Origin of the sequence: Methanoculleus sp., assembly GCF_020696975.1 — an archaeon.
Taxonomy (GTDB): Archaea; Halobacteriota; Methanomicrobia; order Methanomicrobiales; family Methanoculleaceae; genus Methanoculleus.
The window spans coordinates 114,802-171,867 of record NZ_JAJGBK010000003.1 but is presented as its reverse complement, the minus strand read 5'-3'; the positions used below and the strand labels follow the sequence as shown (position 1 = coordinate 171,867).

Sequence of the window (57,066 nt, the reverse complement as noted above, 5' to 3'; positions counted from 1 at the left end):
AATTGATCAGGATACGGTAAGCGTTCTCGTGCCGTATGGAAGAGGCAAAGAGATCATTCAGGAACTGGCAACGACATCTCACCTCCCCGCAACAGCAGAACTGCTGAAGGAGGCGCAACAATATTCGGTAAACCTTTATAAAAACGAAGTTCAATCACTCGATAACGGGATATATTCGATCGGGGATACCGGCGTTCTAGCACTTGTTGAAATGTATTATTCTTCTGACTACGGCATCACCCCGCTCACCGATAATGAACCCGTTATCTTAGAAGGATAAAGAGGAGGGCGGCAAAAGAACGTGGAGTATCCAAACAGCGTTGAGTTTCGGGCTTTCGGAAAGTTCGGTCTATTCACCGATCCACTAACCAAGATCGGCGGCGAAAAGTTCAGCTATCAGATTCCCACGTACCAGGCACTGAAGGGGATTCTGGAGAGTGTCTACTGGAAACCGACGATCATGTGGGTGATCGACTCCGTCAGGGTGATGAAGATGATTCAGACCCAGTCGAAGGGTATCCGTCCGATCAAGTATCAGGGTGGAAACGATCTCTCGATCTACACCTACCTCGCAGACGTGGAGTATCAGGTGAAGGCCCACTTTGAGTGGAACCCGCACCGGCCCGAGCTTGCCTGCGACCGGAACGAAAACAAGCATTACGCCATGGCAACGCGGATGATCGCCCGGGGAGGGAGACGGGACGTCTTCCTTGGGACACGCGAGTGCCAGGGGTATGTCGAGCCCTGTGCATGGGGAGAAGGAGAGGGCGCCTATGACGACTGTCCAGAACTTGCGTTCGGACTGATGTTTCATGGGTTCACCTATCCTGACGAGAGCGGCGATGGAAAATTCTCCGCCCGCATGTGGTATCCGGTTATGCGGCATGGTATCGTCGAGTTCATCCGCCCGGAGGAGTGCCCGGTCATCCGTGAGATCAAATCTCAGCATCCGAAGAAGTTTGCTCCGGGAGAAAGCCTCTGTCTTGCCGACGAGGAGGGGATGCAGTGAGCTGGATCTCCCGACTCTGCGAGACGTACGACAACTGCAGTGCCGGTGTGCTGAACGCAAGTACGGAGAAAGATCTGCTTCCGATCGGGCACACGACGCAGTATGCCCAGATCGAGATCGTCCTCGATGCAGACGGCAACTTCCGGTCGGCACGGGCGTTGGATAACGACAGGGTCAATGGTGAAAACGAGGCATTTACGATCATCCCCTGCACCGAAGACTCGGCGAACAGGACAAGCGGGCTTGAGCCACATCCATTGTTTGACAAACTTCAATATGTGGCAGGGGACTATTCCACGTATGTTCGGGACAAGGAGAGCGGATGTGATGAGTATACAGCCAATCTGCAGCGGTGGTGCGATTCTCCATACTCCCACTCAATGATCCAGGCAGTGCTGTCATATGTTCGGAAGAGAACGATGGTAGCCGACTTGGTTTCGACGAAGGTGCTCTACCTCTCTGAGTCCGGCGACATTATGGAGAAATGGACCGGGGCCGATGAAGAAAAACCGTTGCTGTTCCGGCAGACGGCTCACCCGGCGGATGCGTTTGTCAGGTTCTGTGTTGAGATTACTGGGCTGCCCGACTCCCGCGTCTGGATGAACAACGAGGTCCGAGAGCGTTTCATCGCGTACCATACACGTACGCTCTCGAATACCGGTACCTGCTACGTTACGGGGAGGACAGATGTTCCGGTCTCCCGCAAAAGTGCAGGAAAGATCCGGAATGCGGGTGACCGGGCAAAGATCATCTCTTCCAACGATGGCACAGGATTTACATTCAGGGGGAGGTTCGTCTCCCCCGATCAGGCGATGACATTGAGTTATGAGGCGTCACAGAAGTCTGTAAACGCCTTGAAATGGTTGGTTGCAAAGCAGGGTTACCGCAACGGAGATCAGGTAATCGTTGCCTGGGGCACGAGGGACGAACCACTCCCGCCGATCTGTGGGGACGGTGTCGATCTCTGGGATGATCTGATGCATGATCCGGATGCAACCCCCGAAACCCGGGAAGAGTTCGCATCCCGCCTGAATAAAGCGGTGGCAGGCTACTCAGCGGAGCTGAATGACAGTTCCAATGTGACAGTTATAGGCCTTGACTCCACAAACGGGCTGCAGGGACGCCTATCACTCACCTTTTACCGCGAGCTAACGGGATCGGAGTTTCTAAAACGGATTCTGCGGTGGCACACGACATGCGCCTGGTATCCGCTTTTCCGGTTCTACCGGGACGCTGACGACGAGGGTAGGTGGATACGGTTCCGTGGTGCTCCGTCCCCTGCAGACATCGCAGTTGCAGCATATGGTCCCGGACTGAACGAAAAACTCAAAAAAACGACGGTAGAACGGTTGCTCCCCTGTATTGTCGACGGGAAACCCCTCCCATGGGATCTCGTGGAAGCAACTTCGATGCGGGCTTCACGCCCGTTTGCGATGGAGAAGTGGGAGTTCAACCGTACTCTCGGGGTCGCCTGTGCGCTAACCCGGAAGTACTACAACGATAGAATGAACGATCGAGCGGAATTTGAGGGATACAAGGAGGTATGGAGAGTGGAGCTGGATTTGACGAAGACTGACCGCAGTTATCTCTTCGGCCGGCTGCTTGCCTATGCAAGAAAGATCGAAGAGTACTCGTTATATCTAGGTGGAGCGGACGCGCGGCAGACGAATGCGGAGCGATTTATGTTGCAGTTCCGAAAACGCCCTGATAAAACGTGGGATCTATTGTATCAGAAACTTCTCCCGTATATGAGCAGGTTCAGAACCAAAGGCCCGGAATCTTTCGGAAACCGATGTGAGGCAGGGATGAACTCCGTGATGGATGCACTGCAGAGTTCCGGCGGGTTTACCGGCGAACCGCTTGGTCCCACATATCTTCTTGGGTATCAGAGTCAGATGAACCAGTTTGAGACGGAATACCAGATAATGAAGACGAAAAAGGCGGAAAACGCGAAGAACAATGGAGTGTTAGAACCATGACGAACCTTGAGAACAAGATCGATTTTGCAGTTGTCGTTTCGGTGAAGAACGCCAACCCGAACGGAGACCCGTTGAACGGGAACAGACCGCGCGAAAACTATGATGGGTGCGGCGAGATATCGGACGTTTGTCTGAAACGGAAGATTCGGAACCGGATGCAGGATATGGGGCAGCCGATCTTCGTGAAGTCCGACGATCGCAGCGATGACGGGTTTAAGAGTCTGAAGGAGCGGGCGGATGCCTGCAAGCCGTTTGCTGACGCGGTCAAGAAGAAGGACGCGGAAAAGGCAAAGGAGATTGCCTGCAACGAGTGGCTCGACGTCCGAAGTTTTGGCCAACTGTTTGCCTTCAAAGGGGACGATGCATCCATCGGCATCCGCGGCCCGGTTTCGATTCATCCGGCATTCAGTGTGGACACAGTCGACGTAACGGCCACACAGATTACGAAGAGCGTGAACAGCGTACCGGGCGCTAAGAAGGCGTCGGACACCATGGGTATGAAGTACCGCGTGGACTTCGGAGTGTACGTGTTTTACGGGAGCATCAACTGCCAGCTCGCAGAAAAGACCGGATTTTCGGCAGAGGATGCAGAGAGCATCCGTAGGGCTCTCACCACCTTATTCGAGAACGACAGCTCATCTGCCCGTCCGGAAGGCAGTATGGAGGTATGTAAGGTGTTCTGGTGGACACACAACTCAAAGAGCGGGCAGTATTCTTCGGCGAAGGTTCACCGAACGTTGCATGTGCGGCCGAAGACGGATACGCCGAAGTCCATCGAGGACTACGATATCACGGTAGACAAACTGGAAGGTCTTGAACCCGAGATCTTTGAAGGAAGGTGACGAGAACTCCGGCGGTGAACGCCGCCGGGGCAGACTATCCCAACCGTCGGGATGGCATATCGGTGAATATCAGTTTGATCAATCTTGCTCCCGCACGGCAAAGGTGGGAGAACTCCCCCCCTTCACCGCCGGCCGTACCAGACAGCGACAACCGCAATCGCCCCGAGCACGACCGCCCACCCGGCCGCCGCCTGTGCCGGCACCGCCGAAGGCTCCGCGGTCGTCTCCCCCGCCTGCGCCCGGATCCACTCGACCGCGTACGCGAGCTGGACGTCCTCGCCGGCCATCGCCCGCGCCAGGGTATCCCGGTCGAGCGGCACCCGCACCGTCGGGGCGACCCCGCCGACCAGCGATGCGTTGCTGTCGACCTGGATCCGGCCGTTCTCGTCGAGCGACGCCCCCTGCGGGAAGGCTGTCATGATCCTGGGGGGAAGCACCGGCCCCATCGACTCCATCCCGAACGCCCCGTTCGTCCCGTACCACGAGACGATCGCGCCCGTTCCGGATTCCGCAAAGACCTTCGGGAGGCCCTCGCCCGAGCTGATGGTGTAGGGGCTGACGAGGAGGGCGACCGGGCCCGTGTAGCCGTCGGGCCGGGGTTGCGCCCACGACTCCCAGAGGACCGCCTGCTCCCCCGTCCCGGGGTCGTAGGTGGTGCCGTACTCATAGAAGACCGACCGGTTCACGAACCCCCCGGCGTAGGCGGCGGCCAGGTTGTCGTCCCCGCCCCGGTTGAACCGGAGGTCGATGACGATACCGGGCGCACCGTTCGCGATCGCACCCTCCACCGCCGCCTTGAAGGGCTGGTAGACATCATAGGACTCTTCGTAGACCGCAATGTAGGCGACCCCTCCGGGGAGGGTCCGGGTGGTCACGGTCTCGTTCGCGATCATCGCCCTGAGTTCCGCCGACGATCCGGCCACTCCGTCGTTCACCTCGCGGCCGAGGAAGATGCTCGTCCGGGCGAGGGTCTCGTAGCCGTCGTCCGTCGCGGTCAGGTTGACCGTGCGAAACGGGCCGGCGATGCCGATCTCCGCCGGGGTGCCGACCGGTGCCCGGGTCAGGAACCGCAGTTTGTGGAGGAGGATGCCTTCCGCGGTCGAGGGCTTGATCGGGGTCCAGATGATCGAGGTCGCATCGATAGCCTCCCCAACCGGCCGGCCGTTCCAGGAGACGATCTCGTCGCCGAACCGGACCCCCGCCCGCTCAGCCTCGCTCCCCTCCGCAACGTAGGTCACGATCACCTCGCCGGTATCGAGCCGTGCGACGGCGAGCCCGTAGCCCCCGCCTATATCGGCATGCTTCGCCCCGAAGTCGTCGGGAGAACTGACCAGGACGTGCCCGTCCGGGATAGCGTACACGAACTCGCGGAGCGTGCGGTAGTATGCGGCGTTATCCTCGTTCCTCTCAGCCTCCGCGATCTTCGGCGCATACGCCGCATACAGCGCATCCCAGTCGACGCCGCGCCACTCCGTGAAGGCGTAGCGCTCTTTCATATAGGCGCACGTCTCGCGGAAGGCGTCGCTCCAGGAGAGGTTGCTGAGATCGGGGACCTCCGTCAGGTTCGCCATGACGGGCGCATAGGACGCCATCAGTTCCTCGTTGTAGGCCGTCTCGTTGTTTCGCTCGAACGGGGCGGCGGCGTCCGTCCATACCATCCCGCACGAGTCGGTGTAGAGGCCGGCGGATGCCGGAGAGACGAGGGCGAGGAGCAGGGCCAGAATTACAAATCCAGGCACTGCGCGGGTCAAAAGGTTGAAAAGCATGATGAGCAGTCTCAAAGAAGCATTCTTTGCCGTGAGATTTGGCCTTTGCGTTTCTTTCGGCGGATCGTTTTGGATGCGCCAGGATCGGCAGGAGGCCGGACCGGGGATATTCCCTGCGGCGATCTGCGACGGATTCTTCCCCGGGGCAACCTATTTACACCCCCATGAACAAGCATATACATCAAAGTGCAACCCTGCAACACGGAGTCCCCCCATGCCGAACTGTACCACATTTCTCGATGCCAACGCCTGTAACCCCACAAAAACCGCTCTCGTCATCCCCTCCCGGGGTGAGTCCTACACCCGCGCCGACCTCCGGGACCTTGTCGCCCGGGCGGGACGCGGCCTCCTTGACCTCGGGGTCGGGCGCGGGGAGCGGGTCTGCATCTACCTCGACAGTTCGGTGGAGTACCTGGTGAGTTATCTCGCCCTCTGGCGGATCGGGGCCGTCGCGGTCCCGACGAACCGGGTCTACCGGGAGAGCGAGGTCCTCTACGCCGTCCGTGACGCAGGGGCTGCGGTCGTCATCACCGACGTCGAGGGTGCGGCCCTCGTCGGTCGGATCCAGGATCAGGCGCCGACGCTCCGGCATGTCATCGTCGTCGGCGAAGAGAGCGCCACCGGCGCCACGCCCTGGACCGACCTCCTCCGCTCACCGGCGGACCTCCGAGCCGTCCACTGCCGGTTCGACGACCTCTGCCAGATCCAGTACACGAGCGGCACCACAGGAAAGCCGAAAGGGGCCATGCTCACCCACGGCAACTGGATCGCGGCGATGGACGCCGAGCGGGACGTTCTGCGGATCACCGAGAACGACGTCTACCTCGGGATCTACCCGATGGGGCACGTCGGCATCAGCTGGGGGATCGCCACCCTCCGGGCCGGCGGGACCTACGTCGTCATGGAGCGGTTCGACCTCGACCGCTACCTCGACCTCGCCCGGGAGTACCGGGCCACGATCGTCGCCGGGATGCCGCCGGTGATCCACTCCCTCATCCAGACCCCGCCGGGGACCGAGACGGCGCTTTCGACCGCACGGGCGATGATCAGCGGCGGCGGCCCCCTGACCCCCGGGGTCTGGAGACCCTTCCACGAGCGGTTCGGTATCCCCATCGTCAACGCCTACGGCCTCTCCGAGACGGTCGTCGTCGGGACCGGGACCGCCATCCGCCCCGAGCACTACGCGACAGCCGATGAGTTCCGGAGCGTCGGGACACCGGTCGGGTTCTCGGAGGTGAAGATCGTCGACGCAAACGACCCCGGCCGGGAGCTTGCGGTCGGCGAGGACGGCGAGATCGCCCTCCGCGGGCCGGCGGTGGCGCTCGGCTACTGGCAGATGCCCGAGGAGACCGCCGTCGCCTTCCTCCCCGACGGCTGGTTCCTGACCGGGGACGTCGGTCACCTGGACGAGGCGGGGATGCTCTACATCACCGATAGGAAGAAGGACATGATCGTCATGTCGGGCTGGAAGGTCTACCCGACCGAGGTCGAGGACGTCCTGGTCCAGCACCCGGGCGTCCGTGACGCGGCGGTCTTCGGGTGCGGCGACGAGCACCGGGGAGAGGTGCCGGTGGCCGTGGTGGTCCCTGCGGGAAACAGCATATCGCCCGACGAGATCATTGCCTTCGCCCGCGAACGGCTCGCCGGCTACAAGGTCCCCCGCCGGGTCATCCTCGCCGCCGAGATCCCCCGGGTGAACGGCTGGAAACTCCTCCGGAAACGTCTCAGGGAAGAGTACTGCGGCGCGTAATCGCGCCCGGCGAAGGAGTATTAAAGAAGAAGCGGCGTATACATACCATATCTTTGCGGATAGGGGTATACACGTGGCAGACACCATCAAACGTTCGACAGGGATCGCCGGCCTGGACCTTGCGCTCGACGGGGGGTTCCCGCCGGGCGCCCGCATCATCATCTCCGGCTCCCCCTTAAGCGGCCTCGAACTTCTGGCGCAGCAGTTCTGGCAGGCAGGGAAGGAGACGGGCACATACCTTATGCTCGACACCGTGCCGGACGAGGACATGATCGACGCACGGGGGATGGACGCCGCGGCGCTCGCCGGGGCCATGCGGGGGGAGAGGATCGTTGTGGACTCCCTCTCCACGCTGATCGCCGCCCGGGGAATCGATGCGGCCACCAGATTTGTCCTCGAGGACACCCGGGGGATCACCGATGCAGGGGCAAACATCGTCTACCTCCTCTACACCGGTCTTCACACGCCCTTCGAGGAGGCGCGGATGATGCGTGCCGCCGACATCTTCATCACCCTCAGGCACCAGGTCCACGGCAACGAGTTCGAGCGGACGCTCGCCATCGAGAAACTCAAGGGTGCGGACGTGCCGCAACGGGTGATCCCCTACCACATCATCGCGAAGGGCCTCGAACTCTCGACGACGAGCAGGGTGGTCTAGGTCGGAACGCCCGGCCTGATCCCTCTTCGCGAACTCGTAACCGTCTAATCCGTATACTCGGCCCGGACCAGCCCTGCCGCGGCAACCATATTCTTCAGTTTTCCGAACGCCGCGTCCCGCGTCTGCATCCTTAGACCGCAGTCGGGGTCGACGAGCATCATCTCCGGCGAGAAGACGTCGACCCCGGCCTCGATCCTTTTTTGGATGGTCTCGACGCTCTCGACACCGGGATCGGCCGAGTCCACGCACCCGTAGCCGACCATCCGGCCGCGCAGGTCTTTTGCCGAGAGCACCTCAAGGTTCTCCGGGTTATTCGCGAACTCAAAATCGAATACGGCGACGTTCGTCTTGAGGATATCGTCGATGACCGCCCCGAGGTTCCCGCAGACGTGGAGGCAGACCGGGGTGCGGAGCCTCCCGACGATCGCGTTCACCGCCTCGCGGCCGACGGCGATGTTTGCCGCGCCCGTCGAGAAGATGGGCTCGTCGACCTGGATGAGCGCAACGCCGGCGTCCTGGAGGTAGCCCGCCTCGACCGCGAGCGCCTGGGCGAGGTCGAGGACCAGTTCGTCCTTGTTCCGGTAGAACGACGTCTCGATAGAAAGACCGTGCGCGAGCGTGCTCGGTCCGGTCAGGATCCCCTTCACCTTCGAGTGCCGGGAGAGGGCATACTTCGTGTCCGCGAGGGTTATCGGCCGTGCGGCCGGCTGGACCTTCCCGACGACCGAAGACCCCCGGATGCCGGGGAGGTGGGAGGTGAAGGCCCGGATCATGTCGCCCCGGACCTGGCCGTCGGAGATGATATCGATCCCGGCGCTGATCTGGTCGGCGACCGCTACCTCCACCGCGTGCTTGAACGGGTCCATCCGGGCGAAGAGTCCCGAGCCTTTCACCACCGGGTAGCTCCCGACCACCGTGGTCGGGAGGCGCACGCTTGTCAGGGTCATGGGGTCAGTCTGTGCCGGTCACGCGGGAAAAGCACCGCTTCGCGGATGTTCCCGAGATCGAGCATCGTCATCACCAGGCGCTCGATGCCGAGCCCCCATCCGGCGTGCGGGGGCATGCCGTAACGGAATGTCTTCAAATAGAACTCGAAACTCTCGGGCGAGAGCCCCTTGGCGCGGATCCGCTCCACCAGGAGGTCATGATCGTGGATACGCTGGGCGCCGGAGGAGAGTTCCATCCGGGGGTGCATCAGGTCGAACGCCTTGCAGAACTCAGGGCGATCGGGGTAGGGCATCGCGTAGTAGGGCCTGATATCGGTCGGCCAGTCGACGATGAAGTAGTGCTGCCCGACCGTATCCCCGATCGCCCGCTCGGCCGCCGGGGAGAGGTCGTCGCCGAAGACGAGTTTCTCCTCGATGGTCCGGTTCGCGATCTCGATCGCTTCCGTATAGGGAATCCGGGGGAACGGCTTCGCGGGGACCGCAAGATCGACGCCGAGTTCCGCGAGGTGCTCGCCGCAGTTCTTCGCGACGGTCTCGTAGACGTGGACGATCAGGTCCTCAAGAAGTTCCATGACGTCGTTGTGGTCGGCAAACGAGACCTCGACATCGAGACTCGTCGCTTCGTTGAGGTGCCGGACGGTGTTGTGCTCCTCGGCACGGAAGATGGGGCCGATCTCAAAGACGCCCTCGAACCCGGCAGCCATCATCATCTGCTTATAGAGCTGCGGGCTCTGGTTCAGGAACGCCTCCTTCTCGAAGTAGGCGATGGGGAAGAGTTCGGTGCCGCCCTCGGTCGCCGCCGCGACGATCTTCGGTGTGGCGATATTGATGCAGCCCCGGGAGGCGAGGAACTCGGTCGCGGCGCAGGTCACCGCCGAGCGGATAAAGAAGATGGCGCGGACACGCGGTTTCCTGACGTCCAGGAACCGGGAGTCGATCCGGGTATCCATCTCGGCGGGGACCTTCTCGGCGACGTCGAGCGGGAGCGGGCTCTCCGCGATGCTGATGATCTCAAGCTCCTCCGGGACGATCTCGCGCCCGCCGGGGGCTTTCTCGATCGCTTTAACCTTGCCCTGAACCCTGACCACGGACTCTCTTGAGACGCTCCGGGCGGCATCAAGGATCTCTGCCGTGACCTTCTTCTTGGGGATGGTCACCTGGATGATACCGGTCCGGTCGCGGATCAGGAAGAATGAAAGTCCTCCGAGATCGCGGACCTCGTGCACCCATCCGATGATCTCGGCAGATTCGGTCTCAGGGGTTACGGCCCGTATTGGTAGACGCATATGAAAAACCTGGATACAGTGTGGGCCGCAGGAGGTATTTTGTCTTGCGCTCCTCCTCAGGAGGGCGCTCGGGCAGGACGGCCGGATACGGCCGGGCCCGGGCGGCCGCGGAAAAAGGGGCGGCGGCCCGGGAGAGAGTATTAAAGGAAGACCGCCGCGGCGATGACTGTGGTCCAGCGGCCGTCCATAACCCCTTCCGCCGCCTGGCAGGTGTGGGTCGTGCTGATGATCCTGCCGCTCGCCTTGTAGATCTGCTCCCGCTCCTGCCATGCCTGGTCGGGATCGAACTCGATGCCGAGCGTTGTCGCAAGCATCGTTGCCGCAAGGTCTTCGGCGTATTCACCCGAGACCTCCGCGGTCTCCCCGAACGCGTGGTGCTCGGAGAGGTAGCCGTAGGCGTTGCTCTCCTTCGGCATCGCGTGGCCGATGGCGGCGGAAGCAAGCCTGCTCGGCTCGTTGGTCTCATTCCGGGCCATGACAACATAGACGATGCTGCCCGGAGAGAGTTCCTTTAAGCCCTCTTCCGGCGAGACCAGCTGGCAGTTCGGCGGGAAGATGCTTGAGACGTAGACCAGGTTGTACTTCTCGATGCCCGCCTGCCGGAGAGCCAGTTCAAACGATGCCAGTTTGTCTTTGTGGATGCCCACACCCTTCGTAAAGAAACACTTGGTCGGAACGAACATTAGGGATCTTCTTATCGTTTGGTTTTTTTAATATTTTCGGTTATAACAGTCACAAATTCAGAACGGGACGAGATATGTCGCCTAATTCTCACTATAACGCAAAGACTGCGCGATATCGCAAAACATCCCAGGGAAATTTGGTTTTTAAAACTCGCAGGAGCGAGCGACGGGAGGCGCCGTCCGCTCCCCGGGCAGCCGGCGAAGGGCACCCGGGGAACGGGCCTATTCATGGCGGCAGGATCCCGGCGGATATCCCCCCGACGTCCCCTCTCCCTCCCATGGCTTCACGGTCCCGTCCCCCGGAGGAACGCTTATATGCCATGGGGCATGATCCGGTGCAACCGGGAGTCTGCCGTTGACGCGTCACGGCGCCCGGATGCCCGCACGCGCCACGCAACGGAAGGTAACGAGATGGAACAGGAGAACAAACCCATGGCCGTCGTGGACTGCATCGGGCTCTACTGCCCCATGCCGATCACGATGACCAAAGAGGCAATGGAGAAGCTCGACGTCGGAGAGGTGCTCATGGTCGAGGCGGACGACCCCGCCGCGGAGGAGGATATCCGGCGCTGGGCAGACCGGGTGGGTCACGAGATCGTGAAGTTCGAGAAGGATGACGGGATTATGCGGTTCTCTATCCGGAAGATGAAGTAGGTGATACCGATGATGTATGCAGATAAGACGGTGAGCTGCGTTGGCATCTGCCAGTCGCCCATGCTCTCGATTGAGGCGGAGATGAATGCGCTCAACGAGGGGCAGATCCTGCAGGTGACGACCGACAAACCGGACCTTGTCGAGATGGTCAGGACCTGGGCCGGCGAGAGGGGGCACACGCTCGAGGAAGAGCACGTCACCTCGGGCGTGACAACCATCATTCTGCGCAAGGGAAGGGTGGCGCCGGTAGAAGCGAAGTGATCGGATGGACGGCTACGTGGATGCCCGGGGAACCTACTGCCAGGCGCCCGTCATCCTGCTCAAAGAGGGTATGGACAGACTCGCGAGCGGCGAGATCCTGAAGGTCGACGTGGACAACGCGCCCACCGGGGAGGATGTCAGGGTCTGGGCAAAGCGGATGGGACACGAGATTGTAGCCGAGGAGAAGGCCGGAGAGAAGACCACCTTCTCAATCAAGAAAGGAGCGTGAGATATGGCACGGATACTGTATGTCCAGACCAGCGGGACCGATGCCCCCGAGAGGCTGTATGCGCCGTTCGTCCTCGCTATGACGGCGCGCGCAATGGACATGGACGCGGACATCTTCTTCATGATCAAGGGGGTGACGGTCGTCAAGAGGGGTGCGGCGGAGGAGATCCAGGTCGGGAACTTCCCGAAACTCTCTGAAATGAGGGATCAGGCGATCGCCGCGGGGGCAAAGATCTACATCTGCGAGCAGAGCACCCAGCTCCTCGGCCTCGATCGGGGCGACTTCATCGAGGAGGGGCAGGTCGTCGGTGCCCTCACCTTGAACGATCTCGCCGTCGACGCCGACGCGGTCATTACGTTTTGAGGGGCTGCAGGCGGATGGAGCAGCGGATCTACCTCGACCACGCGGCGGCGATGCCGGTCCATCCGGGGGTTGCCCGGTTCTGCAGGCAGTTCCCGGAAGGCTTCGCCGGCAACCCCTCCACGCTCTACCAGGAAGGGCTCGAAGCGCAGGAGGCCATCTTCCGCGCGCGGGAGAAGGTGGCGGCGCTCATCGGGGCGAACGCCCCGGACTCGATCATCTTCACCAGCGGGGCGACCGAGTCGAACAACATCGCGATAAGGGGGACCGCGCTCCGAAACCAAAGAGCCGGAAAGGCGGTCGTTCTGAGCGCCATCGAGCACATATCGGTCCTGAACCCGGCAAAAGACCTCCAGAAGAGCGGTTTTGTACTCACGCTGGTCCCGGTCGACCGCTACGGCACGATCGATCTCGACGCCCTCGGGGCGGTGACGCCGGAGACCGTCGTCACGTCGGTCCATTACGCGAACAACGAGATCGGGACGATCGAACCGATCCGGGAGGTCGCGGAGATCGTCCACGACCGGGGAGGGCTCCTCCACGTGGACGCCACCGACGCCGCGGGGAGGATACCGATCGACGTGGAGCGCGACGGGATCGACCTGCTCACCCTCTCCGGAAACCAGCTCGGGGGACCGGACGGAGTGGGAGCGCTCTACATCCGCCCGGGGGTCCGGGTCCAGCCGGTCCTCGTCGGGGGCGGGCAGGAGCGCGGTCTCCGGCCCGGGACCGAGAACGTCTTCGGCATCGCCTGCATGGGCGAGGCCGCGAGGCTTGCAGGGGAGGAGATGCCGGAGGAGAGCCGGCGCCTCCGCGCCATCCGGGACCGGCTGATTGCCGGGATCACGGAGATCGAGGAGGCATACCTCACCGGCCACCCGACGGAACGGCTGCCCCATCACGCGAGTTTCCGCTTCTCGCGGATCGAGGGCGAGAGCATCCAGCTCGCCATGAACATGCTCGGGATCGCGGTCGCCACCGGGTCGGCGTGCACCTCCCGGACGCTTGAGGCCTCGCACGTCCTCCTTGCCATCGGGCTCGCCCACGACGAGGCGCACGGGTCGATGATCGCGACGCTCGGGCGCGGGAATAACGTTGACCAGGTGCCCCGGATCGTCGAGGCCACCAGAGAAACAGTTAAACGCCTGCGGGCTATTACACCGCTATAGGACGGTACCACTATGGCAGAACAGGTCGGATACAGCCAGAAGGTGATGGAGCACTTCATGAACCCGCACAACGTCGGGGTGATCGAGAACCCGGACGGCTACGGCAAGGTCGGCAACCCCGTCTGCGGGGATATCATGGAGATCTTCATCAAGGTCAAGGACGACGTCATCGAGGACATCAAGTTTCGGACGTTCGGGTGCGGCTCGGCGATCGCGACGAGCAGCATGGTGACCGATATGGCCAGGGGAAAGACGCTTGATGAGGCGATGAAGATCACCCGCGACGACGTGGCGACCGAACTCGAGGGGCTGCCGCCCCGGAAGATGCACTGCTCGAACCTCGCGGCGGACGCGCTCCACTCGGCGATAGAGGACTATCGCAGCAAGCAGAAGAAAGAGTGAGGGGTTCTTCAGCACCCGTAGATCAGGGTGAGGATGTTCTTTGCGAGGTCGAGGCTCTTGCCCCGGTTGACCATCAGGGTATCCAGGCGGAGCGCTCCCTCGACCGCGACCGGGTCACGGATATCCTGGATGAAGACGTCCACGAACTCCTCGTAGAGACTGAGGGTCCCGGCGGATGAAGCCTCTTTTCCGAAGGCCCGCATCAGGGCCGCCGCCGGGCCGCTGACCGGGGCATCCCCGATGAAGGGGCTGACCGCGATGACGCACTGCCGGCGGAGCGCCTCCTTCACCCCGGCGCACTCGAGAATCGGGGAGATACTCGTGACCGGGTTGCTCGGCCCGATCACCACGGCATCGCTCGCCTCGATCGCCCTGATGACCTCGTCGGTCGCGACCGGCGGTTCGCTGGACCGGCGGACGACGCCGTCGATCGGCACGTCTCCCCGGTGCTTCACCCAGTACTCCTGGAAGTGTATCTCGCCCTTCTGCGTGCAGACGTAGGTCGTCACGGGAGAATCGGTCATGGGAAGAACGGTCGCACGGGCGGCGAGGCTCCTGCAGAGGGCTTTTGTCGCCTCGGTGAGCCGCATCCCGCGCCGGAGCATCTCGCCCCGCGCAACGTGGACCGCCCGGTCCTGGTCCCCGACGGCGATGAACTCGTCGATCCCGAGCCTCGCGACGAGGTCGTGGGTGATGTAAGTGTCGTCGCGGATCCCCCACCACTTGCCGGTATCGAGGATGCCTGCGAAGAGGTACATGACCGTATCGATATCGGGCGAGAGGTGGTTGCCCGAGAGCCACATATCCTCGGCCGTGTTGACGACGACCGCGATCTCCCGCTCGTCCAGCAGTTCGCGCATTCCGCGGAGGAGTTTCGGGGTCCCGGTCCCGCCCGAGAGGAAGGTTATCATTGGATAATTAGCGTATCAAGCGCATCCGTATATGAATTTTGCCAAACTTTGCCCGGGGGTCAATGCCCTATTTTCACGAAACAGCGTGCCGTATAACCGCCGTGATGTCCCAGGCAAGGGACTCGGCCTGCCGGCTGTGCAGGAGACCGGTCTCCAGGCGGAGCGAGCCGGGGACCTCATCGGGGTCGTGGCGGTCCTGGACGAAGACGTCGACGATATCCCCATAGAGCCGGGATACCCCCGGGGAGGTCGGTTTCTCGCCGGCGGCGTACATGAGCGCGGCGTCCTTTGGGTCCGGCGCGACGTCCCCGCGGAACGGGGAGACCGCGACGACGAAGCGATCGCGGAGAAGGTCCCGCATGCCGGCGCACTCAAGGATGGGGAGGACGCTTGCGGCCGGGTTCGCGGGGCCGATCACGACGGCGTCGCTTTCCTCGATCACCGCCCGGACCTCGTCCGTGACCGCCGGGGAGGCCGGCCTGATAAGTTCCCGCACCTCGGTATCGGCCGCGGCGGCCATCTGGTAGGTGGGGAGCGGGAGGCGCTCGGTCCCGGTGTCGACGAGGATGCCGGCCGCATCGTCGGTCACCGGGAGGACGGTCGCCCCGATGTTGAGCGCACGGGACTGCGCCCGGACCGCCTCCGTCAGGGTCAGACCCGCGCCGAGGAGCGCCGCCCGGGCGATCTGGACGGCCCGGGCACGGTCGCCGACCGGGAAGGGTTCCCCGCCCGCCACCTTCGGGAGGTAGTTATGGGTGGCGTAGGTGTCGCCCTTGATCCCCCACCACCGCCCGGTATCGAGGATGCCGGCAAAGAGGAAGACGGCGGTGTCGATATCAGGCGCACAGTGGCCGCCCGATATCCAGAGATCCTCGGCGGTATTCGCGACGACGGCGATCTCGCTGTCGTAGAGGATCTGCCGGACGCCCCGGATGAGCGCAGGCGTCCCGGTTCCGCCGGAGAGGAAGGTGATCATGGCTGAATGTTATTGTAGGTGGGGTGTCCGGGGGGTTAAGAGTTTCATTTGCTGTGGTGGGGATGCATACGGTATGAAGCAGAAAAGCAATGCTATCGTGTAAAGAATCCGTGTCGTTATAGCGAACAGGGATGAGCAACGCGGGCAATAATATCAAATATTATATAGTATTACATTATAGACTCAAATATCCATTGAGGCGTTCAGACAGAGGGCGTGCTGATCATGGAGAGGGTGAAAAGGTTAAACGCACTCCTTTACGCAATGGAGGAGTACCCAGACATTGGAAGAACAAAATTAATGAAGTTCGTGTTCTTCACAGATCTTATCCACTATAACAACTACGGCAACACATTACTGGACGATGAATACATCAGAATGAAAGCAGGGCCAGTTCCCGCGCATGCTTTCGAGGTCTCTGGAGCAACTCAGCCGCAATATGATGTTTGTGTCGAGCAGATCGACGAAGAGCGAACAAAGTATACATATCATCCAAAGCAGCAATGCAATCGCTCTTTGTTCTCCGATGAGGAAAGGGAGTTGTTTGATAAAATCATAAGACTACTCAAAGCATATCACACTGAAGAGATCAGCGAGATCACGCACCGTATGGCACTCTGGAAGAACCATGGAAAGATGGATCAGATTCCAATTGAAGAATTTGAGCTGAGTGACTACGAGATGGATGAGTTTTGCTCCTTCATTGATTACCAAGAGGCAATTGAGTGTGTCTGTCAGTTAGAGATGAACATGGATGATGGTTACGAGGATAGAGTGCCTGAATATATCCACGAATTACAGATGGCTGCATTGAAAGAGGAATAAGTTTGCATTCATCACCATCTCCCATTGGTCCTGGTTCAGTCCATTTTTTTGATCTCACAGCGCACACAGGAGTTTCACCAAATACGATCAAAAAGGCTCATTTTGTTGCTGTTGTCATGAACCCCAGGATCGTTTCCCGACCGCGGCACCTGACGATTATTTGTGTTCCAATGACCTCTTTCCGGCTGGATGATCACTGGGATAACGACAAAGGAGTAATGCGGTCATTCTATCATTACCTCCTTGAAGCACGAAAATATCCTGAGCTGGAACATGATACAGTTGTAAAATGCGAGCAAATCTTCACAATAAACCGGGAATATTTCAATGGAAATTATAGATTCACCCTTGAGAAAGATGATCTGATAGAGATTCGGAAAAAACTTGCTGGTGTCCTTGGCATTGGTGGCGTGTAACAGACCAAAAGTCCGATTGATTCAGGGAATTTTTGAGGGGGAAAAAAGAGTTGAGTTTTTATGATTTAGTTCCCCTCATGCAATTCCACTTGTTGCATCAATGATCATCCCAGCAATTAAGCAGGCGAAGCCAAGTACGCCAAGTGCGACGATAGCTTCTCCTGCATCTTTAAGCACCGGGATGGATGCGATAATGGCGCCCATTACGATGAGGGCGATTATCGTACCAATCAAGGTTTTAACCTCCGGCATTTTTTGCTCAATTTGCGCTACTTTTTTATACCAAAACGCCTAGAATAGATATAGCAATTGGTGAAATTGCATCTATTTAGGAGATTTGATCAGATGGACTGATGCGCGAACATCGTCCATCTCTGATCATCTCGTTTCAGACTCTTCTGACACCCCCTATTGATTGTAATTCTAATTAGCTTGTCAGCATATATATTCTTGTCGCCGACGATGTCGAAAATAAGCCATTTAGTGCCTCTTAATCCAATTTAACCCACTGTAACACAGTGTATCACACTGTATTATAATTCATCCCAAATCATTCCAATACCATCTAATACTATTGCATCTTTTCGCATCTGACTGACTGGGACCTCAACTCACTTGGGTCATGGTCATGGCGCTGCCGTGATTGGGAAGCAGTATGCACACTCCAGTAGGTAGAATAATACATGCTCAAAACTAGGGCTAGGTCAATTCTATCCCCTGATTCCAAAACAACTTTCTCTCAAGATAGTAGAAGATTATTAACCTAATTGTGGCTATATAATAGCACAATGTATTTATTGTATGGCTACAATTTGAATTTATGAACGAACAAATGGAAATAAAAATAAACGGATTCCAAATATTAGAGAAAACTGTAAAAAATTCTGGAAACTCGGGTAGGGTGTACGTGCCAGTCGACTGGGTAGGGAAGCGAGTGAAAATAATCTTATTGGATCCTGTTACCAGTGACCCAACTACAGAGTAAGGCGTATTTTAACAGAAAAATGCAGGGAGCAGGTTATGACTGAGATCACCGAAGTAAATAGGATATATCAAATGGATTGTTTAGCAGGACTAAAGAAAATGAAGGATAACTCTGTAGACGTTATTGTGACATCACCGCCGTATAACATCGGCATCCAATATAATACCTATGAAGATAAAAAATCCGAGCAGGAATATCTCGATTGGCTGCATAAAGTTGCAATCGAGTGCAAACGGGTGATGAAGGATGACGGGTCTTTTTTCCTAAACATTGGAGGGACGCTCACAAATCCCTGGATCCCGATGAAAGTCGCTCTTGCATTCGAAGATTTGTTTGCCCTGCAAAATATGATTCACTGGATAAAGTCTATTGCCATACCTGGGGAGCAGGTTAAAAAATATGCGAAGTTCGATAAGGACATCGCCGTTGGTCACTATAAGCCAGTCAACAGCCAGAGATTTCATCATGACTGTCATGAGTTTATTTTCCACTTTACCAAAACGGGCACTGTAAAGCTCGATAAAATTGCGATTGGTGTTCCATACCAAGATAAGAGCAACATTAAACGATGGAAATCTCCTAATGGCTCAGATAAGCGAGACCGGGGTAATACATGGTTCATCCCCTATGAAACAATACAAGATTCACGACCGCATCCAGCGGTGTTTCCAACAAAATTACCTGAGATGTGCATTCTGGATCACGGGCTTGACCGCACAAGCTTGGTTTTAGATCCGTTCATGGGCATAGGGACAACCGCAGTTGCATGTGCCAGACTAGGTGTCAACTATATCGGCTTTGAAATAGATCCGACCTACATAGATATTGCAAACGCTCGTATACCATGTGGAGGCATCAAAACTGAAAGCAACTCAGGAGAAAGCTTTTTAGCCAGTTAACTAATATGGTCTATTGATGACCAAAATCCCCTCTTTTCAGGAATTACATTCTATGGTTGCCCAGATATCTGGAAAAGTTGCTTTCCCGGACCTAGTTGAAGGAACAACCGGTTTCAAAGTAGAAAAGTTAGATCCTGGGAATAATCCCGATGATTTAGTTCTTTTTAATGAGTTAGAAAAGGCTGCTCGTAACTTTATACGCTATATCGACAGAACTAGGACTCGATATCACGGTGAAAGACCAAATGATGTTGGTAAACAGTTTGAAGAAGTTTTTGTGGAAGAATTGAAAAAAACAACGTTGAAGCCAACTCAATTAAAAAAATCTGGCTATCCAGACATGAAAGTTGTTGATGCTTTCGGGAGAGTAACATATCTGGAGTCTAAAGTTGTCAGCAAGAACTGGGATAATGGTCTTCGTTCTTTTTATTATAGCACAGGAACCAAAATTGACTCCGACGCTAGGCACTTAGTAATTGCTTGGGATATTCGGGAAGAGAGGGAGAAATACTGGAAAGTGGCAGGTTACAAATTATGTGACCTCTATGCATTATCCAACATAAAAGTGAAGTTAGAATATAATTCTAGTAATGACGTATTATATACAGAAGAGATGGTTGTCTCAAGTTTTAATCTATAATAATTTATTCTACATCCTTTCTGCAACCCTTTTTTCTCTCTCCCGCCGCAACCCTGCATCATGACAGGCCAGCAGGTAACTATAACCTAGAAGCCCGAACTCTCCATCCTCATCCCCGAACTTAGCCTCCGGTGATCGCAATCGGTATCGGGCTGTACTGCCTCACTGACCCGATGTGGTTGTAAGCAGTCAGCGTTGCGGTGCTGGTCTGGGAGGCATCCATCCAGAGTCTGGGTGTACTGGGAAATTAGGGGGCAGTATTTGTAAGTTGCAGGCGCGGATGCATCGGAAGCCGGAGCTGGCCCAAAATGAATTAGAAGAGTAAATTAACTTGGGAACGTTTATCGGCCCGTAAGCTGACGCCCTGTATGCTTTGTCCCCTGATTAAGGCAGAATGTCTCCGTGAAGGTTGTGCGTGGTGGGAACCTGTCGATAAGAAGTGTGCAGTTCTGTTGCTGGCCTATACGACGGATATAGAGAGTTTTCTTGAAAAGAAGTTGGACAAACTATTCTAATACTTCGATATCATCCCTAAAATTCAGGTCTAAAAATTATTGGCAGTTCTTACATATTCTCGTCTTCCGCAGTAACCCCGATGTCGTGATACAACTCGGACAGACGGCCGCCCCGCACTTATCGCAGATCAGGGTATGGTTCGCTCCGTATGGCTTGTGACAGATCGGACATTCGACCTCGCAATCGGAGCAGAGCGGCTGGTGGCACCCCCGACAGATCTTACTCGCATGCTCTTTGCAGAACGTCTTGCCACATGAACTGCAGACCGAAGCGTGATCGCTACAGACCCATCTCCCGCAGACAGGACATTGAGAGATGTGCTCACTGCAATAGGCCTTGCCGCAAACCTCACATACGGCAGTGGTCTCTTTCTTGACGTTGATGGCACCGAGCTTGAAGTGCTGCGGGCAGTACTGGATGGTATTCTCAAGGACGGTCCCGGAGTGAGCGAAGACTTCTTTCGTGTAAATTGTGCCGAACGCGTTGAAATAAATCGCCCATTTGGGGACCAGAACCATTTCACTCTTGAAGAGTTTTATGTCGCTCCTTCGCGGCACGAACTTTCGGTGTCTTATGTCCAGAATGACATCCCCTTTTGCAGGGGTATACGCCATGTCCTGAGTATTCCTTGCCGTGATGTATTCGATTGTCGCTCTCTCTACCGTACGCTTGGTAACTTCGGGTTTCAGTTCGGTGATCTGATAGTCTGAACCGATCGTTATGGAGTATTCAGGGGAGGGCGAGAAGTCCATCACTTCCCTGAAGGTCTTGAGCGTTTGAACATTGTCGGCGCTCTGCTTCGAGGAACTCAGGGAGTTTAAGATGGAACCCCCTTTCTTGGCCTGCTTGTTGAGCACCTTGCCGTCGAGCAGATCGATGACGACCGTCCCGTCGTCGGAAAACCTATGAAGCTTCTTGGTCGGATCGTAGACCCGGGCTTTGAAGGTATACGGGACTTTGACGTAGGGATGGAAAGTAAGCCGGGCGCTGCTTACCTCGACCAGATGTTTGTTTTGCAGCGGCAATGTCGTCACCATGAGGTAATCGGACTTGATAGACAGAGCGGATCTTAACGTCAGTCGCTCTCCCTGCCGGCTGACTCTGCCGGCAGAGACAGCGAACCACTTTTCCATGATGTCTTCGTGACCGAGGGTCTCGATGTTCCTGCTCTCTGCGAAGTTCTGGGCATCAAGCGTGAAGTCGTTGAAAGCGGCGAAGACACCACGCCAGCCAGGACCGAGGTCATCAAGTTTCTTGGAGAAGTCCCGGATCTCTTTGATGCCGACTGCGGATGTAAAATTCTTGCACTCGATAGCGACCTGCTCTTTCCTTCTCCTAGCGATGACATCGATCTCGTTTGTATAGCCGCCTTGCCCGGGCATCCTGACCCGCCGTTCGGTCTTGTAGCCCTCCGCTTGGTAAATTGAATCGACAATCTCTTCCAGCTTCGTCCCAAGCTCGTAGGCGTTCACGGGTGACGGGGTAACTTCTTCCGGGTATTCCTCTTCCGACCAGTCGATAGGCTTTGACCAGTCATCGTCTGTAGAGGGTTGGATCTGGGTTCCGGCGGTGGCAATGGGTGTCAGCGTTCCCTGTATCAGTCCGGTGCCGCACTCAGGGCAAAACTTTGCATTAATGCTTTGTAACGGCGTCCCGCACTCGGGACAAAACTTTGGCATAGTTATTCACATAATCTGACTCCTTGTACACCTCCTTTAAGGTAACGAAATGAACTTATGGTCATTAATCTCGAAAAAAGGCAAACCAACCGTGTTTTGAGGGGGGACTCATCACAGATCATCCACAGAACGCATAATTTATCTATGCGGCCTTTTCCTGCCGGAGCGTCCTACCCCGCCGCCTGAACGCTCCACCCCCACACCCACACCACGCTCCCGCCGAAAGAAAACCACCCTCCACCCTGCGCATTTCCAAATACCTTTATCACCACTCTCCCAAGAAGTTAACAGAACGGATGAAGATCATCAAGGATCCGGTCCACGGCTACGTCGAGGCGGACGCGACGGCCCTCCGGCTGCTGGATTCGCCGGACGTCCAGCGGCTCCGCCACGTCTCCCAGCTCGGCTTCGCGAACCTCGTCTATCCCGGCGCAAACCACACCCGGTTCGAGCACTCGCTCGGGGCGATGCACCTCGCCGGCCTGATGTGCCGGGAGCTCGGCCTCGATGAGGGGGAGACAAGACTCGTCACCACGGCTGCTCTCCTCCACGACATCGGCCACGGCCCCTTCTCCCACGTCACCGAGCCGGTGATGGAGGAGCTCACCGGGAGGAGCCACCACCAGATCGACCACCTCGTCCGGGAGGGGGCAACCGCCGGGATCCTCGAGGATGAGGGGATCAGCCCCGCCGAGGTCTGCGCCGTCGTCTCCGGAGAACACCGGCTCGCGAGCATCATCCACGGGAGCCTCGACGTCGACCGGATGGACTACCTGATGCGGGACGCCCACTACACCGGCGTGCCCTACGGGACGGTCGACGCCCACCGGCTGATCCGGTCGACGATCCTGACCGCATCCGGTGTCGCGCTGTACGAGGGCGGGATCAACGCCGCCGAGTCGCTCCTCATCGCCCGGACCCTGATGCGCCCGGCGGTCTACTTCCATCACGTGAGCCGGATCGCGACGAGCATGTTCGTCCACGCCCTCCGGGAGGAGGCGAAGAACGTCCCCGGCACGGACGCCCGCGAACTCGTCCGGATGGACGACGCTGCCTGCATGGAGCGGCTGAAGCACTCCCCGCACCCCATCACCCGCGACCTTGCCCGCCGGGTCTACGCCAGGGACCTCTACAAACGGGCGCTCTACGTCGGCGAAGACCGGGTGAACGCCGCCGCCCTCCAGCAGGACCCCGGCCCCGCCCGGGAACGGGACCTCGCCCGGGCGATCGCCGAGACCGCAGGGGTCCCGGAAGACGAGGTTCTCGTGGACATCCCCCGGCTCCCGCGGGCCCTCTCGATGGAGGTCCGGGTCAGGAACAGCCACGCGATGGTGGATATCGAGGAGGTCTCTCCCCTCATCAACACCTTAAACGACACCCGGCGGCAGCAGTGGCGGCTCGGGGTCTACACCACCCGGGAACACCGGAACGCCGTGGAGCAGGCGGCGATGGAGGTGCTCCGGGTGAAGCGGGCGACAAAACAGGATAAACTCGTAGTGACATAACGTATGAGGAGCGCATGACAAAGGAGTTCGTCGTCGGGGTCACCGGGGCAAGCGGGGTCGTCTACGCCCGCCGCCTGCTCGAGGTGCTCTGTGAAGAGGCAACGGTGCATATCGTCATATCCGATACCGCCCGGCAGATAGCCGGGATCGAGCGCGTGGATCTGGACGGGTTCGACGCCATATATGCCGAGAACAGCAACCTCGCGGCCGATATCGCGAGCGGATCGTTTTGCTACGACGGGATGGCGATCGTCCCCTGCAGCATGAAGACACTTGCCGCGGTCAGCAACGGCCTCGCCGACAACCTGATCGGCCGGGCCGCGGACGTCTGCCTCAAGGAGAGGCGGCCTCTCCTCCTCCTCCTCCGGGAGATGCCGCTCTCCCGGATTCACTTAAAAAACATGCTTGCCGCCGACGAGGCGGGCGCGACCGTGATGGTCGCAAGCCCCCCCTTCTACCAGAACCCCGAGACGATCGACGACCTCGTCGATATGGTGGTGGCCCGGGTGCTCGACCACATGGGGGTCAGACACAACCTCGGAACCCGATGGAGCGGATACGATGCGTGACTTTATTGAACGGATGCGGGAGCAGGGCAGGGTCGAGGAGATCGAGCGGCCCTGCTCGACCGTCTACGAGGCTCCCCGTATGGCGAGCCGGACCGATAAGATCCTCTTCTTCCACGACCTCGACGGCCACCGGGGGGTGATGAACCTCCTCGGGAACCGCCAGGCGCTTGCAGCGGCGCTCGGCGTCGACGAGAAGGACCTCGTCCGGCACCTTGCGGGCATGACCTACAACGGCCGCGTCGTGGATGCCGGGCGGCTCGAGGGCGGCGTTCCTGCCGACCTCTCGCGCATCCCGGTCATGAAGCACTTCCCGGGGGACGCCGGGCGCTACTTCACCTCCGGGATCGTCTTCTCGCGCTACGACGGCGTCGAGAACGCCTCCATCCACCGGATGATGGTCCTTGACGACAGGAGAGTCGTCGCCCGCCTGGTGGAAGGGCGCCACACCCATACCCTCCTCAAAACAGCCCTCGCCCGGGGAGAGAAACTCCCGGTCGCGGTCACCGTCGGGACCCATCCCCTCGTGACGTTCGCCGCCTGCACCCGCGTCCCGGAAGGCAAAGAGTTCGCCTACGCCGCGGAGTTGATGGGCGGGGAACTTGCCCTGCGGGAGTGCGCAAACGGCGTCCGGGTCCCCGACGCCGAGATCGTCCTCGAAGGCTACATCACCGTCGAGAAGGCGCCGGAAGGACCGTTCGTCGACATCACCGGGACCTACGACCCCGTGCGCCAGCAGCACATCATCGAGTTCACCCGGATGTACTGCAAGGAGGACCCGATCTACCACGGCATCCTTCCGGCCGGCGACGAGCACAAACTCCTGATGGGTGCCCCCTATGAGCCGAAGATCTACCGCGCTGTGGCTGAGGTGACGACGGTGCGTGACGTCCTCCTCACAAAAGGCGGCGCGGGCTACCTCCACGCGGTCGTCCAGATCAGGAAGAATACGCAGGGCGACGCGAAGAACGCCATTATGGCGGCGTTTGCCGCCCATACCTCGTTAAAGCACGTCGTCGTGGTCGACGAGGACATCGATATCCGCGATCCCCATGACGTCGAGTACGCGATCGCGACACGGGTCCGGGGGGATACCGACATCATGGTCGTCACCGGTGTCCGGGGCTCGTCGCTCGATCCGACCCGCCTCGCCGACGGGACGAACGTGAAGGTCGGGGTCGATGCCACGATGGTTATGGGGCGCGAGGACGAATTCAAGAGAGCGGAGTGGCTGTAAGTGTATCTGGAGAAAGACGACGAAAGGGTGCTCGCCGGCGAGTTCGGCGAGACACGCCAGAAGATGATGGAGATCCTGGTCGCGCTCGGCGGGGTGTACGGGGCCGAGAGGCTCGTCCCGATCGCGAGCGCCCAGGTGAGCGGTGCGTCCTACAAGACCATTGGGAGATGGGGGCTCTCCTGGCTGCAGAGCCTCAACGCCCGGGTGGTCGTCCCGACGGTCTTAAACCCCATCGGTATGCCGCAGGACAGGTGGCAGGAGTTCGGGATCGAGGAAGAGTTCGCCGCCCGCCAGACGGAGGTCGTCGAGGCCTACCGGCGGCTCGGGATCAAGATCGAGTGCACCTGCACGCCCTACTACCTCCGCATCACGGAGTACGGGGAGCACCTGGCCTGGTCGGAGTCCTCGGCGGTCGCCTACGCGAACTCGGTCCTCGGCGCCCGGACGAACCGCGAAGGCGGACCGAGCGCCCTTGCGGCGGCGATCATCGGAAAGACCCCGTACTACGGGCTCCATATCGTCGAGAATCGGCGGCCGCAGGTCGTCGTCGAGGTCGAGAGCGGGGCTAACCACTGGGGCGCTATCGGTTACGTGGCGGGCAAGAAGGTGGGGAACCGGATCCCGATCTTCACGGATATCCGGCCGAACCGCGACCAGTTAAAGGCGCTCGGCGCCGCGATGGCCGCGACCGGGGCGGTCGCGCTCTTCCACGTCGATAAGATCACCCCCGAGACCCGGGTCTTCAACTTCCCGACCGACGACCTCGACCGGGTGACAGTGAGCGGCGACGAGGTCCGGGCCCTCTTTGAAGAGAAGGAGGTCGAGGCGGTCGCGGTCGGGTGCCCGCACTGCTCGGCGGACGAACTCCGGGAGCTTGCGGACCTTCTCAAAGGAAAGACGACGACAAAGCCCCTCTATATCTTCGCCGCCCGGGGGGTTGCGGCGGCGAATCCCGACCTTGTTGCCGCGATCGAGAAGAGCGGCGCCCGGGTGATTACGGACACCTGCATGGTCGTCTCGCCCCGGATGGACGAGTTCGGCTCGATCATGGTCGACTCGGGGAAAGCCCTCGCCTACGTTCCCGGGATGTGCGGCGCGCTCGCCCGGATCGGGACACGGAAAGAGTGTGTCGAGGTCGCGACGTCGTAAGAAGGGGAAGAGCGGTCCGCTTCCCCCTGTCAAACTCTTTTGTGCGGTGCTTGAACTCCGGCCCTTCGGCCCGTCGCAACGTTCTTAATGTGAAAGAGGCATAGATGCGCGTATCGGCCGAAAAGGGGGATGTATGACAGAGAGGAAAGATATCGATGCCATGCGGCGGAGGCGGGATATCGACGGGCTGGTAGAGGCGCTCTCGGACCCCGAGGAGATCGTGCGGCTGACCGCCGCCGAAGCCCTCGGGCTCGTCGGGGACGAACGGGCGCTCGAGCCCCTGGAACGACTGAAGTTCTCGGACTCCGACGCGGGCGTCCGGCGGGCCGCATCCGCCGCCCACACCCAGGTGGTGGGGAGGCTTGCCGGCCGGAAGGCTGCGGGGGGCTGACCCCGGACGCAGACGGTCAGCTCCCGATCAGGAACCGGACAAGGAACGGCTGCCCGCGCCAGGACGTCCTGACATGCCGGAGAAGGTACGCAAGAAGGATCATGCCGGCAAAGAGAACCAGGTACGTTGCCATGTACGCCGGTAACGGCAACTGGATCAGGAGGGGTTCGACCACTTTTACGATGATGGCGTAATGGACGATGTAGATGGCCAGCGAGCATTCTCCGGCCGCCCGCAGGGGATCCATGAGCGCATACTGCCCGCGGAGATGATCGAGAACCGTCAATCCCAGGGGAATGAGACCGGCAGAGAGAAGTAAGAGGCCGGTGGCCGGCGGGTAGAAGAACTCCACGTAACCTTCACGGATATACTGCGCACCGGGAAAGAGCGTCCAGAGGGCTGCCCCGGCAAGCACGAGCCCGAAGCCGTAAAGGCCTTCGTTCTGGAACCGGAACCGCGGCAGGGTCCGGTCTCTCCAGCGGTGCACCCCCACCTCGGCACCGAAGAGGGCGACGGCAAGCCAGGGGAAGACCGGGAACCAGCCGTCCACAAACCAGGCCCGGACGACGTCGAGAGGCGCCGGGAAAGGGTCGTCGGAGATGGAGAAGGGCACGAGCGTGACGTAGGGGGTAACGATAGCCTCCTCCGAGTAGCCGAACCCCGCGTGCAGGAGAGGCGTTATGCAGACGATTGCAACGATGACAGCCCAGCGTTTCCGCTCCGGGAGGCCAAGGTAGAGGTAGGCGAGCGGGAGCGAAAGGCCGATGAGGTAGAGGACCTCCATGTCGAGGAACGGGACGCAGTCGAATACCAGCAGGTGAAGGAACACCCCGGCAAGGATGACGAGCCCGCCCCTCGTGGCCATATACGAGAGGGGCCTGCCCTTGCCTGTTCGGGAGAGGGCAACCATCATTCCGGCGAGGCCGATAAAGAGCGGGGCCGCAAGAGAGGAGAGGAAGCGGTACCAGCCCGGGGCCGGCGGCAGGAGGAGCGCCGGCGTGAGGTTCGCCATGATCATGAGCGTGATCGCGAGACCGCGAAGGATGTCGACGGGAATATCGCGAAAAGAGCCGGTTTTGGCAACTGATTTCACGGACGGGGGGTCCATATGTTATGTAAATCGTTTTGGCGAAATAAGATTGTGCATTTTACCCGGACGGGCGGAGGTCTCCACCCCGGCCCAAAATCAGCCCACTACAGGAGGCCGGGACCCTCCCGGCAAGGCTATATACCGCCGGGACGCCTACGCGAGAGCGATCAGGAGGTTATCATGGCGACCATTGATGATATCGACACCATGCGGGATGCCCGGGACGTCGACGGGCTGATCCGGGCACTCCAGGACCCTGACGAGTACGTCAGGGCGCAGGCGGCCCTCTCCCTCGGAACGATCGCAGACCCGAAGGCACGAGAGCCGCTCGAGAGGATGCGAGAAGAGGACCCGAGCGCATCGGCCCGGGAGGCGGCCGCGACCGCGTACAAGTGGGTGGTCGGCCGGATCCAGGAGGTCGAGGCCGCCCGGGGGAGCCTCGAGTCCAAAATCCCGAAGACCTGGTAAGGCCGGCTCACAGGACGACGAAGTTGAGCCAGAGGAAGGCTGTCCCGATCGCCACCGTGACGAAGAGCACGAGCATTCCGACCTTCAAAAACTCCACGAACGATATAGTGAGGCCGTTCCGTGCGGCGATCCCGAGGACGACGACGTTTGCCGACGCCCCGATGACCGTGCCGTTCCCGCCGAGGCAGGCCCCGAGCGAGAGCGCCCACCAGAGCGGGTAGATATCCATCGCCCCGCTCATGCCCTGGATCAGGGGGATCAGGGTGGCGGTGAGCGGGATGTTGTCGACGATGGCTGAGGCGATGGCGGCGAACCAGGCGATGATCAGGATGGCCTCGCCTTCTGAATGGACGTTCTCGACCACGAACCCGGCGACGCTCGCGATGACCCCGGTCTGGACGAGGGCCCCGACGACGACGAAGAGCCCGCCGAAGAAGAAGAGGGCCGGCCACTCGATCTTCTCAAATATCTCCTCAGGCGACTGCCTGCTCCAGAAGAGAAGGATGGACGCGCCGATCAGGGCGACGAGGGCGGGTTCCAGACCGAGCTGGTCGTGGATGAAGAACATCCCGATGACGAGCGCGATGACGACGACCGATTTCTTGAAGAGGGACCGGTCGCGGATCGCCTCCTGCTCCTTTAATTCCGCAAACGTCCTCTCGATCCCTTCCTGCTCGTCGGGCGAGACGTGAAGGTCCTTTCTGTAGATGAAAGCGAGCAGCCCCAGGACGACGACGAGGTTGACAACCATCATCGGCGCCATGTTGATGATGAACTCGTTGAACGTCAGGCCGGCGGCCGATCCGATCATGATGTTCGGCGGATCGCCGATCAGCGTCGCCGCCCCGCCGATGTTCGAGGCGAATATTTCAGCAATCAGGAAGGGCATCGGACTGGTCTTCATGACGCTTGCGACGTAGAGGAGCATCGGAGTGATGAGGAGGACCGTCGTGACGTTGTCGAGGAACGCGCTGGCGATGCCGGTCACGAGCGAGAAGAGCAACAGCACCCGCATAGGACTCCCTTTCGCAAGTTTCGCCGTCTTGATAGCGATGTACTCAAAAAGACCGCTGCCCCGGGCGGTGTTGACGATGATCATCATCCCCATCAGGAGGAAGATGGTGCCGAGGTCGATGTACTCCGGGATCATCTCCCACGGGACGATATGGAGAAGGACGATGATCGATGCGCCGAGCATCGCGACCACCGCACGGTGGATCCGCTCGTCGATGATGAGCGCGTAGGTGAAGAGGAAGACCGCGACGGCGATCAGTTCCGGGCCGACGATCATGCTCCGCCACCCCGGCGACGGTAGAGGCCCGGTGCGGCAGGGCACGGTATGAGAGACTGAAAGATAAACATAGAACTCCCCGAAAAGGACAAATTGTAGAATTCAGGTAGGCCCGGTCTTCCCATAATCATGCCGGTTTATGCTGCCTCTATGGAGGGAAAAAACCGCCGTTTCGGCGCTGCACCCCCGGAGATCGGCAGGGTGCCGGCAGAAAGGTTCAGGCCGGTACGGGAGGCGTTTCGTCCTCCCTCCCGGCCCGGAGCCGGATGATCTTGTAGGCCTCCCCCGCAATCAGGACCGGCAGCCCGAGCAGGGCGAGCAGCCCCCAGTCGGCCAGGGTCAGCGGCGCGGTCCCGAGGAAGATGTTGAAGATCGGGACGTAGACGACCAGTGCCTGGAGGGCGAGGCTCCCGAGGATCGCGAGGAGCAGGTAGGGGTTTGAGAAGAACCCGACCCGGTAGAGAGGGTAGCGGAACGACCGGAAGTTCAGCACGTTGTAGAGCTCGAAGATGATGAGACCGGTAAACGCCATCGTCCGCGCCCGGTCGAGGTCGACCTCGTGGAGCCCGGAGAAGACGTAGATGGTCAGCAGACCGAGCCAGACCCCGAGGATGAGGATGACGAGGTAGGCGTTGCGCGTGAGAATGGCCTCCGCGGGGTCCCGCGGCCGTCTCTGCATGACGTCCCGCTCGGCGGGCTCGAGGCCGAGGGCGAGGGCGGTGAGGCCGTCGGTGACCAGGTTTATCCAGAGGATCTGGACGGGGATGAGGATGAGGGGCAGGCCGAGGAGGAGCCCGCCGACGATCGCGACGAGTTCGCCGACGTTCGAGGAGAGGAGGTAACGGGTGAACCGGCTGATGTTGTCGTACTCCCGCCTCCCTTCCTCGACGCCGGCGACGATGCTTGCGAAGTTGTCGTCCACGAGCACCATGTCGCTTGACTCCTTTGCCACATCCGTCCCCTTGATCCCCATGGCTATACCGATGCTCGCCTTCTTCAACGCCGGAGCGTCGTTGACGCCGTCGCCGGTCATGGCGATGACCGCCCGGTTCCGGGAGAGGATATCGATCACCCGGAGTTTGTGCTCCGCCGTGACCCGGGAGAGGACCTTCGTCGTCCGGAGACGCCGTTCGAGTTCGTCGTCGTTCAGGGCCTCGAGTTCGGCCCCCGTCAGCGCCCCCTCGCTCGGGAGCCCGAGGCCCCGGGCGATGGCGTAGGCGGTCAGCGGGTTGTCGCCTGTTATCATGATCACGTCGATCCCGGCGCTCCGACAGAGCCGTATCGCCTCCGCCGCCTCCGGGCGTGGAGGGTCGACGATCCCGGCGAACCCGAGAAAGATCAGGTCCTCTTCCACCGCATCCTCGGTCAACTCGATGCCGGCCGGGAGCGGGCGGTATGCCGCCCCGAGCAGCCGGAGTCCCTGCGACGCGTACTCTTCAATCTCGGCAAGAAGCGTCTTGCGAAGGTCGTCCGTGAGCGGCACGGCCAACCCCTCGCGGAGCAGCCGGGACGACCGGGCGAGGAGCACTTCCGGCGCCCCTTTCACGTAGGCGACGTCCCCTTCCGCCTCCCGGTAGACGATCGTCATCCGTTTCCGTGTGGAGTTGAACGAGAACTCCTTCACCGCCTCCGGGGCATCATCACGGGAGAGGCCGGCCTTCGTCGCCGCGACGACGAGCGCCCCCTCGGTCGGCGTGCCGAAGATCCGCCACCCTCCCTCCTCGAGGACAAGGGTTGCGTGGTTGCAGAGGAGGACGGTTCTGAGGAACTGCCGGAGCCCCGGGTCAGTGAGGGGGTCGACAGGTTTTTCCTCAACGAGGAATTCGCCCATCGGGAGATACCCGGCCCCGGTCACCTCGGCCTCCGTATCAGGCGTCCTCACCCTGACGACCGCCATCTCGTTCCGGGTGAGGGTCCCCGTCTTGTCCGTGCAGATGACCGAGACCGCACCGAGCGTCTCCGACGCCGGCAGGTGGCGGATCAGGCAGTTTCTCCGCATCAGGTTCTTGATCCCGAGAGCGAGCGTCAGCGTCACGACCGCCGGGAGGCCTTCCGGGATCACCGCCACCGCGAGCGAGACCCCGACGAGGAACATCTCAAGGAGACCCCGCTGCTGCAGGAGGCCGACGATGACCACGAGAACGGCTGTGCCGATGGCGATCAGCCCGAGGTCGCGGCCGAGGCGGTCCATCTGCCGGGCAAGCGGGGTCGTCTCGTCCGCGACCCGCTGAGAGAGGCCGGCGATCATACCGAACTCGGTCTTCATCCCGGTGGCGACCGCGATCCCCCGCCCCCGCCCGTTGACCACCGTCGTGCCTGCAAAGACCATGTTGCTCCGCTCGGCAAGCGGGGTCCCGGCGGGAAGCGACCCCGGCGCCTTGTCGACAGGCGTCGACTCCCCGGTCAGCGGGGCTTCGTCCACCTCAAGCGACGTCGCCTCCGTGATGAAGAGGTCGGCGGGCACCTTCTCTCCCATCTCGAGGACGACAAGGTCTCCCGGGACGATCGCGGAGGCCTCGATCTCCTGACCCTCCCCGCCGCGGACGACCACGGCGTGCTGGACGAGCATCTTCCTTAAGGCCTCGATCGCCTCCCCTGCCTGCCACTCCTGGGAGAACCCGAGCAGGGCGTTCAAGACGACGATGATCAGGATTGCCGCGGCATCGATGGCCTCGCCGACGAGGAACGAGACGGCTGCCGCGATGATCAGGATGACGATGAGAACGCTCTTGAACTGCCGCAGGAAGACCTGAAGACGGGTCTCCCGGGCCTCCTCCTGGAGAACATTCGGCCCGTAACGTTGCAGCCGCACCTCGGCTTCTCCCGGAGATAGGCCTGTTGGGCCGGTGTCGAGTCTTTGTTCGATCTCCCCGGCGGAGAGGGTGTGCCACCCGGGGAGAGACCCTCCTTCTGCGCTCGGGCCCCCCTCCGGGCTTTGATTCGACACGGCCATACACTTCCGGTTCTGCACCGGGCTATAAAAAGATATAGAGATCGCCCCAACGCGCACGAGAAGGCCTCAATGGCGGCCGGGATGGGCGGGCAGCGGGACCGGGGCCGGCCATCCGGCAACATTATATCTCCCGGCCGAACCGATCCGGTGCCGGGTCGGCAGTCCGGCCCGGGGAGGTATGGACAATGAGCAGGATAGCGGTCCTGATTACGGATATGTTCGAGGATGTCGAGTATACGCGACCGGCGGCGGCGTTCCGGGAAGCCGGCCACGAACTCGTCCACGTCGGCCTCTCCGCAGGAGAGACCGTCCACGGGAAGAAGGAGCAGACGCCGGTCACGATCGACCGGGCAGCCTCAGACGTAACGCCGGAAGACTTCGACGCGCTCTTCATACCGGGCGGCTACTCGCCCGACAAACTCCGGGCCCACGACGAGCCCGTCGAGTTCGTCCGCCGGTTCGTCGAGAGCGGGAGACCGGTCTTCGCCATATGCCACGCGCCGCAGCTTCTGATCAACGCGCAGGTGCTCCGGGGCCGCAAGATCACCGGCTGGAAGTCCGTTGCCCAGGACATCAGGAACGCGGGTGCGGAGTACATCGACCGGGAGGTCGTGATCGACGGCAACCTGGTCTCGAGCCGGCAGCCAGAGGACATCCCGGCGTTCGTCGGGGCGTCGCTTGACATGCTCGCCAGGACCGGCGGCGGGAAGGCCAGGCCTGCAGCGCCACAATCGCGGTGAGGGCGAGACCCCGCCGCACAAACTCTTTATGGGTGCGGCCCGCATCCACTCATAAGGATGAGTCCTGCAGGTCTGCCAGATACACCGGCATGGGGCAGGCTTGCAATCATTGTTCTCGCCACGGCGCTCTCTGTTCTCCTGGGTCTCCTGATTGATGCCGGCGTTGCGTATATCCACTTCTTCTACCCGGTGATCGTCCTCGCCGCATTCTGGTACGGGAGGCGCGCGGTATACCCGGCGATTCTGCTTGCTCTCCTCAGCGTCGCCATCGAATACACGCTCTCCGGCCCCCCGGGAGCGGGCGCCCTCGTGGGTGCGGGGGTCTTCATCCTCGTCGCATACCTCCTCGGCTACCTCTTCGAGGTCGCGGGGCGGCGGCGTGCCGACGGCCTGCACCTCCGTGTCGGTGAGCCCGACGCAGCCGCGTGCGACCGGAGCACAAGGAGACTGATCGCCCGACTCTCGAGCAGGGACCCAGAGAAGCGCTACCAGGCAGCCGGGTGTCTCGGGGATGCGGGAGAGACCGCCGCGGTCGGGCCGCTCGCCGCCCTCCTCTCGGACCCCGAGAGCGGCGTCCGCTGGAAGGCGACGGAGGCGCTCGGCAAACTGGGTTCCCCGGCCGTCGGACCGCTCACCGAGAGCCTGCGCGCCGGAAACGTCGACGTCCGGTGGATGGCTGCGGTCGCTCTCGGCGATATCGGCGACCCCGCGGCGGTCCCGGCGCTGATGGAGGCGCTCGACGACGAGGACGCCTACGTCCGGAGCCGGGTGGCCCTCGCACTCGGGGCTATCGGCGAGCCTGCGCGGGAGAGGCTCATCGCGGCCCTCTCTGCCGGAGATACCCGCGTCCGGCGGGGGGCGGCGCTGGCGCTCGGGAGCATCGGGGGTGAGAGGGCAGTCACGGCCCTCATCGGCGCCCTCCGCGACCCTGATGGGGAAGTGCGGCAGCGAGCCTCGGGTGCGCTCGGGGATATCGGTGATCCTGCCGTCCCCGTCCTTCTTGCCGCGCTCCGGACGGACGAGAGGGAGGTGAGAGAGGCGGTGGTCGCCGCGCTCGGCCGGGTCGGGAGGTCTGCCGTTGAGCCACTCATTGCGGCGCTCGGTGCCGATGACCGGCGCGTCCGCACGGGGGCGGCGGCGGCCCTCGGGGAGATCGGCGATCCCGGTTCGGTCGATGCCCTGATCTCGGCCCTGAACGATGAGGAGGAGGCGGTGCGCGAGGCCGCCCGGGAAGCACTCGGAGCCGTCAGGAAGACATAACACCAGCGAAGGAGCACCTGAACGCTATGACTGAAGAGACCCGGATTAGTGAACTGGTTGCCGACCTCAGGCGCGGTCCTCTCGCGGCGCGCCGGGCCGCGACCGCCGAACTCGGCGAGCATGGAGAGGCAGCCGTCAGGCCGCTCATCGCCGCGATGCAGGATGGCGATAACGACGTCCGGTGGTATGCCGCGCGGGCGCTGGTGCAGATCGGCGAGCCTGCAATCGACCCGCTCCTCGAGGCGATGCGTGCCGGAAGAGACCGGGACTTCCGGCGCTACGCGACGGCGGCCCTGGTGGGGATGGGGGAGGTCGCCGTTGAACCGCTCGTCGGTATCATCGAGAGCGCCGACCCGGATCTCCAGCCGTTCGCCGCGATGGCCCTCATGAGGATCGGTGAGGCGGCGGTTGAACCGCTCCTCCGCCTGATGAAGAGCCCTGACCCGAAGACGCAGGAGCGGGCTGCGCTTCTCCTCTGGAAGATGGGAGAGCCGGGCGCCACCCCACTCACCGAAGCACTGGAAACCGCCAGGGATGCGGGCCGATCCGTGAACAATAAATGATCCAAAAGCCCTCAGATTCTAAGTCTGATGGCACCTCATGTGGCAGAACCTCCCTCCCGGTTCCTGCGGGAAGGGCTCTCCGGGAACTCCCGGGCAGTACTGATTACAGGCATCGCACTTACTGCAGTCCTCATCACCGCGCTCGTGGAGCCCCCCGGAACCGGCCTCATCCTCTGGCCCCTCCTCTTCATCTCCGCCATACTCGCCGGTTACCACTACCACGAGAGGGGGATTGTCGTCGCTACCGTCTTCGGGCTGGCCGGGCTCAGTATCGTCTCGCTCCGGGCATACCCCGACCTGACCGCACCCCTCCCGGCGGCGCTCCTCCCCTTCGTCGGCATGATTGCTCTCGCGTCGCTCGCCTCAACCATCGGGTACTCAACCCGCCGCCGGGAGAACATGCTGCGGGGGCCCGGCGGGGCGTTCCTTCTTCGAAGCGAGAACAGGACGATTGCTGATCTGAACCGTGAATTCGCGGATATCCTGGGATATACGAGAGATGACCTGCAGAACCTGCCGGTATCAAGCATCTGGCCCTCTACCGAAGACCACGAACGGTTCTTCGCCATGGTAAAGCCGGGGGAGCAGGTCGGCGTTATCGAGACGGAATTCGTCGGCCGGGACGGAGCATCCCGGTGGTTCGCCCTCTCGGGGCTCTACCTCGACCGGGCCACCATAGCCTGCCGGGTCTCGGAGATCACCCGGTACAAAGAGATGGAGGAGACCCTGAGCGCCGAGCGCTGCCGCCTCTTCTCGGTCCTGGACACCCTTCCTGCCTACGTCAGCCTGCAGGGAGAGGACCACACGTTCAGGTTCACCAACCGGGCGTTCCGGGAGATCTTCGGCGACCCTGAAGGCAGACCCTGCTACGAGGTCCAGCAGGATTCTCCCACACCCTGCAACCCCTGCCGGGGAGCGCCGGTCTTCACCCGCAAGAGCTCGCAGCAGTGGACGTGGAGCCACCAGGACGGGAAGGCCTACGAGGTCCACGCCTACCCCTTCACCGACACGGACGGGTCGAACCTGATGCTGCAGCTCGGTGTCGAGATCACCGAACGCGTCCAGACTGAGAAGGCGCTCGAAGGGTTTACGAAGAACCTCCAGGCGAAGAACCAGGAACTGGAGACGCTGAGAAGCGAACTCTGTGTCGTCAACCAGGATCTTGACGTGATCGTCAGGGAACGGACCGCCGACGTGGAGAGACTCCTCACCCAGAAGAACGAGTTCATATCGCAACTCGGGCACGACCTCAAGGCCCCCCTGACCCCGCTGGTCGCGCTCATGCCCCGGATCCTGCAGCTGGAGCAGGACCCGGCGCTCCGGCGCCTCCTTGAGATCACCGGCAGCAACGTCACCTACATGAAGGACCTGGTCGAGAAGACCCTGCGGCTGGCTCATATGAACTCCCTGCACGTCGAACTCGACCTCGAGCCGCTGAACCTGCGCGCCGAACTGAAGAACGTCCTGAGGAACTACGCCGTCCCGTTCAAGGCACGGGCCATAACCGTCAACACCCGTGTCCCGACAGGGCTCATCGTCAGGGCCGACCGTGTCCTCCTTGGCGAGGTCTTCGACAACCTGATCGCCAATGCGGCAAGGAGCATGCCGAACGGGACCGGGACGATCAGCATCAGCGCCGCCCGCGAAGAAGGGGTCGTCATCGTCGCGGTCAGCGATTCCGGCGTCGCCATGACTCCCGGGCAGTTCGAGCGGGTCTTCGCCGAGTATAAGAGGACCGAACCCTCCCGGCACGACCTCGAGTCTCCCGGCCTCGACCTCGCCATCTGCAGGCGGATCGTCGAGCGGCATGGAGGCCGGATATGGGCCCGGAACTCCGGGGAGGGGACGGGGTCGACGATCTTCTTCTCCCTTGAGGCTGCGGACGGCCTGTGAGAGGGGGATGTATTCCGCACGGTTAAAACGCCTGGATTCGAGATATCTCAGAAATCTGCCTCTTTTCACAGGCCGCCGGGGCCGGCCCCGCACGCGGCCCCGAGCTCTCTAAATGCGTGAAAGACCCATACTTCATGTATGGAGGTCTCACCTGCTACCGCCCGGTACCTCGACGGACTCGAGGCCGGTCTTGAGTCCGCAATGGCGCTTGCCGCTGCCGCACGGGCCCGTGGACTCGACCCGACGACGGCGATCGAGATCCCGATAGCAAGCGACCTCGCCGACCGCGTGGAGGCGCTCCTCGGCTACAAAGGGATCGCGGCCCGGATCCGGGAACTCGAAGAGACAATGTCGCGAGAAGAGGCGGCGCTCCGGATCGGCGACGATTTTGTGGCCCGGAAATTCGGCGAGACGACGCCTGAAGAGATCCTCGACCACGCCATCCGGGGAGCGATGGCGCTCCTGACCGAAGGCGTGGTGGCCGCCCCGACGGAGGGGATCGGGAAGGTCAGCCTCGGGAAGAACGACGACGGGACGGAGTACTTAAAGATCTACTACGCGGGCCCCATCCGGAGTGCCGGCGGGACGGCGCAGGCGCTCTCGGTCCTGGTGGGCGACTACGTCCGCCAGGCGCTCGGGATCAACCGCTACATCCCCCGCCCGGAGGAGGTGGAGCGCTACATCGAGGAGATCCGGCAGTACAACAACATCATGAGCCTGCAGTATCTCCCGAGCGAGAAGGAGCTCCGGATGATCATCGAGAACTGCCCGGTCTGCATCGACGGCGAACCGACCGAGCAGCAGGAGGTGAGCGGCTACCGGAACCTGGAGCGGGTGGAGACGAACACCGTCCGGGGCGGGATGGCGCTCGTCGTCGCCGAGGGGCTCGCCCTGAAAGCCCCGAAAGTCTTAAAGAACGTCCGGAAAATGAAGATGGAGGGATGGGACTGGCTGGAGGTGATGATCGGCGGCGGCCCGAAGACCAGCGACGACGATAAGGGCGCCGCGATCAAGCCGAAGGACAAGTACATCCGGGACCTGATCGGCGGCCGGCCGGTCTTTTCGTACCCGATGCGCAAGGGCGGGTTCCGGCTCCGCCTCGGCCGGGCGCGGAACACCGGGTTTGCGGCCGCGGGCCTGAACCCGGCGACGATGCATATCCTCGGGGATTTCCTCGCGGTCGGGACCCAGATGAAGGTCGAACGGCCGGGAAAGGCGGCGGGGATCGTGCCCGTGGACTCGATCCAGGGGCCGACGGTCAAACTCCGGAGCGGCGAGGTCCTCCGGGTCGACGACGCGGCGGAGGCCAAACGGATCGCAGGAAAGATCGAGGAGATCCTGGACGTCGGCGAGATCCTGATCAGTTTCGGGGAGTTCATGGAGAACAACCACCCCCTGATGCCCCCGAGTTACTGCGAGGAGTGGTGGCGGCTCGAAGGGGGGACGCGGCGGCCGGCAAACGAACTTGAGGCGATCGAGTTCGCACTCGAGGGGGTCCCACTCCATCCCGACTACACCTACATGTGGGACGACGTCGCCCCGGCCGATATCGCCCTCCTTGCGGACGCGGTCAGCACCGGCGGCAGGGTCGAGGACGGGGTGCTGATGCTCGAGAACACCCCGGAGGTGAAGGCAGTCCTCGAGGAACTCCTGGTCCCCCACCGCCTTTCGGGGGACCGAATCGCGATCGGCGAACACCTGGTGCTGCTCGCCTGCCTCGGCCTGACGCTCCAACTCGAAAAGCGGCCGGCGTGGCAGGACGCCCCGATGGAGAACTCGCTCGACCTCGTGATGCACCTCTCGGGCTTTACGGTCCGCTCGAGGGCCGGGACCCGGGTCGGCGGCCGGATGGGGCGGCCGGGGAAGTCGAAACCGCGGGAGATGAAACCGCCGCCCCACTCGCTCTTCCCCATCGGGGACGAGGGCGGGTCGCGCCGGTCGTTCCAGGCGGCCTGCACCTCGAAACCCCGGTCGAACACCGACGGCGGCGTGATCGAGGTGGAGGTCGGCGAGCGGCGCTGTCCCGCCTGCGGCGCCTTCACCTACAAGAACCTCTGCGAATGCGGGGCGCACACGGTCCCGGTATTCCGGTGCCCAAAGTGCGGCAAGGACGTCGGGCAGGATGTCTGCCCCCGGTGCAACATGCCGACGGCCTGCCTCCAGAAGGTCTCGATCAACGTGAAGAGCGAGTACGCGGCGGCGCTCGCGCACCTCGGGGTGCGTGAGTCGGCGATCCCGCTCCTCAAGGGCGTCAAGGGGCTGATCTCCCGCGAACGGCCGGTGGAATCCATCGAGAAGGGGATCCTCCGGGCGTTGCAGAACCTTTATGTCTTCAAAGACGGGACGGTCCGCTACGACATGATCGACCTTCCCCTGACCCACTTCCGGCCGGACGAGGTCGGCGTCCCCGTCGAGCGGCTCCGGGAACTCGGCTACACCCACGATACCTACGGCCGGGAACTCGTCAGCGCCGACCAGGTGCTGGAACTCCGCCACCAGGACATCCTTGTCTCGGAGGGCTGCGGAGAGTGGCTCGTGCGGGTCGCGAAGTTCGTCGACGATCTCCTGGTCCGGGTCTACGGGCTCGAGCCCTTCTACCGGGCGGAGAAGCCGCTTGACCTGGTGGGGCAGCTCCTGATGGGGCTTGCGCCGCACACGAGTGCCGGGGTCCTCGTCCGGCTGATCGGGTACTCGAAGGCCCCGGTCGGCTACGGCCACCCGTTCTTCCACGCAGCAAAACGGCGGAACTGTTTCTCCGGCGAGACGGAGATCACCGTCTCGGGCGGCCGGGGGTGGACGACGGTCCCCATCCGGCAGTTCGTCGTGGAGAACTTTGATGTCGCAAAGCCGGGGATCGACCACGTGGGGACGTTCTACTCCGACCCCCGGCAGCCGTATTTTGTGAAGAGCATCGACCCGCAGGGAAAGGTCAGCATCAAAAAGGTCACTTCCGTCTCAGTCCACCGGGCCCCGGCGCACCTCATCCGGTTCGCGACGAAGCGGGGGAAGATCCTTACGGTCACGCCCGATCACGCGATGCTCGTCTGGGATACCGACTACCTCCGGAAGATCCGGGCGCTCGAGGTCGCGGTCGGCGACCGGGTCCCGGTGGAGGAGGGCGGGCTCGTCGTGGCGGACGAGGTCGTCTTCCGCGAGACCGTCCAGGCGCTCGACGACCGGGTCTACTGTCTGACGGTCGCCGATAACCATACGCTGATCGCAAACGGCATCTTTTGCGGGCAGTGCGACGGCGACGAGGACTGCGTGATGCTCCTCCTCGACGGGCTGATCAACTTCTCCCGCGCCTACCTCCCCGAGACCCGGGGCGGGACGATGGATGCGCCGCTCGTCCTGACCACCCGGATCGACCCGGCGGAGGTCGACAAGGAGAGCCTGAACGTCGACGTCTGCGACCATTACCCGATCGAGGTCTACAACGGCTGTCTCACCTACACCCACCCAAAAGACCTCGACAAGTACGTCGACCGGGTGGAGCGGCGGCTCGGCACCCCGGCCCAGGTCGAGGGGTTCCTCTTCACCCACCCGACATCGAACATATCGGCGGGGCCGCTCGAGTCGACCTACACGAAACTCGGCTCGATGCTCGACAAACTTGAGGCGGAACTCGACCTCGCAAAGAAGATCCGTGCCGTGGACGAGGACGACGTTGCCGAGCGGGTCCTGAACACCCACTTCATCCGCGACCTCCAGGGGAACCTCAACGCCTTCTCGAAACAGAAGGTGCGGTGCATGAAGTGCAACGCGAAGTACCGGCGGATGCCGCTTGCCGGGAAGTGCACGCGTTGTGGGGGGAACGTCATTCCGACCGTCCACGAGGGTTCGGTGAAGAAGTACCTGGAGATGTCGCGCAACATATGCGCGACCTACGCGATAACCGAGTACACGAAGCAGCGGGTGGAGGTTCTCTTCATGCAGATCGAGTCGACCTTCGGCGAGCCCCCGGAGAAGCAATTGGGGCTTGCGGATTTCATGTAGAGGAGCCGCCCGGCGCCGGAGGCCGTCCGGGATCGGGTCTTCGTCCGGCGGGGCCGGCCGCCATCAAGCTCATTACTTTTGAGGTTCAAAAGGTACAGGCGCGAGTGTTACCGAGCGGCCAAAGGTGATCGACTCAAGATCGATTCTCGAAGGAGTTCGCAGGTTCGAATCCTGCCACTCGCATTTTTTGGGTGGGTTATAGGTCAGTAGTGAAAGTGCATTCTCACATGTGAAATCATGTGATTCTGAAAAGTTACTTGAAGGACAGTACACTCTTATTACATCATTTTCAACTGCTACCTTTGGCTTCCCTGTACAGATTAATAATATACATCGAAAAATACTTCTGGTACCCATAACGCTGATATTTCGCAAATTTTTGCGAATATGTGTTAAAGAAAGACTCCATTTCGCCTCCAAATTTTTGTTCAAGATCAATATCTTGAACCGGAGAATCCAGAGAGATTTCTATCCACTTTATTAAAAATTGATACATATGAAAGTAATATTTAAGGAGATCTTCAACTTCGTACTCCTTGCCATCAAGGCGGACAATTTTATTTTTTTCCGAATCGTAAAACAAATTTGAATGTGAGATCTTATTCCGAATAGATTTAGGATCGCTATTATTTCCAAAAATAGAATTGTTGTTAGGAGGCATCCCGAGAATTGCCTGAAGAACGCCATTGATCATCCCGGGTAGTGCATGGTCGTGATACTCATCTCTTTTAACATCCTCTCGAAATTTCACAATTCTTCTGTCGTTATTATTGATCGAATCATCATCTAGTATAACTGCAAATAGTCGCCTGTCCGTCATATGCAAAATTAACTCGAATGTAGTACTAAAGAGCCAAATAAACACGCTAATCTGAATTGTTTGAGGTATTTCCCCCCATTTTTCTTCTAGTTCTCCAATTACTTCTGTTAGGTAAACTAATGGCCCAGAAATTTCTAGAAAATCTTTTACGGGGGATTGCGAAGTTTTTGCTACCAAATTTAGAATCTTTTTATCATCTTCTGTTATTAAGTCACAATACTTTCCCTCCAAATAATACTTATCTGAAACGAGGCGGTTAAAGAACACCTCAATATTTTCATAGTTAAGACATTCGGCCATATTATTTGATGCTTTTTTAAAAAAGTATGAAACGATTATTGGTTGTTTTGAATATAGTGCCCGTTCAAATTGTTCCATAAACTTTTGCTTAAATATTTTCTCTGGGATAACGATACCATCTTGCCTCAGCAAATGTTTGGCTAAACTAGGTTTTTCCATTCTGTCCCCTCAAATCAACGCCTATATTGCCGTTTCGCAGATGATTTGGACATTATGTAGATAGTAACCCATGCAATAGTGAATATCAGGATAGAGAAAGGTGCAACCTGAAGTGGTTCAAACCTGAAATGCTGTTCGGCTATCATTATGCCAACAGCCAATACGATCAAGCCTGTGGAATACTGTTCTGGGCGTTTATCTTGGTGATCTCTGGTACTGATTCCACCTCCAAACCAATGTTTACTATACGGCATTAACGGACAAATTCCACTTTTCGTGCAGCAATCCTCAAATATGTGGAAAAGCCCCCCAAAAGACAACCCAATTGTGAAAAATAGCAGAAGGACGTTCCAGAATCCAAGGACGGCAAGGCCAAGGTTAATAATTACTGCAAGTATGGATGTGTAAACGGCCAAACCTAGGAATGTATGCATAGACCCTCTGTGTGATGGATTGAATGGCTGACGGAGAAGATAGAACACATATCCCGTAAGCGGGAAAACAACTGGCCTCATTATTAGACTGAAAAATTTCGCAATTCCATCCATATAGTGTAATTTTGAATCTGCAGCGTCAGTATCTGGTAACAGTGATCCAATTATCGTTCCTGCGATGAAAATCGTAACCGACACAGGCGCGGATAAAAACCAAGGTGCTGTGAGTAGAAGTCCACTTCCAATACTGATAGAGATATGATGTTTACCTAGCATTGACACACCCGGCGTTCAGTCTCTCAACTATTGCCAATAAGGGAGATAGTTCGTATATGCGTTTCGAATTTATATTTTCAAATTGTAAACTGCAATTTCAATTACTTGAGCAAATTGTAGGCAGAAATGTGGAGGAAAGTTGTTTCTATATTAAAATCCCCCTGTGGAAGGATGGAAAGAGAGTCCCCTTCCGGCAAAGATATCTTGATCACTAACTTAAGCTCCTCTATCCTGCAAACACCTGCTCACATAGTTGTCATGTGAAAGAAATCGTTGCAGCTGATCCAAACTACTTGCGCATCCTGTACCGACCCATTATCTGACCTTTTGTGCCATTCTTTGTCGTTCTTTGGCGGATACGGTAGTCCGCATGAGTCTTGGGGTTATTAATTCTCTCATTAGCCATTATTCCTCACCTTTTAGATAATGGCCTTATTCCCACTCAGATATTAAATACTTTTTCAAACGTGCTAACATTGCTGAATAGTTAATTAGAGATGTTTTGTTCAGTATTTAAGAGAAGCAATCGAGATTTTAGGCTAACATGAAGACTCTCGCGTCAATATGAATGACCCACTGTTTATATTGTGATCGTCCGCTTGAGGAGGCGTCGGAACCATGGCAAATCCACTGAAAACCGGACTGGAACTGACCCGGGAGGATGCGCTGCGTTTTCACCGGTACATGGAAGGCCATGAAGAGCTGCCGCAACGCGGGCGTGAGATGATGCGGATAGCGGTTCGGCTGGCCGAGCAGGAGTAACTCCGATTACCATAGATATCTGAACGATATCAGAAGTTCATCCTTTCCAACCCCTGAATATGAAGACGTACTCCTTGCCCGACTTCCGCTTCGCCAGGTACCCCAGTTCTTCGAGGCGGAAGAGATCACTCCTCGCCGTTCCATACGCCACGCGGTATGTCTCGACGATCTCCTTGATCGTGATCGGCTTATCCGGGTGTTTGATAAGGGATTTGATGATCTCTGCCTGGCGAAGGCTCAGCCCCTCGTTCTTCTGAAGGATGGTTAACGCCTGTTTGCTCTCTTTCTGCTTCTTCTCGATATACTTCTGGATATTGTCGACCGCGGTCTTTACTGCGGCAAGATTGTAGCGGATGAAGTACGTGAGGTCGTTCTCATCGCTCTCGGTATAGAGGTATGCGAGTTTATATTGCCCCTCCGCATCTTTTATCGCTCTGGATACCGCCATGTGTTCGAACAGCCAGTAGTCCTTCCGGAGCATGTACCAGTAAAAGATACTCCGTGCAGTCCGACCGTTCCCGTCATTGAACGGATGGATGTATCCCATCAAAAAGTGCAGGGTGATGCCTTTGATCACCGGATGGATGAACTGCCCGTCGTCATTATTTGCAAAGGCGCAGAGTTCCTCGATGAGTCCTTCGATCGACGCGAAATCGGGAGGTGTGTGCAGGACATTGCCTCTGAAATCAAAAACCCCGATCTCGTTATTGTCCCTGAACCCACCTTCATCGTCCGGGTCTTCGAGCGTATCCCTGGTGATGGTCTTGTGGATCTCCAGAATCAGCTCCGGGGTCAGATCTTCGTCCTTTATCTGAGTGATCCTCTTCATCGTGATGTAGTTATTCAGGATCATCCTCTCGTCTTTGGTGGCGGGTTTCCTCTTTTCACGGAGCATCTTTTTCGCAATTGTCCTCGTGACTGCGGCTCCCTCGATCTGGCTCGATGCAATCGCCTCTTCCATCAGAGAGTTGATGATGAACTGGTTCCGACTTTGGGGCAGCGAATCGAGGCCCAATGAGATGATCTCCGCTGCCGTTCTGTCAAGAAAATGAAGGTTTTCGAGGAAATCATCAAGAAGATTATATTTCAACTGAAGATCGTCGAACGAGACATGTTTCATATCCCTCTCTCTGAAGGCCTTCATCAGTATCCAGACGTAGAGGGGGTCTACCGGAAGATCGCGCCGTTTGAGCTCTTCCCAGTGCAGGTACCGTTTGTTGTAGTTGAAGACCGCGTCGATCACATCTCTGGTATCCGGATGCTCCCAGGCTTTTTTTACATCTGCCGGAGAGTATTCGGGAGTGTGAGGGAGTTTCATGGTTAAATTTCATCTATTGCATCGATCCTTTTTATCATTATCTATCAAAATGTAACAAACTGATAGATATTGTAAATGAGGGGATAGAGAAGTCGCCCGGGTACGCCTGTGCCGGTGACGATTCCCCACAGAGATGCCTTTATGTATTTCAGTTGACATATACTCAACAACTGATGACTAAATATCAACATACGTTGAATTTAAATCAACAAATGGAAAACCCCACCCGACGACACCCGCACAACAAGACCCCGGAGCCCACCCCGGCCGGGAACCTCCACCCCTGGGATTTCCTTGACGCATACGGCTCGCTCCTCCGGAAGTCGTCGTTGATCCTCCTCGTCGTCCTCGGAAGGGAATACACGAAAAAGTTCCACGTCCGGGAACTCTCGCGGACGGTGGGGCGCGACGTCTCGCTCGTCAGCAAAAACCTCAAAGACCTGGAGGCAATGGGCCTGGTCGCCCGCGAAGATGTGGGAAACCTTGCCTTTTACCAGGCGAGGGTGGAGAGCGTCCTCCTCCGGCAGACGAAGATCTGGTTCACGCTCCTGGAACTGCAGCCCCTCGTCCGCGACCTGCAGGAGGTGACGGCGAGCGTCGTCCTCTACGGCAGTTGTGCACGAGGGGAAGACACGTCCGCGAGCGATATCGACCTCTATATCGAGACCGCCGAAAAAGAAGCCGTCCGGGAGGTGCTGCAACGGCACCGGGCCGCCCTCTCGCGGGAACTCTCCCCGGTCGTCCATACTCCGGACGAAACCTATCGATTAAAGACCGAAGATGCTCCATTCTTCGATAGCATCTGGCAGGGGATTGTTCTAGGCGGGTGAGGAATGTCGTACAGGTTTCAGGACTGCGTGAGCCGCCGGGGTGTGGTCAAACGGCCCGCAAGCAGTGCGATGGTCGAGAAGGAGTTAGCCGAAGCGAAACGAGATCTCGATTCGGCGAAGAACTCCCTCTGTGACTCGGACTTCAAGTGGACGATCATCAAGCATACTACTCAATGTTCCACGCCTGCAAATCGCTGCTCTTTAGCGCTGGTTACGTCGAGAAGAGCCACGAGTGCCTTATAGCCGCCATCGAAGAGTTGTTCGTCGACAGAGGGCTGCTGCCTCCTGCAATTGTCTCCGACCTCCGCAGAGCGAAGACCGCGCGGGAGGCCGCCGACTATGGCCTGACGTACGGTAAAGCCTCCGCCAACGGAACCGTGCGCGAGGCAGAGCAGATCTTCGATATCGTCTCGGGTTACCTTACAGGAGCCATGTGGTCTGCGAAGGTTGCCGTCGCGGGAACGATCTTCGATATCGTCTCGGGTTACCTTACAGGAGAGGGGTTTGAGACTCCCTCCCCGTGATCGCAAAGAGAGGTTCCCGGCGGAGGGTGATAACAACACTCGCTCACTCAACCGGACCCGGCTTTTAGCACTACCTGAAAATACAGAACCCCGCAAAAAATATCTCACTCCGCTTCGGGCTTCACGTCGACGGCAACCCTGTTCCGGGGCTCCGTAGAATACCAATTCTGGGAGAAGTTAATAGTTCGCGGCGCCGATGCCCGACACCTGCAAACGCGATACGTAACTTCGTCCCCGGCCGATTCGCCGGACGTTCAACCCCGGCCAAAAAAAAAGAGAATTATCCGATCCGCTGGTTGGTCTTCGGATCCATGTAGAGCGGGTCGCGCCGCTCGGCGGCTTCCCCGAGTTCCGCGGTCGGGAACGGGAACGACTCGTAGAGCGACGTGAAGATGTACTCCAGGAGTTTGTCGACCGCCTTCATCGGGTTTATGACGACATACCAGTCGATCTCCCGCTCCGAGCCGGGCACGTCTACCGTCACCTTCACATAGAGGGTCTCGGCAGCAGCCGTTCCTAACTCCTCCGTCACGTAGGACGCACCGACGCCGAAGAGCCCTTCCACGTACTTCTGGAGGATGGGGCCTACCGCTACGTCTTCCGTGAGGGTGTTCACGCCCGGAACCGCGAGTTTGCCCTCGGGCATCATATCCTCGAGCATCCTGGCCGCCGACGAGTTCAGGAGCTTGGAGAGGCCCGATTTCGGGTCGTTGACCTTGCCCTTGAGGAAATCGCCGAACTTCTTCGAGAAGAACTCGAGCGAGATGTCGGAGAACGACGAGATGATCGCGTTGTACAGGCTGCGTTTCCCGTTCTCGTCGAGATCGAAGGTGTAGTGGCGCACCAGGTTGAAGACGCAGAGCCCCGCGATCACCTGGGCGAGTTTCTTCGGATTCGCTTTGCCGATATCCTCGAAGCACGACTTGGTGTAGTTCTCGATCATCTCGGAGATGTGCACACCGACCTTGATCTCGTCCCAGTTCACCCCGTTGCCCATGAAGAGGTCGGCCGAGAGTTCGCCGATCAGCTCGACCGTGAGTTCCTTCGTGGGGGTGAGGATCGCCTCTCCCGCAGGCCCCGTGTAAATGGTCATGAGGTAGGAGAACGCCTGGTCGCCGAACCACTTCACGACGGAGAGGAAGGTTATCCAGTCGTCCATGGTATCGGCGGTCTCCATGAAGTCCGCCGACTCCTGGGTGTAGTAGACGATCGAGTCGTAGACGATCTTCTTGCTCATCAGGCGGAGCTCGGCGGCAGTGAAGTTCTGCACGTTCTCCCGCAGGAACCGGGCGGTGTCCGGGTTGATGCCGAACTTCTGGATCCTCTTCTTTAAGAGGGCGAGTTCGGTCTCGCGGTCCTTGCGCACCCCGAGTTTGTCGCCGATGAGGCGGATGGGGAGATCGAGCTCGTAGGTCTCGTCACCGTACTCGCAGGTGATCGGGAGCTCCAGGAAGTACGGATTCTTCTCATCCTCGCCGATCTGCTGCGCGGGGGTGAACTTGTAGGCCTTGTTGGTGTTGTCCGGCTTCTTCTCGATGGTGTACTTGAACCTCGATGCGAGGACCTCCGTCCTCGGGTCGGTTCCCTTGAGTTCGCCGAACACGGGCGTGTACTCCGTCCCGTCCAGGAGTTTCACCACTTCCTTCTCGCCCTCGGTCACCCTCACGGCGAGGTTCACGATGAAGCCGGTCGGCTGGACGTCGTCCTCTTCCGTGTCGAGATCGTCGTAGGCCGCAAACCGGGCGTGCCCCTCGTCGTCGTAGACGACGTCGGTGACGCTGATGCCCTCGGGGTAGAAGATCACCGTGAACGCCTCCTCGACGGCCTCGTCATCCTCGGTGGTGGCGATGACCCTCGCGCCGTATCTCGTCACCTGGGCTCCCTTCTCGGGCAGCGGGCTCGTGTTGACGATCTTTGCAATGTAGTGCGTCTCGTCGATCTGCTCGAGGGAGCTCGTGAACGGCGCCTCGTCGAGTTGGGTGATCGTGACCTCCTTCGGCGGCTCGATGAAGTCGACGAGTTCGACCTCGACGTCGTAGGTCATCCCATCGCCGTAGAGGACGTTCAGCCGCAGGTCCATCGCCTTCCCCTGCTCGGGGAACCGGATCCTCGGCTCGCCGATGATCCGGAAGTGGATGTTGTTCGTGAACGACCCGCCCTTTCCGGTGTAGGCCACCCTGACGATCCCTTCCTTGGCCTGCTCGTGCTCATCCGCTGAGACAAACGCTCCCATGTAGCCGCCGGTGAACGTCGGATCTTCGACCCGGAGGCCGCCGCCGGAGGTTATCGAGAGCGTCGCGGTGAGGTCGTCGCGCTCGATCTCCTCGCCCTCCGCGGTGATCTCGATCATCTGGGCGTATATAGTCTCGGGACTCTTCCCGCAGACGATGTAATCCTCGAAGTCCTTGCGGATCCTCATCCGGTAGGTGCTGGTACGCTCCGTCTCGCTGCCGCCCCTTCCGCCGCCGACCGCCGCTGCAGCGCCCGCAACCGCGGCTCCTGCGGCACCGATCCCGGTTATGACCGCGAGCGGTATGCCGTAATCGCTCTCGCCGGCGCCCCCGCCCGGAGTGTTTATAGAGAAGGCGCCGCCGCCGTAGCCGCCGAAGACCTCGTCATAGTTCCCGACGATGAGCGTTCCCTTTGCGTTCGCCGCATCGGCGATGACCGAGTCCACGACCTTGTTCGCATCCTCGTACGCCTTCCTCATCTCGGAGCGTGCCGTAGCCACCTGGCTCTCCGAGGGATACGGATCATACGTCAATGACCGGCCGTTGTCATGTTCGAGGCCGACATGGCCCCGTATCCTGATGTAAGCAAGCCCTGAGCCCGCTGGGTAGAAGTCCTCGCGGATCACGTAGTAGGTGAACGTGTTCTCCAGGTGATTATCCGCGACGTTGCCGCCGGCCGCCCAGTTGAGATCGTCCGTCAACTCGCGCACGCCGATGACGCGGTGTCCGTTTATGGTAGTATCCACGTACTCGATCTCAGCACTGGAACTCTTGACCGATTCTTCCAGAACGGTCTTTAAGTAACTGGCATACTCGCCCACCGTCTTGTACTTCGTGGTGAGGCCGAACTCGGTGAAGATGTAGCGGCCGGCAGTGACTTTTCCCGTAATCTGCCTGATCTCGCCGCCGCCTGCGTCGCCCTGGTAGGTGTAACTGTAGACATCCGTCGGGATCTCGGTCAGGACAAGCCGTTCCGCCTCGGGGTCTACCTTCCCGAGGTTGCCGATGATCAACAGCGTGTTCTCGGTCGCAAGAAGTTCGTCCGTCCCTTTCTTGTAGACGCCGATCGGCATATCGACGACGAACCCCTCGTCTTCCATGCTGTGGATGTACTTGCTCGCCAGTTTGTAGTCGTAGTTGTTGGTATCGGTGAGCGAGTAGCTTGCAGCCGCGGTTCCGGTAAGGAAGAAGGCTGCAAGGAGCACGAGCAGCAGTCTCGCCATCGGCCTCATGCCGGGACACCTCCCGCCTGCTTCTGCACGGTGACCATCAGGACGGCGCCGGCCACGAGGAGGAGGAACCCGGCGATGTAACAGGTGTATCCCCCGAAGATGGAGAGGACGACGCCGAGAGCAAACCCTCCTGCCCATCCCGCCATCACCTTCGTGACCAGTCCTGAGTCGGCCCTGCCCTCTTTTGCAAAGACCGCGGCAACGACCTGCCGCACGCAGCCCGCCCGGTTCGCCAGAGCGCGGGCCGCGATGAGGAACGCCACGATCCCCACCATGCAGTTCATGAACGACGATGTTCCCGCGAGGAAGTTGTAGACGAAGAGGGCCGAACCGCCGCCGATGAGAAGAGGGGCGATCGATGTGATATCCCACCGTTGCCCGGAGAACTGTGCGGCAAAAGAGCGGATGCTTGCGACGATGCTCTCGCCGGAGATCCCGCCGACGATGAGCAGCGTCGCGAAGTAGGCGATCAGGCCCTTCCCGATGAGGCCGCCGATGAACCCCGGCACGCCGCCGGAGAGCCCGCCCCGCGCGAAGGTCAGGAACGAGAGGGACTGTACCGGCGCCGGGTTGAACCCCAGGGCCGGGAGGATGGTCAGGGCAAACCAGACCAGGGCCATGACTCCTGCGGTGATCAGGAGTTTCCTATTCGCTAAACCGCTCTTGAAGCCGTCGAACCTCTTCTGCACGCATCCTTTCACGACCTCGCCTGCAGAATGCTTGACCGCAATCTCCGCCGCTGCATCGTCTGCCGTGTCGGAGACACAGAGTTCACCGGAGAGGACGTAATCGCCCGCCTCCGCAGCTGCGTGAGCGTCGCCGTCCCGTGCATAGTTGCCGTCGTCTATACGGGGAGATGCTCTGGACTCCTCGCGCATCTCCGTGACACCCGCTGAGACCCTGGCCGCTGCAGAGTCGATCATCACGGTTGCCTTATCAGCAGCGCCGGATGCAATCTCCCCGGCCCTGCCAAAAATATCGTTCACCTTGTCACTGTCTGCCATTATTAATCGACACTCCTGGAAACCCGCCTGTTCCGGGATTATCCAATTAGTATCCTTCAGATTCCATGGTGCGGTAGAATCCGGGATATTTCTGAAAGATAAATATCATGTCATCGCCGTGACCCTATTTAATATATCCTAAATGTTTCGGTCGGGCGCGAGAGCGATGAAGAGAAGCAGACTCCGCTCGGCTCAGCGAAAGGATCTCAGCGCGTATCATGGCCCCCCGGGGCGGGAAAAAACGTGGTTAAAGCCCGTCACCGGATAGCCGGCCTGCTCCTCTCCATCCGGCCGCATCCCGACGTGTTCATGCGGATGGCGGCGACAGGCTCTCGGATGCTCTGCAGCAGAAGGTCGTCCTGCGCCATATCCCGTACACGACCGGCGCCATCCCTGCGGCGCACAGGCTTATTTGTCGTAGAAAAAAACCCGGGCACTCCGGCGGCTCACTTGATCTTCTTCTGGAGTTTCTTGAGCTTCTTCTTCGCGGCCTCGCTCCCCCCGGCCGCCTGTTGCGCGAGTTCTTCCGCCTTGGCTTTCTTTACTCTGTTCAGTTTCTCCAGTTGTTTCTTGCTTGTCGGCATACAGGTACCTTGCCACGTCTCTGGCTGGTTCTATATCTTCTTTGTTTGTATAAATACCCGTGTATCGTTGTACCGATCAAGAAAAGGGTGCCGGCTTCGCCTTCCTTTCAGATCCCTTCAGGTGGTGAGCGGACTTCATCGCCGTGATCACCCCTCCTCAGTCTGCAGGGCAGGGCAGAAGTTGCAGATCGAGAACGGGACCTCCTTTTCGCGGTCGCGGATGAGACAATAATACGACCCGTTGCGTTCTTCGACCCGGAACCCTCCCGGGAACGGCGTCCCCACCGGGTGGCCCGGGCGGTCGAGCACGAAGATCGTGAAGGCCGACATGAGGTAGTAAAAGACCCGATGCCGGGGTGTATAACGAAACGGGATCCGTTCCGTGGATTCATCCCACCGGAAGCATCCGTCGGGGATCATACGGCAGAACTCAACGAACGTTGCACGATCAGTGATCGGTTCGGTCATGGACAGGAACCGGCCCGACCGGTGCATGGCAAGAAGCTGGTGGTGAGCGCCGAACAACTGTTCGGTGATGTAGGGGTGGATCTGTTTCCGGTAGGGGTCGGGCAGCCGGATCATCTCCGCGTGCAGCCGTCCCCCGATGATCTGAAGATCCATAAGCGAGTAACGACCGACCTCTTCGGCGAGGAGCAACCCGAGATCTCCCTTTGTCACCGCGGCCGCCATCCGCCGGGCCATTTGATGGATTGCACCTGCTTCTCCTTCTGCCGTGATTGGATCGAACTCCTTTCTGTATGGGTATACTGATGATCTTCCATTAATCTGGCGGGGTTGACAGACAGGTCCTCCCACCTGCAATCGCCGGGGCCTCTGAGGTCACCTCACCGATGTACGAAGACGCATCCCGGATCTTCACCGCACCGGCGAACCTCGGCAACGAACTCTTCCCGCCCCGGATCAGCCTCAGGCCCATCAAGGTCTTCACTCACCTGGTGAAGTTCAACCCATTACGAACAAGATGTGGTCCGGGCATATCAGGGGACAGGCGATGCGAGAGAACCCGAAAGAGGACTACCAGTTGATCATGAGCCAGGGTGGTTGAAGCGTTGCATGACCGGCGGCCGCCGGGAGGACTATGCAATCGCCGGGGTTGACCATGCGTGGAGAATGACAGCAGATGACAGCAAGTGACAGCACGTTGACAGCAGGTGCTGTCATTCAACAAGTGATGAATAAATGCGATTTCTTAATTCAGGGCACAATCCGGAGTTTCCCCTGTTTGAATGACAGCAGCACGGAAAACACAGGCACCCCGGACGTCACCGGCACGCTCATCGTCTATGCTCTCCGTTCTCTTATTCTGCTGTACATATATGTACCTGTACAGGTATATACCCCATGTAGAGCAGCATTTTCAGAATCCTCACCGCTCCTGGCACCGTCTCATTGACAGCAGTTGCTGTCATTCTGCTGAAAACTGCTGTCATTGCTGTCATTCGTCGGGCCGTCGTCCGGCCAGATGGCGGTATCATTGTTCCAGGCCCGATAGACCTATCATAGTATCTATCAATTTGATACATTCTGATAGATACTGTAAACGAGGCCACCGCATCTCCTTACTATCGGTCGGCCGCTGCCAACGTTGGCAGCATCTGGCAGCACGTTGGCAGCAACTGCTGCCAATGAGCAAAGCATTTCTGAGGCTCAGATCGGCATCTCCGTCCCGATACAAAGACTTCACCAATTCATGTGCAGCAGTGCGGGAAACACAGGCACCCCGGTTCCCCGTGGGAGGCCAATCGCCCGTGCTCTCCGTTCTCCTATTCTGCTGTACATATAATTACATACATAGATCTCTACCAGTATATCAGCCAGTTTTCCCAGAATCCTCCTCGTTCCGGGCGATCTCTTGTTGGCAGCAACTGCTGCCATTCTGCTGCAATCTGCTGCCACTGCTGCCAACGTCAGGAGCGCTGTCCGGGCCCGTGACCTCACATCCGCCGACCCCATCCGCAGTGGTCTCGTAGAGGCCGACCGCGAGGCATTCTCCTCGCATCCAGGGCCTGCCTTCCCGGAGTCTGCCAACGGCACAGCAGGGTTCCCGGCCACCCGGCATACCGGGGAAATGGACTCCCAATTGTCTCCGGTTATCTTGCAGGAGAGGGGTTCAAGACGCCCTCTCCAGAATCACAAAGAGAGATGCCCGGCGGAGGGTGATAACAACACTCTCCAGGTCAACCAAACCCCGTTCGCAGCACAACCTGAACTACGGAACCGCAAAAAAAGATTTCACTCCGCCCCGGGCCTCAGGTCAACGGCAACCTCCCGCGGGGCAAACTGCCTTTTCACCATCGCGAGAGCATACGGCAGGGCAAGCGCAAACGCCGCAGACCCGAACGCCAGAAAGAGGTTGCCGTAGGTCGCGACAACGGCGATGACCGGCACGATGGCAAGCGTGGAGACGAACAGGCCGAGGTTCATGGCCACCGAGAACCCGCCGCTTGCCCTGCCGATGAACGGTTTCGGCGTGATCGCGGCGATCCAGCTCAGGATCGTCGGCATCAGGATGCCCTGGGCCAGACCGACGAGGATCACGGAGACCCCGACGGCGAGAAGCGACGTGGCAAACCCGAGGCCGCACAGACCGGTCCCGAAGAAGACAAAGACAAGGGTGAGCAGGGTATACCGGTGGAACCTCCAGGCGACTCTCCCGTAAACGAGTCCCACAAGCGAAGAGGCGCAGCCCATGGCTCCCAGGAATATCCCGGCGGTAAGCGCGAAGTTTTCGCCCAGGATTCGTGCTACATCCAGATTCGCAATCAGGTAAGGGAACTTCGTGGGCACCAGGAAGAACAGCATATTCCCGAGGAACACGGTTGCATATCCCGGGAGGAGGAGGGAGGCCGGGAAGGTCTCTTCGGGTGCTCCCGCCGTCTTCTCGACGTTCACGCGAGCGGGTTCCCTCATCGTCAGGAGAACACCCGCGAGAATGACGACACCGACCAGGTAGATGAGAAACGCCGCACGCCAGGATATCCCTGCGAGATACCCGCCGCTGATCTCGAGGACCACCACTCCCATGCCCATTGCGGCCGCCTGGTACCCGAGCACCCTGGCGCGGGAGATCCCATCGTAATAGCAGACAATCAGGGCGGACGTCGTGCAGATGATCCCGGCAATGCCGATCCCGAGGATGAACCTCCCGACCAGTATTGCGGGTAAGGTGGTGAGGAAATATCCGGAACACCCCGCGATGGAGAAGAGAGCAACAGAGGCGGCAAGGACCGGTATTTTGCCGATCCTGTCCGAGAGTTCTCCGATGAAAAAGCCGGTGAGGGCTATCGCAAGCGCGGGAAGCGTAATGATCATGGAGATCATGGCTTCTGGTGCATCGGGAAATGCTTCGCTGATCAAGGGGAGAGCCGGCGCAACTGCAGCTCCTCCCATGAGAACCATCATGGCTGCAAGCAGGAGGAAAAGCAGCGTCCATCTCGTTGGTTTGAACGGTGTAACCATGCCTTATTCAGTCGTCCGTAATGCGATATGAAGTAAGTACTCCTGAATACAATCGTTGATTGCCGTGATCGATGATTCTTCGCATTTACACGTAAAAACGGATGAACAAGTATGAGAGCGAGGTATGTGCGATCCCGTTGGCTTTATGGGTGACAACTACCCGCAGAATCCACAAAGATCCCCGTGGCAGAGGTGGAAAGAGTGCATCGTAATCCGGTTTGACACGATTAGACTGGTAAGAAGCCGCCTATCGAAAACTATCCCCTCGCAGCCCTTAAATCTGGGTATGCTTGATAAAAGGCGTCCCAGACTCACAATGCGCTGCCAGGACTGCAATTTTCCGCTTTCAGGTTACGGTCGAGCACCTGAAAGCGAACAAACCGATCGTCTGTGGCGGCTGCGGCAGGATCGTGACCCTTCGCGACGCCAACGGATCGATTGAGGACCAGTTATAAGAGTTCAGAGCGGCGGTCGAAAAAGAAAATAAAAACAGCTGAAAGCCCCGGGCAACTCACTTAATCTTCTTCTCGAGTTTCTTGAGTTTCTTCTTGGCAGCCTGACTACCCGCAGCCGCCTGCTGCGCGAGTTCTTCTGCCTTGGCCTTCTTCGCTCTGTTTAACTTCTCCATCTGTTTCTTGCTTGTTGGCATACAGGTACCCTGCTATTTCTTTGACTGGTTCTATTCATCGTATTCCCTCATATAAATATCCCCAAACGGGCTGCATTTTCAAAATATCCTGACATCTTCCTATTGGCGGCAGTTCCCGCCACTCTGCTGCGGGTGCGCTCTCACTGCTCTCATCGCCGGGGTCGCATCGGGGCCATCTCCCCGGTGAGGGGAGATCTCCCATTGTGAACCGATGCCACGGGCCGTAGCCCTGCCACCCGCCGTCCTCATGCACGGTGGCGCCGGAGGGGCCGGCCGCGGGGTGCTCATCCTGAGGATGACAGGACAGATCATTATATACTTCCCGTGGACGTTCTCCCCGTGAAGAGCCCTGCAACGAGGATCTTCCTATGGCGATCCTGCCGGACGGGGCCGGGCCGCATGCAGACCACTGAGCCGGATATGGAGGTACGACCCGAGATACTGCAGATACTGGAAGCCATGGGGGATGCCGTCATCCTCGCCGATTCCGGCATGAACGTCCGGGCCATCACCCCGTCCATGGAGCGCCTCGCCGGGATCTCAGCCGGCGACGCCCGCGGTGCGGATGCGGTCCGCATCGTCGCCGACCGGATCCTCCCGGACGCCGACCAGAGGGAGCGGGTCCTCGCGCTGCTTTGCACCCACACCGGGTCCGGCGAAGTCACGGTCCGGGCCGGGGAACGGTGGTACGCCGTCTCCTCCCGGCGGGTTGAGGAGACCGGCGACTGGATCGTCCGCTTCCGCGACGTCACCCGCCGGGAAGCCGCCGAAGGAGAGGTGCGGCGGAGATCAGCCGATCTGGCCTTCCTCGCCCGGGCGGCGACACAACTCGCCGCAATGCCGCCCGAAGCCGACGTCTTCTCTGCAATCGGCGCCTACCTCCATGAACTCGCGCCCGGTTCCGTCGTCATCGTGAGCGCCGCCGACATCCAGGCAGGCACCCTGAGCCCGCGGGCGTTCTTCGGCATCGAGCCGTTCCTGCCGGATATCATCGAGGTCTTCGGGGAGGGGCTCACCGGGATCTCGGTCGGACTCCCCCCGCACATCCGGGAGATCATGCTCAGCGGCGAGATCGAGGAGGTGAAGGGGGGGCTGCAGGAGATCGCCCTCGGCCAGATCTCCCATGAGGTCTGCCGTAAGTTCGAGGCCATTGCCGGATTCGGACCGATGTACTGCATCCCGTTCGCCTGGAAAGGCGAGGTCTTCGGGACGGCCGTGATCCTCACCCGGCTTGAGGGCGGGGAGGTCAACTTCCGGGCCGTCGAGGTCTTCCGGAACCTTGCCTCGATTGCCCTCCAGCGGCACCGGGCGGAGACCGAACTGCGGGAGAGCGAGAAGACGTTCCGGACCCTCATCGAGAAAGGTTCCGAGTTCATCCTCATCATCGACGAGGAATTAACGATCCGGTTTGCGAGCCCGTCTATCGAGCAGATAGACGGTTTTCCGTCCGAGAGACTGGTCGGGCGGCATGCGTACGATATGATCCAGCCTGAAGATCTGCCGCAGGTCAAAGAGATGG

53 protein-coding genes and 1 tRNA gene (2 of these 54 cut by a window edge) are annotated in these 57,066 nt (G+C 59.5%); 34 read left to right on the top strand and 20 right to left on the bottom strand.

The window, feature by feature from the left end; all coding sequences use genetic code 11:
- The 4 genes in view from cas3 to cas7c are tightly spaced (at most 21 nt apart) and all read left to right on the top strand, a layout consistent with a single transcriptional unit that may run on beyond the window.
- On the top strand, positions 1-280 hold the 3' portion of the coding sequence (gene cas3, locus QZ650_RS01135) for a CRISPR-associated helicase Cas3' (protein ID WP_292520129.1). It extends 2,126 nt beyond the left edge of the window; 280 of the gene's 2,406 nt are visible here — the last part of the coding sequence; its start codon lies off the left edge, out of view; it ends in the stop codon at positions 278-280.
- Between the two features lie 21 nt (positions 281-301).
- A complete protein-coding gene (gene cas5c, locus QZ650_RS01130; protein WP_292520131.1) occupies positions 302-1,009 on the top strand; it encodes a type I-C CRISPR-associated protein Cas5c in 708 nt (235 codons plus the stop codon).
- Positions 1,006-2,988 carry a type I-C CRISPR-associated protein Cas8c/Csd1 gene (cas8c, locus tag QZ650_RS01125; RefSeq protein ID WP_292520133.1) on the top strand — a complete coding sequence of 661 codons (1,983 nt, stop codon included), beginning with the start codon at positions 1,006-1,008 and terminating at the stop codon, positions 2,986-2,988. The genes cas5c and cas8c overlap by 4 nt, the downstream gene beginning before the upstream one ends.
- Entirely contained in the window at positions 2,985-3,830 is an 846-nt protein-coding gene (gene cas7c / locus QZ650_RS01120; RefSeq protein WP_292520135.1) for a type I-C CRISPR-associated protein Cas7/Csd2, read from the top strand. Before cas8c ends, cas7c begins: the two co-directional genes overlap by 4 nt.
- A 122-nt stretch (positions 3,831-3,952) precedes the next feature.
- Here the strand turns inward: cas7c and QZ650_RS01115 are convergent, their stop codons facing one another.
- Positions 3,953-5,569, bottom strand: coding sequence for a S41 family peptidase (locus tag QZ650_RS01115; protein ID WP_292520137.1), 1,617 nt, complete (start codon positions 5,567-5,569; stop codon positions 3,953-3,955).
- 241 nt (positions 5,570-5,810) lie between these two features.
- Here QZ650_RS01115 and QZ650_RS01110 point away from each other — a divergent pair, with 241 nt between their 5' ends.
- Both QZ650_RS01110 and QZ650_RS01105 read left to right on the top strand, forming a co-directional pair.
- On the top strand, positions 5,811-7,346 hold the full coding sequence (locus QZ650_RS01110) for an AMP-binding protein (RefSeq protein ID WP_292520139.1): 1,536 nt from the start codon (positions 5,811-5,813) through the stop codon (positions 7,344-7,346).
- Positions 7,347-7,419: 73 nt separating this feature from the next.
- Positions 7,420-8,004 (top strand): ATPase domain-containing protein, encoded by a 585-nt coding sequence (locus tag QZ650_RS01105; RefSeq protein WP_292520141.1) that lies wholly within the window; start codon positions 7,420-7,422, stop codon positions 8,002-8,004.
- 44 nt (positions 8,005-8,048) lie between these two features.
- Here QZ650_RS01105 and QZ650_RS01100 read toward each other — a convergent pair whose 3' ends face one another.
- The 3 genes from QZ650_RS01100 to QZ650_RS01090 all read right to left on the bottom strand — a co-directional run bounded on the left by QZ650_RS01100 (position 8,049) and on the right by QZ650_RS01090 (position 10,920).
- Positions 8,049-8,951, bottom strand: a complete 903-nt coding sequence (locus QZ650_RS01100) for a methionine synthase (protein WP_292520143.1) — start codon at positions 8,949-8,951, stop codon at positions 8,049-8,051.
- The gene (gene aspS / locus QZ650_RS01095) at positions 8,948-10,237 is read right to left on the bottom strand and encodes an aspartate--tRNA(Asn) ligase (protein ID WP_292520145.1); all 1,290 of its coding nucleotides are present in this window, start codon (positions 10,235-10,237) and stop codon (positions 8,948-8,950) included. Before aspS ends, QZ650_RS01100 begins: the two co-directional genes overlap by 4 nt.
- Before the next feature lie 140 nt (positions 10,238-10,377).
- Positions 10,378-10,920, bottom strand: a complete 543-nt coding sequence (locus QZ650_RS01090; protein WP_292520147.1) for an arginine decarboxylase, pyruvoyl-dependent — start codon at positions 10,918-10,920, stop codon at positions 10,378-10,380.
- Between the two features lie 327 nt (positions 10,921-11,247).
- On the opposite strand from QZ650_RS01090, the gene QZ650_RS01085 reads away from it, so the two are divergent.
- Genes QZ650_RS01085 through nifU form a run of 6 tightly spaced genes read left to right on the top strand, consistent with a single transcriptional unit; the run spans position 11,248 to position 13,995 of the window.
- A complete protein-coding gene (locus tag QZ650_RS01085) occupies positions 11,248-11,574 on the top strand; it encodes a sulfurtransferase TusA family protein (RefSeq protein ID WP_292520149.1) in 327 nt (108 codons plus the stop codon).
- A 9-nt stretch (positions 11,575-11,583) separates the two neighbouring features.
- Positions 11,584-11,835, top strand: coding sequence for a sulfurtransferase TusA family protein (locus tag QZ650_RS01080; RefSeq protein WP_292520151.1), 252 nt, complete (start codon positions 11,584-11,586; stop codon positions 11,833-11,835).
- Positions 11,836-11,839: 4 nt separating this feature from the next.
- On the top strand, positions 11,840-12,064 hold the full coding sequence (locus QZ650_RS01075; protein ID WP_292520154.1) for a sulfurtransferase TusA family protein: 225 nt from the start codon (positions 11,840-11,842) through the stop codon (positions 12,062-12,064).
- Positions 12,065-12,067: 3 nt separating this feature from the next.
- Positions 12,068-12,427, top strand: a complete 360-nt coding sequence (locus QZ650_RS01070) for a DsrE family protein (protein WP_292520156.1) — start codon at positions 12,068-12,070, stop codon at positions 12,425-12,427.
- A 14-nt stretch (positions 12,428-12,441) separates the two neighbouring features.
- Complete coding sequence (locus tag QZ650_RS01065) at positions 12,442-13,593, top strand: cysteine desulfurase family protein (protein WP_292520158.1); 1,152 nt, start codon at positions 12,442-12,444, stop codon at positions 13,591-13,593.
- Positions 13,594-13,605: 12 nt separating this feature from the next.
- Positions 13,606-13,995 (top strand): Fe-S cluster assembly scaffold protein NifU, encoded by a 390-nt coding sequence (gene nifU / locus QZ650_RS01060; RefSeq protein ID WP_292520160.1) that lies wholly within the window; start codon positions 13,606-13,608, stop codon positions 13,993-13,995.
- Between the two features lie 8 nt (positions 13,996-14,003).
- Here the strand turns inward: nifU and cofD are convergent, their stop codons facing one another.
- Positions 14,004-14,906 (bottom strand): 2-phospho-L-lactate transferase, encoded by a 903-nt coding sequence (cofD, locus tag QZ650_RS01055; RefSeq protein WP_292520162.1) that lies wholly within the window; start codon positions 14,904-14,906, stop codon positions 14,004-14,006.
- A 73-nt stretch (positions 14,907-14,979) separates the two neighbouring features.
- On the bottom strand, positions 14,980-15,882 hold the full coding sequence (locus QZ650_RS01050; protein ID WP_292520163.1) for a 2-phospho-L-lactate transferase CofD family protein: 903 nt from the start codon (positions 15,880-15,882) through the stop codon (positions 14,980-14,982).
- A 225-nt stretch (positions 15,883-16,107) separates the two neighbouring features.
- On the opposite strand from QZ650_RS01050, the gene QZ650_RS01045 reads away from it, so the two are divergent.
- On the top strand, positions 16,108-16,707 hold the full coding sequence (locus QZ650_RS01045; RefSeq protein ID WP_256712835.1) for a Panacea domain-containing protein: 600 nt from the start codon (positions 16,108-16,110) through the stop codon (positions 16,705-16,707).
- A gap of 2 nt (positions 16,708-16,709) precedes the next feature.
- Positions 16,710-17,123 carry a type II toxin-antitoxin system PemK/MazF family toxin gene (locus QZ650_RS01040; protein WP_074370074.1) on the top strand — a complete coding sequence of 138 codons (414 nt, stop codon included), beginning with the start codon at positions 16,710-16,712 and terminating at the stop codon, positions 17,121-17,123.
- A gap of 75 nt (positions 17,124-17,198) precedes the next feature.
- Here the strand turns inward: QZ650_RS01040 and QZ650_RS01035 are convergent, their stop codons facing one another.
- Entirely contained in the window at positions 17,199-17,375 is a 177-nt protein-coding gene (locus tag QZ650_RS01035; RefSeq protein WP_178377707.1) for a hypothetical protein, read from the bottom strand.
- 568 nt (positions 17,376-17,943) lie between these two features.
- Between QZ650_RS01035 and QZ650_RS01030 the strand changes: the two genes are divergently transcribed.
- The 3 genes from QZ650_RS01030 to QZ650_RS01020 are packed head-to-tail and all read left to right on the top strand — an operon-like array spanning position 17,944 to position 19,647.
- Complete coding sequence (locus QZ650_RS01030; RefSeq protein ID WP_074370073.1) at positions 17,944-18,108, top strand: DUF2080 family transposase-associated protein; 165 nt, start codon at positions 17,944-17,946, stop codon at positions 18,106-18,108.
- A gap of 35 nt (positions 18,109-18,143) precedes the next feature.
- Positions 18,144-19,007 (top strand): site-specific DNA-methyltransferase, encoded by an 864-nt coding sequence (locus QZ650_RS01025; RefSeq protein WP_074370072.1) that lies wholly within the window; start codon positions 18,144-18,146, stop codon positions 19,005-19,007.
- Between the two features lie 16 nt (positions 19,008-19,023).
- Positions 19,024-19,647, top strand: coding sequence for a hypothetical protein (locus QZ650_RS01020; RefSeq protein ID WP_143727251.1), 624 nt, complete (start codon positions 19,024-19,026; stop codon positions 19,645-19,647).
- 551 nt (positions 19,648-20,198) lie between these two features.
- Here the strand turns inward: QZ650_RS01020 and QZ650_RS01015 are convergent.
- Positions 20,199-21,842 carry a restriction endonuclease gene (locus QZ650_RS01015; protein ID WP_074370071.1) on the bottom strand — a complete coding sequence of 548 codons (1,644 nt, stop codon included), beginning with the start codon at positions 21,840-21,842 and terminating at the stop codon, positions 20,199-20,201.
- A gap of 296 nt (positions 21,843-22,138) precedes the next feature.
- Between QZ650_RS01015 and QZ650_RS01010 the strand changes: the two genes are divergently transcribed.
- The 5 genes from QZ650_RS01010 to QZ650_RS00990 all read left to right on the top strand — a co-directional run bounded on the left by QZ650_RS01010 (position 22,139) and on the right by QZ650_RS00990 (position 26,690).
- The gene (locus QZ650_RS01010; protein ID WP_292520175.1) at positions 22,139-23,347 is read left to right on the top strand and encodes an HD domain-containing protein; all 1,209 of its coding nucleotides are present in this window, start codon (positions 22,139-22,141) and stop codon (positions 23,345-23,347) included.
- Between the two features lie 14 nt (positions 23,348-23,361).
- Positions 23,362-23,916, top strand: a complete 555-nt coding sequence (locus tag QZ650_RS01005) for a UbiX family flavin prenyltransferase (RefSeq protein ID WP_292520177.1) — start codon at positions 23,362-23,364, stop codon at positions 23,914-23,916.
- On the top strand, positions 23,909-25,150 hold the full coding sequence (locus QZ650_RS01000; protein ID WP_292520179.1) for a UbiD family decarboxylase: 1,242 nt from the start codon (positions 23,909-23,911) through the stop codon (positions 25,148-25,150). The genes QZ650_RS01005 and QZ650_RS01000 overlap by 8 nt, the downstream gene beginning before the upstream one ends.
- The gene (locus tag QZ650_RS00995) at positions 25,151-26,299 is read left to right on the top strand and encodes an aconitase X catalytic domain-containing protein (RefSeq protein ID WP_292520181.1); all 1,149 of its coding nucleotides are present in this window, start codon (positions 25,151-25,153) and stop codon (positions 26,297-26,299) included.
- Between the two features lie 133 nt (positions 26,300-26,432).
- Positions 26,433-26,690 carry a HEAT repeat domain-containing protein gene (locus tag QZ650_RS00990; protein WP_292520183.1) on the top strand — a complete coding sequence of 86 codons (258 nt, stop codon included), beginning with the start codon at positions 26,433-26,435 and terminating at the stop codon, positions 26,688-26,690.
- Between the two features lie 16 nt (positions 26,691-26,706).
- Here QZ650_RS00990 and QZ650_RS00985 read toward each other — a convergent pair whose 3' ends face one another.
- Positions 26,707-27,783, bottom strand: coding sequence for a heparan-alpha-glucosaminide N-acetyltransferase domain-containing protein (locus tag QZ650_RS00985; protein WP_292522442.1), 1,077 nt, complete (start codon positions 27,781-27,783; stop codon positions 26,707-26,709).
- Between the two features lie 15 nt (positions 27,784-27,798).
- On the opposite strand from QZ650_RS00985, the gene QZ650_RS00980 reads away from it, so the two are divergent.
- The gene (locus QZ650_RS00980) at positions 27,799-28,248 is read left to right on the top strand and encodes a HEAT repeat domain-containing protein (protein WP_292520187.1); all 450 of its coding nucleotides are present in this window, start codon (positions 27,799-27,801) and stop codon (positions 28,246-28,248) included.
- Between the two features lie 7 nt (positions 28,249-28,255).
- On the opposite strand, the gene QZ650_RS00975 is transcribed toward QZ650_RS00980, so the two are convergent.
- Both QZ650_RS00975 and QZ650_RS00970 read right to left on the bottom strand, forming a co-directional pair.
- Positions 28,256-29,539 carry an ArsB/NhaD family transporter gene (locus QZ650_RS00975; RefSeq protein WP_292520189.1) on the bottom strand — a complete coding sequence of 428 codons (1,284 nt, stop codon included), beginning with the start codon at positions 29,537-29,539 and terminating at the stop codon, positions 28,256-28,258.
- A gap of 217 nt (positions 29,540-29,756) precedes the next feature.
- Positions 29,757-32,492, bottom strand: a complete 2,736-nt coding sequence (locus QZ650_RS00970; RefSeq protein ID WP_292520191.1) for an HAD-IC family P-type ATPase — start codon at positions 32,490-32,492, stop codon at positions 29,757-29,759.
- 185 nt (positions 32,493-32,677) lie between these two features.
- Between QZ650_RS00970 and QZ650_RS00965 the strand changes: the two genes are divergently transcribed.
- The 6 genes from QZ650_RS00965 (at position 32,678) to QZ650_RS00940 (ending at position 41,127) form a co-directional block, all read left to right on the top strand.
- Complete coding sequence (locus QZ650_RS00965; RefSeq protein ID WP_292520194.1) at positions 32,678-33,232, top strand: type 1 glutamine amidotransferase domain-containing protein; 555 nt, start codon at positions 32,678-32,680, stop codon at positions 33,230-33,232.
- Between the two features lie 57 nt (positions 33,233-33,289).
- Positions 33,290-34,492, top strand: a complete 1,203-nt coding sequence (locus tag QZ650_RS00960; protein ID WP_292520196.1) for a HEAT repeat domain-containing protein — start codon at positions 33,290-33,292, stop codon at positions 34,490-34,492.
- Positions 34,493-34,518: 26 nt separating this feature from the next.
- Positions 34,519-35,055 carry a HEAT repeat domain-containing protein gene (locus tag QZ650_RS00955; RefSeq protein ID WP_292520198.1) on the top strand — a complete coding sequence of 179 codons (537 nt, stop codon included), beginning with the start codon at positions 34,519-34,521 and terminating at the stop codon, positions 35,053-35,055.
- A gap of 27 nt (positions 35,056-35,082) precedes the next feature.
- Positions 35,083-36,948 carry a PAS domain-containing sensor histidine kinase gene (locus QZ650_RS00950; RefSeq protein ID WP_292520200.1) on the top strand — a complete coding sequence of 622 codons (1,866 nt, stop codon included), beginning with the start codon at positions 35,083-35,085 and terminating at the stop codon, positions 36,946-36,948.
- A 138-nt stretch (positions 36,949-37,086) separates the two neighbouring features.
- Positions 37,087-40,944, top strand: a complete 3,858-nt coding sequence (locus tag QZ650_RS00945) for a DNA-directed DNA polymerase II large subunit (protein WP_292520203.1) — start codon at positions 37,087-37,089, stop codon at positions 40,942-40,944.
- A 100-nt stretch (positions 40,945-41,044) separates the two neighbouring features.
- Positions 41,045-41,127: transfer RNA gene (locus QZ650_RS00940), tRNA-Leu, on the top strand.
- A 106-nt stretch (positions 41,128-41,233) separates the two neighbouring features.
- Here the strand turns inward: QZ650_RS00940 and QZ650_RS00935 are convergent.
- Together QZ650_RS00935 and QZ650_RS00930 are read right to left on the bottom strand one after the other, a co-directional pair.
- On the bottom strand, positions 41,234-42,223 hold the full coding sequence (locus tag QZ650_RS00935; protein ID WP_292520205.1) for a hypothetical protein: 990 nt from the start codon (positions 42,221-42,223) through the stop codon (positions 41,234-41,236).
- A 14-nt stretch (positions 42,224-42,237) separates the two neighbouring features.
- Entirely contained in the window at positions 42,238-42,933 is a 696-nt protein-coding gene (locus QZ650_RS00930) for a metal-dependent hydrolase (RefSeq protein ID WP_083524863.1), read from the bottom strand.
- Positions 42,934-43,551: 618 nt separating this feature from the next.
- Here QZ650_RS00930 and QZ650_RS00925 point away from each other — a divergent pair.
- Positions 43,552-43,695: a hypothetical protein gene (locus QZ650_RS00925; RefSeq protein WP_214166083.1), complete on the top strand. Its 144-nt coding sequence runs from the start codon at positions 43,552-43,554 to the stop codon at positions 43,693-43,695.
- A 37-nt stretch (positions 43,696-43,732) separates the two neighbouring features.
- Here the strand turns inward: QZ650_RS00925 and QZ650_RS00920 are convergent, their stop codons facing one another.
- Positions 43,733-45,013 carry a Fic family protein gene (locus tag QZ650_RS00920; protein WP_292520210.1) on the bottom strand — a complete coding sequence of 427 codons (1,281 nt, stop codon included), beginning with the start codon at positions 45,011-45,013 and terminating at the stop codon, positions 43,733-43,735.
- Positions 45,014-45,225: 212 nt separating this feature from the next.
- On the opposite strand from QZ650_RS00920, the gene QZ650_RS00915 reads away from it, so the two are divergent.
- Positions 45,226-45,843 carry a nucleotidyltransferase domain-containing protein gene (locus tag QZ650_RS00915; RefSeq protein WP_292520211.1) on the top strand — a complete coding sequence of 206 codons (618 nt, stop codon included), beginning with the start codon at positions 45,226-45,228 and terminating at the stop codon, positions 45,841-45,843.
- 146 nt (positions 45,844-45,989) lie between these two features.
- The gene (locus QZ650_RS00910) at positions 45,990-46,367 is read left to right on the top strand and encodes a HEPN domain-containing protein (protein ID WP_292520213.1); all 378 of its coding nucleotides are present in this window, start codon (positions 45,990-45,992) and stop codon (positions 46,365-46,367) included.
- Between the two features lie 280 nt (positions 46,368-46,647).
- Here the strand turns inward: QZ650_RS00910 and QZ650_RS00905 are convergent, their stop codons facing one another.
- The 4 genes from QZ650_RS00905 to QZ650_RS00890 form a co-directional block, all read right to left on the bottom strand.
- Complete coding sequence (locus QZ650_RS00905; protein ID WP_292520215.1) at positions 46,648-49,830, bottom strand: hypothetical protein; 3,183 nt, start codon at positions 49,828-49,830, stop codon at positions 46,648-46,650.
- Positions 49,827-50,834 (bottom strand): hypothetical protein, encoded by a 1,008-nt coding sequence (locus tag QZ650_RS00900; RefSeq protein ID WP_292520217.1) that lies wholly within the window; start codon positions 50,832-50,834, stop codon positions 49,827-49,829. Before QZ650_RS00900 ends, QZ650_RS00905 begins: the two co-directional genes overlap by 4 nt.
- Positions 50,835-51,280: 446 nt before the next feature.
- Positions 51,281-51,418: a hypothetical protein gene (locus tag QZ650_RS00895; RefSeq protein WP_261597080.1), complete on the bottom strand. Its 138-nt coding sequence runs from the start codon at positions 51,416-51,418 to the stop codon at positions 51,281-51,283.
- 147 nt (positions 51,419-51,565) lie between these two features.
- On the bottom strand, positions 51,566-52,234 hold the full coding sequence (locus tag QZ650_RS00890; protein WP_366829887.1) for a DUF2115 domain-containing protein: 669 nt from the start codon (positions 52,232-52,234) through the stop codon (positions 51,566-51,568).
- Positions 52,235-52,269: 35 nt separating this feature from the next.
- Here QZ650_RS00890 and QZ650_RS00885 point away from each other — a divergent pair, with 35 nt between their 5' ends.
- Positions 52,270-52,464, top strand: coding sequence for a hypothetical protein (locus tag QZ650_RS00885; protein WP_292520222.1), 195 nt, complete (start codon positions 52,270-52,272; stop codon positions 52,462-52,464).
- 1,207 nt (positions 52,465-53,671) lie between these two features.
- Here QZ650_RS00885 and QZ650_RS00880 read toward each other — a convergent pair.
- Both QZ650_RS00880 and QZ650_RS00875 read right to left on the bottom strand, forming a co-directional pair.
- A complete protein-coding gene (locus QZ650_RS00880) occupies positions 53,672-54,898 on the bottom strand; it encodes an MFS transporter (RefSeq protein WP_292520224.1) in 1,227 nt (408 codons plus the stop codon).
- 511 nt (positions 54,899-55,409) lie between these two features.
- Entirely contained in the window at positions 55,410-55,547 is a 138-nt protein-coding gene (locus QZ650_RS00875) for a hypothetical protein (RefSeq protein WP_276832671.1), read from the bottom strand.
- A gap of 420 nt (positions 55,548-55,967) precedes the next feature.
- On the opposite strand from QZ650_RS00875, the gene QZ650_RS00870 reads away from it, so the two are divergent.
- Positions 55,968-57,066, top strand: the 5' portion of a protein-coding gene (locus QZ650_RS00870) for a PAS domain S-box protein (protein WP_292520226.1). The gene runs 1,241 nt beyond the window's last position; the window shows 1,099 of its 2,340 coding nt (coding positions 1-1,099); its start codon is at positions 55,968-55,970; its stop codon lies off the right edge, out of view.

What these genes read in the sequence shown, in the direction of transcription:
- cas7c (WP_292520135.1), top strand. Translation starts at nt 2,985, where the DNA reads ATGACGAACCTTGAGAACAAGATCGATTTTGCAGTTGTCGTTTCGGTG.
- QZ650_RS01110 (WP_292520139.1), top strand. Translation starts at nt 5,811, where the DNA reads ATGCCGAACTGTACCACATTTCTCGATGCCAACGCCTGTAACCCCACA.
- QZ650_RS01100 (WP_292520143.1), bottom strand. Translation starts at nt 8,951, where the DNA reads ATGACCCTGACAAGCGTGCGCCTCCCGACCACGGTGGTCGGGAGCTAC.
- aspS (WP_292520145.1), bottom strand. Translation starts at nt 10,237, where the DNA reads ATGCGTCTACCAATACGGGCCGTAACCCCTGAGACCGAATCTGCCGAG.
- QZ650_RS01090 (WP_292520147.1), bottom strand. Translation starts at nt 10,920, where the DNA reads ATGTTCGTTCCGACCAAGTGTTTCTTTACGAAGGGTGTGGGCATCCAC.
- QZ650_RS01085 (WP_292520149.1), top strand. Translation starts at nt 11,248, where the DNA reads ATGATCCGGTGCAACCGGGAGTCTGCCGTTGACGCGTCACGGCGCCCG.
- QZ650_RS01080 (WP_292520151.1), top strand. Translation starts at nt 11,584, where the DNA reads ATGATGTATGCAGATAAGACGGTGAGCTGCGTTGGCATCTGCCAGTCG.
- QZ650_RS01075 (WP_292520154.1), top strand. Translation starts at nt 11,840, where the DNA reads ATGGACGGCTACGTGGATGCCCGGGGAACCTACTGCCAGGCGCCCGTC.
- QZ650_RS01070 (WP_292520156.1), top strand. Translation starts at nt 12,068, where the DNA reads ATGGCACGGATACTGTATGTCCAGACCAGCGGGACCGATGCCCCCGAG.
- QZ650_RS01065 (WP_292520158.1), top strand. Translation starts at nt 12,442, where the DNA reads ATGGAGCAGCGGATCTACCTCGACCACGCGGCGGCGATGCCGGTCCAT.
- nifU (WP_292520160.1), top strand. Translation starts at nt 13,606, where the DNA reads ATGGCAGAACAGGTCGGATACAGCCAGAAGGTGATGGAGCACTTCATG.
- cofD (WP_292520162.1), bottom strand. Translation starts at nt 14,906, where the DNA reads ATGATAACCTTCCTCTCGGGCGGGACCGGGACCCCGAAACTCCTCCGC.
- QZ650_RS01050 (WP_292520163.1), bottom strand. Translation starts at nt 15,882, where the DNA reads ATGATCACCTTCCTCTCCGGCGGAACCGGGACGCCTGCGCTCATCCGG.
- QZ650_RS01045 (WP_256712835.1), top strand. Translation starts at nt 16,108, where the DNA reads ATGGAGAGGGTGAAAAGGTTAAACGCACTCCTTTACGCAATGGAGGAG.
- QZ650_RS01035 (WP_178377707.1), bottom strand. Translation starts at nt 17,375, where the DNA reads ATGCCGGAGGTTAAAACCTTGATTGGTACGATAATCGCCCTCATCGTA.
- QZ650_RS01030 (WP_074370073.1), top strand. Translation starts at nt 17,944, where the DNA reads ATGAACGAACAAATGGAAATAAAAATAAACGGATTCCAAATATTAGAG.
- QZ650_RS01025 (WP_074370072.1), top strand. Translation starts at nt 18,144, where the DNA reads ATGACTGAGATCACCGAAGTAAATAGGATATATCAAATGGATTGTTTA.
- QZ650_RS01020 (WP_143727251.1), top strand. Translation starts at nt 19,024, where the DNA reads ATGACCAAAATCCCCTCTTTTCAGGAATTACATTCTATGGTTGCCCAG.
- QZ650_RS01015 (WP_074370071.1), bottom strand. Translation starts at nt 21,842, where the DNA reads ATGCCAAAGTTTTGTCCCGAGTGCGGGACGCCGTTACAAAGCATTAAT.
- QZ650_RS01010 (WP_292520175.1), top strand. Translation starts at nt 22,139, where the DNA reads ATGAAGATCATCAAGGATCCGGTCCACGGCTACGTCGAGGCGGACGCG.
- QZ650_RS01005 (WP_292520177.1), top strand. Translation starts at nt 23,362, where the DNA reads ATGACAAAGGAGTTCGTCGTCGGGGTCACCGGGGCAAGCGGGGTCGTC.
- QZ650_RS01000 (WP_292520179.1), top strand. Translation starts at nt 23,909, where the DNA reads ATGCGTGACTTTATTGAACGGATGCGGGAGCAGGGCAGGGTCGAGGAG.
- QZ650_RS00990 (WP_292520183.1), top strand. Translation starts at nt 26,433, where the DNA reads ATGACAGAGAGGAAAGATATCGATGCCATGCGGCGGAGGCGGGATATC.
- QZ650_RS00980 (WP_292520187.1), top strand. Translation starts at nt 27,799, where the DNA reads ATGTTATGTAAATCGTTTTGGCGAAATAAGATTGTGCATTTTACCCGG.
- QZ650_RS00975 (WP_292520189.1), bottom strand. Translation starts at nt 29,539, where the DNA reads ATGATCGTCGGCCCGGAACTGATCGCCGTCGCGGTCTTCCTCTTCACC.
- QZ650_RS00970 (WP_292520191.1), bottom strand. Translation starts at nt 32,492, where the DNA reads ATGGCCGTGTCGAATCAAAGCCCGGAGGGGGGCCCGAGCGCAGAAGGA.
- QZ650_RS00965 (WP_292520194.1), top strand. Translation starts at nt 32,678, where the DNA reads ATGAGCAGGATAGCGGTCCTGATTACGGATATGTTCGAGGATGTCGAG.
- QZ650_RS00960 (WP_292520196.1), top strand. Translation starts at nt 33,290, where the DNA reads ATGAGTCCTGCAGGTCTGCCAGATACACCGGCATGGGGCAGGCTTGCA.
- QZ650_RS00955 (WP_292520198.1), top strand. Translation starts at nt 34,519, where the DNA reads ATGACTGAAGAGACCCGGATTAGTGAACTGGTTGCCGACCTCAGGCGC.
- QZ650_RS00950 (WP_292520200.1), top strand. Translation starts at nt 35,083, where the DNA reads ATGGCACCTCATGTGGCAGAACCTCCCTCCCGGTTCCTGCGGGAAGGG.
- QZ650_RS00945 (WP_292520203.1), top strand. Translation starts at nt 37,087, where the DNA reads ATGGAGGTCTCACCTGCTACCGCCCGGTACCTCGACGGACTCGAGGCC.
- QZ650_RS00935 (WP_292520205.1), bottom strand. Translation starts at nt 42,223, where the DNA reads ATGGAAAAACCTAGTTTAGCCAAACATTTGCTGAGGCAAGATGGTATC.
- QZ650_RS00930 (WP_083524863.1), bottom strand. Translation starts at nt 42,933, where the DNA reads ATGCTAGGTAAACATCATATCTCTATCAGTATTGGAAGTGGACTTCTA.
- QZ650_RS00925 (WP_214166083.1), top strand. Translation starts at nt 43,552, where the DNA reads ATGGCAAATCCACTGAAAACCGGACTGGAACTGACCCGGGAGGATGCG.
- QZ650_RS00920 (WP_292520210.1), bottom strand. Translation starts at nt 45,013, where the DNA reads ATGAAACTCCCTCACACTCCCGAATACTCTCCGGCAGATGTAAAAAAA.
- QZ650_RS00915 (WP_292520211.1), top strand. Translation starts at nt 45,226, where the DNA reads ATGGAAAACCCCACCCGACGACACCCGCACAACAAGACCCCGGAGCCC.
- QZ650_RS00905 (WP_292520215.1), bottom strand. Translation starts at nt 49,830, where the DNA reads ATGAGGCCGATGGCGAGACTGCTGCTCGTGCTCCTTGCAGCCTTCTTC.
- QZ650_RS00900 (WP_292520217.1), bottom strand. Translation starts at nt 50,834, where the DNA reads ATGGCAGACAGTGACAAGGTGAACGATATTTTTGGCAGGGCCGGGGAG.
- QZ650_RS00895 (WP_261597080.1), bottom strand. Translation starts at nt 51,418, where the DNA reads ATGCCGACAAGCAAGAAACAACTGGAGAAACTGAACAGAGTAAAGAAA.
- QZ650_RS00885 (WP_292520222.1), top strand. Translation starts at nt 52,270, where the DNA reads ATGTACGAAGACGCATCCCGGATCTTCACCGCACCGGCGAACCTCGGC.
- QZ650_RS00880 (WP_292520224.1), bottom strand. Translation starts at nt 54,898, where the DNA reads ATGGTTACACCGTTCAAACCAACGAGATGGACGCTGCTTTTCCTCCTG.
- QZ650_RS00875 (WP_276832671.1), bottom strand. Translation starts at nt 55,547, where the DNA reads ATGCCAACAAGCAAGAAACAGATGGAGAAGTTAAACAGAGCGAAGAAG.